Annotated in this window: 52 protein-coding genes (1 of these 52 cut by a window edge); 20 read left to right on the forward strand and 32 right to left on the reverse strand. The window is 65.9% G+C overall.

Annotation, left to right across the window (positions count from 1 at the left end; all coding sequences use genetic code 11):
* Positions 1–724: 724 nt before the first annotated feature.
* A complete protein-coding gene (locus U5A58_RS05495) occupies positions 725–1,915 on the forward strand; it encodes a glycosyltransferase family 4 protein (RefSeq protein ID WP_321960632.1) in 1,191 nt (396 codons plus the stop codon).
* Positions 1,916–1,926: 11 nt separating this feature from the next.
* Here the strand turns inward: U5A58_RS05495 and U5A58_RS05500 are convergent, their stop codons facing one another.
* Positions 1,927–2,928, reverse strand: a complete 1,002-nt coding sequence (locus tag U5A58_RS05500; RefSeq protein ID WP_321960633.1) for a GNAT family N-acetyltransferase — start codon at positions 2,926–2,928, stop codon at positions 1,927–1,929.
* A 509-nt stretch (positions 2,929–3,437) separates the two neighbouring features.
* Complete coding sequence (locus U5A58_RS05505) at positions 3,438–4,301, reverse strand: IclR family transcriptional regulator (RefSeq protein ID WP_321960634.1); 864 nt, start codon at positions 4,299–4,301, stop codon at positions 3,438–3,440.
* 321 nt (positions 4,302–4,622) lie between these two features.
* Between U5A58_RS05505 and U5A58_RS05510 the strand changes: the two genes are divergently transcribed.
* The 10 genes from U5A58_RS05510 to U5A58_RS05555 all read left to right on the forward strand — a co-directional run bounded on the left by U5A58_RS05510 (position 4,623) and on the right by U5A58_RS05555 (position 14,655).
* Complete coding sequence (locus U5A58_RS05510) at positions 4,623–5,723, forward strand: ABC transporter ATP-binding protein (protein WP_321937352.1); 1,101 nt, start codon at positions 4,623–4,625, stop codon at positions 5,721–5,723.
* On the forward strand, positions 5,707–6,612 hold the full coding sequence (locus tag U5A58_RS05515; RefSeq protein WP_415774173.1) for an ABC transporter permease: 906 nt from the start codon (positions 5,707–5,709) through the stop codon (positions 6,610–6,612). Before U5A58_RS05510 ends, U5A58_RS05515 begins: the two co-directional genes overlap by 17 nt.
* Positions 6,613–6,623: 11 nt before the next feature.
* Positions 6,624–7,418, forward strand: a complete 795-nt coding sequence (locus U5A58_RS05520; protein WP_321915597.1) for an ABC transporter permease — start codon at positions 6,624–6,626, stop codon at positions 7,416–7,418.
* Positions 7,419–7,465: 47 nt separating this feature from the next.
* A complete protein-coding gene (locus tag U5A58_RS05525) occupies positions 7,466–7,804 on the forward strand; it encodes a (2Fe-2S)-binding protein (RefSeq protein ID WP_321960635.1) in 339 nt (112 codons plus the stop codon).
* Between the two features lie 2 nt (positions 7,805–7,806).
* Positions 7,807–9,237: an NAD(P)/FAD-dependent oxidoreductase gene (locus tag U5A58_RS05530; protein ID WP_321960945.1), complete on the forward strand. Its 1,431-nt coding sequence runs from the start codon at positions 7,807–7,809 to the stop codon at positions 9,235–9,237.
* Entirely contained in the window at positions 9,230–10,366 is a 1,137-nt protein-coding gene (locus U5A58_RS05535; protein WP_321960636.1) for an FAD-binding oxidoreductase, read from the forward strand. The genes U5A58_RS05530 and U5A58_RS05535 overlap by 8 nt, the downstream gene beginning before the upstream one ends.
* 12 nt (positions 10,367–10,378) lie before the next feature.
* Positions 10,379–11,425, forward strand: a complete 1,047-nt coding sequence (locus U5A58_RS05540) for an ABC transporter substrate-binding protein (RefSeq protein ID WP_321915593.1) — start codon at positions 10,379–10,381, stop codon at positions 11,423–11,425.
* Positions 11,426–11,509: 84 nt separating this feature from the next.
* Positions 11,510–13,069 (forward strand): SH3 domain-containing protein, encoded by a 1,560-nt coding sequence (locus tag U5A58_RS05545; protein WP_321960637.1) that lies wholly within the window; start codon positions 11,510–11,512, stop codon positions 13,067–13,069.
* A 145-nt stretch (positions 13,070–13,214) separates the two neighbouring features.
* Entirely contained in the window at positions 13,215–13,388 is a 174-nt protein-coding gene (locus tag U5A58_RS05550; protein ID WP_321960638.1) for a hypothetical protein, read from the forward strand.
* Positions 13,389–13,557: 169 nt separating this feature from the next.
* Positions 13,558–14,655 carry a porin gene (locus tag U5A58_RS05555; protein ID WP_415765349.1) on the forward strand — a complete coding sequence of 366 codons (1,098 nt, stop codon included), beginning with the start codon at positions 13,558–13,560 and terminating at the stop codon, positions 14,653–14,655.
* Positions 14,656–14,710: 55 nt separating this feature from the next.
* On the opposite strand, the gene U5A58_RS05560 is transcribed toward U5A58_RS05555, so the two are convergent.
* The 5 genes from U5A58_RS05560 to U5A58_RS05580 form a co-directional block, all read right to left on the reverse strand.
* Positions 14,711–16,675 (reverse strand): beta-galactosidase, encoded by a 1,965-nt coding sequence (locus U5A58_RS05560; RefSeq protein ID WP_321960639.1) that lies wholly within the window; start codon positions 16,673–16,675, stop codon positions 14,711–14,713.
* Between the two features lie 77 nt (positions 16,676–16,752).
* Positions 16,753–17,604: a carbohydrate ABC transporter permease gene (locus tag U5A58_RS05565; RefSeq protein ID WP_321960640.1), complete on the reverse strand. Its 852-nt coding sequence runs from the start codon at positions 17,602–17,604 to the stop codon at positions 16,753–16,755.
* Positions 17,605–17,624: 20 nt separating this feature from the next.
* On the reverse strand, positions 17,625–18,530 hold the full coding sequence (locus tag U5A58_RS05570) for a sugar ABC transporter permease (RefSeq protein ID WP_321960641.1): 906 nt from the start codon (positions 18,528–18,530) through the stop codon (positions 17,625–17,627).
* Positions 18,531–18,590: 60 nt separating this feature from the next.
* On the reverse strand, positions 18,591–19,856 hold the full coding sequence (locus U5A58_RS05575) for an ABC transporter substrate-binding protein (protein WP_321915588.1): 1,266 nt from the start codon (positions 19,854–19,856) through the stop codon (positions 18,591–18,593).
* 112 nt (positions 19,857–19,968) lie between these two features.
* Positions 19,969–21,105, reverse strand: a complete 1,137-nt coding sequence (locus U5A58_RS05580; RefSeq protein ID WP_321960642.1) for a sn-glycerol-3-phosphate ABC transporter ATP-binding protein UgpC — start codon at positions 21,103–21,105, stop codon at positions 19,969–19,971.
* Between the two features lie 206 nt (positions 21,106–21,311).
* On the opposite strand from U5A58_RS05580, the gene U5A58_RS05585 reads away from it, so the two are divergent.
* From U5A58_RS05585 to solA, 3 genes are all read left to right on the forward strand, one after another.
* A complete protein-coding gene (locus U5A58_RS05585) occupies positions 21,312–22,337 on the forward strand; it encodes a LacI family DNA-binding transcriptional regulator (RefSeq protein WP_321960643.1) in 1,026 nt (341 codons plus the stop codon).
* 265 nt (positions 22,338–22,602) lie between these two features.
* Positions 22,603–22,884 (forward strand): hypothetical protein, encoded by a 282-nt coding sequence (locus U5A58_RS05590; RefSeq protein ID WP_321960644.1) that lies wholly within the window; start codon positions 22,603–22,605, stop codon positions 22,882–22,884.
* Positions 22,885–23,016: 132 nt separating this feature from the next.
* Positions 23,017–24,174 (forward strand): N-methyl-L-tryptophan oxidase, encoded by a 1,158-nt coding sequence (gene solA, locus U5A58_RS05595; RefSeq protein WP_321960645.1) that lies wholly within the window; start codon positions 23,017–23,019, stop codon positions 24,172–24,174.
* 15 nt (positions 24,175–24,189) lie between these two features.
* Here the strand turns inward: solA and U5A58_RS05600 are convergent, their stop codons facing one another.
* The 6 genes from U5A58_RS05600 to U5A58_RS05625 form a co-directional block, all read right to left on the reverse strand.
* A complete protein-coding gene (locus tag U5A58_RS05600; RefSeq protein WP_321960646.1) occupies positions 24,190–25,260 on the reverse strand; it encodes a hypothetical protein in 1,071 nt (356 codons plus the stop codon).
* Between the two features lie 113 nt (positions 25,261–25,373).
* Entirely contained in the window at positions 25,374–26,678 is a 1,305-nt protein-coding gene (locus U5A58_RS05605) for an RNA polymerase sigma factor (protein ID WP_321960647.1), read from the reverse strand.
* Positions 26,675–27,097 (reverse strand): VOC family protein, encoded by a 423-nt coding sequence (locus tag U5A58_RS05610; protein ID WP_321915581.1) that lies wholly within the window; start codon positions 27,095–27,097, stop codon positions 26,675–26,677. The genes U5A58_RS05605 and U5A58_RS05610 overlap by 4 nt, the downstream gene beginning before the upstream one ends.
* Before the next feature lie 32 nt (positions 27,098–27,129).
* Positions 27,130–27,549, reverse strand: a complete 420-nt coding sequence (locus U5A58_RS05615; RefSeq protein WP_321960648.1) for a YciI family protein — start codon at positions 27,547–27,549, stop codon at positions 27,130–27,132.
* A 145-nt stretch (positions 27,550–27,694) separates the two neighbouring features.
* Positions 27,695–28,048 carry a YciI family protein gene (locus U5A58_RS05620; protein ID WP_321960649.1) on the reverse strand — a complete coding sequence of 118 codons (354 nt, stop codon included), beginning with the start codon at positions 28,046–28,048 and terminating at the stop codon, positions 27,695–27,697.
* Positions 28,049–28,142: 94 nt separating this feature from the next.
* Positions 28,143–28,760, reverse strand: a complete 618-nt coding sequence (locus U5A58_RS05625) for a TetR/AcrR family transcriptional regulator (protein WP_321915578.1) — start codon at positions 28,758–28,760, stop codon at positions 28,143–28,145.
* An 88-nt stretch (positions 28,761–28,848) separates the two neighbouring features.
* Here U5A58_RS05625 and U5A58_RS05630 point away from each other — a divergent pair, with 88 nt between their 5' ends.
* From U5A58_RS05630 to U5A58_RS05650, 5 genes are all read left to right on the forward strand, one after another.
* Positions 28,849–29,979: an MBL fold metallo-hydrolase gene (locus U5A58_RS05630; RefSeq protein ID WP_321960650.1), complete on the forward strand. Its 1,131-nt coding sequence runs from the start codon at positions 28,849–28,851 to the stop codon at positions 29,977–29,979.
* Positions 29,980–30,334: 355 nt separating this feature from the next.
* Complete coding sequence (locus tag U5A58_RS05635; RefSeq protein ID WP_321960651.1) at positions 30,335–31,594, forward strand: ROK family transcriptional regulator; 1,260 nt, start codon at positions 30,335–30,337, stop codon at positions 31,592–31,594.
* Positions 31,581–33,134, forward strand: coding sequence for a sugar ABC transporter ATP-binding protein (locus U5A58_RS05640; protein ID WP_321960652.1), 1,554 nt, complete (start codon positions 31,581–31,583; stop codon positions 33,132–33,134). The genes U5A58_RS05635 and U5A58_RS05640 overlap by 14 nt, the downstream gene beginning before the upstream one ends.
* A gap of 41 nt (positions 33,135–33,175) precedes the next feature.
* Positions 33,176–34,219: an ABC transporter permease subunit gene (locus U5A58_RS05645; protein ID WP_321915575.1), complete on the forward strand. Its 1,044-nt coding sequence runs from the start codon at positions 33,176–33,178 to the stop codon at positions 34,217–34,219.
* A gap of 112 nt (positions 34,220–34,331) precedes the next feature.
* On the forward strand, positions 34,332–35,273 hold the full coding sequence (locus U5A58_RS05650) for an ABC transporter substrate-binding protein (protein ID WP_321915574.1): 942 nt from the start codon (positions 34,332–34,334) through the stop codon (positions 35,271–35,273).
* Between the two features lie 37 nt (positions 35,274–35,310).
* Here U5A58_RS05650 and U5A58_RS05655 read toward each other — a convergent pair whose 3' ends face one another.
* The 17 genes from U5A58_RS05655 to U5A58_RS05735 all read right to left on the reverse strand — a co-directional run bounded on the left by U5A58_RS05655 (position 35,311) and on the right by U5A58_RS05735 (position 53,874).
* On the reverse strand, positions 35,311–36,282 hold the full coding sequence (locus U5A58_RS05655; protein ID WP_321960653.1) for a sulfonate ABC transporter substrate-binding protein: 972 nt from the start codon (positions 36,280–36,282) through the stop codon (positions 35,311–35,313).
* Positions 36,283–36,438: 156 nt separating this feature from the next.
* On the reverse strand, positions 36,439–38,049 hold the full coding sequence (locus U5A58_RS05660) for an EAL domain-containing protein (protein ID WP_321960654.1): 1,611 nt from the start codon (positions 38,047–38,049) through the stop codon (positions 36,439–36,441).
* A gap of 125 nt (positions 38,050–38,174) precedes the next feature.
* On the reverse strand, positions 38,175–40,079 hold the full coding sequence (locus tag U5A58_RS05665; RefSeq protein WP_321960655.1) for a diguanylate cyclase: 1,905 nt from the start codon (positions 40,077–40,079) through the stop codon (positions 38,175–38,177).
* 104 nt (positions 40,080–40,183) lie between these two features.
* Positions 40,184–41,227: a transporter gene (locus U5A58_RS05670; protein WP_321960946.1), complete on the reverse strand. Its 1,044-nt coding sequence runs from the start codon at positions 41,225–41,227 to the stop codon at positions 40,184–40,186.
* 102 nt (positions 41,228–41,329) lie between these two features.
* Positions 41,330–42,583 (reverse strand): DUF1479 domain-containing protein, encoded by a 1,254-nt coding sequence (locus U5A58_RS05675; protein WP_321960656.1) that lies wholly within the window; start codon positions 42,581–42,583, stop codon positions 41,330–41,332.
* Positions 42,584–42,736: 153 nt separating this feature from the next.
* Positions 42,737–43,534 (reverse strand): ABC transporter permease, encoded by a 798-nt coding sequence (locus U5A58_RS05680; RefSeq protein WP_321960657.1) that lies wholly within the window; start codon positions 43,532–43,534, stop codon positions 42,737–42,739.
* On the reverse strand, positions 43,531–44,286 hold the full coding sequence (locus U5A58_RS05685; RefSeq protein ID WP_321915568.1) for an ABC transporter ATP-binding protein: 756 nt from the start codon (positions 44,284–44,286) through the stop codon (positions 43,531–43,533). The genes U5A58_RS05680 and U5A58_RS05685 overlap by 4 nt, the downstream gene beginning before the upstream one ends.
* Positions 44,283–45,584 carry an acyl-CoA thioesterase/bile acid-CoA:amino acid N-acyltransferase family protein gene (locus U5A58_RS05690; protein WP_321960658.1) on the reverse strand — a complete coding sequence of 434 codons (1,302 nt, stop codon included), beginning with the start codon at positions 45,582–45,584 and terminating at the stop codon, positions 44,283–44,285. Before U5A58_RS05690 ends, U5A58_RS05685 begins: the two co-directional genes overlap by 4 nt.
* Entirely contained in the window at positions 45,581–46,669 is a 1,089-nt protein-coding gene (locus U5A58_RS05695; RefSeq protein ID WP_321960659.1) for an ABC transporter substrate-binding protein, read from the reverse strand. Before U5A58_RS05695 ends, U5A58_RS05690 begins: the two co-directional genes overlap by 4 nt.
* On the reverse strand, positions 46,656–48,239 hold the full coding sequence (locus U5A58_RS05700) for a class I adenylate-forming enzyme family protein (RefSeq protein ID WP_321960660.1): 1,584 nt from the start codon (positions 48,237–48,239) through the stop codon (positions 46,656–46,658). The genes U5A58_RS05695 and U5A58_RS05700 overlap by 14 nt, the downstream gene beginning before the upstream one ends.
* A complete protein-coding gene (locus tag U5A58_RS05705) occupies positions 48,236–49,000 on the reverse strand; it encodes a VOC family protein (RefSeq protein WP_321960662.1) in 765 nt (254 codons plus the stop codon). Before U5A58_RS05705 ends, U5A58_RS05700 begins: the two co-directional genes overlap by 4 nt.
* Complete coding sequence (locus U5A58_RS05710) at positions 49,000–49,461, reverse strand: PaaI family thioesterase (RefSeq protein WP_321915563.1); 462 nt, start codon at positions 49,459–49,461, stop codon at positions 49,000–49,002. Before U5A58_RS05710 ends, U5A58_RS05705 begins: the two co-directional genes overlap by 1 nt.
* A 22-nt stretch (positions 49,462–49,483) precedes the next feature.
* Entirely contained in the window at positions 49,484–50,488 is a 1,005-nt protein-coding gene (locus tag U5A58_RS05715; RefSeq protein ID WP_321915609.1) for an SDR family NAD(P)-dependent oxidoreductase, read from the reverse strand.
* 62 nt (positions 50,489–50,550) lie between these two features.
* Entirely contained in the window at positions 50,551–51,549 is a 999-nt protein-coding gene (locus U5A58_RS05720) for an ABC transporter substrate-binding protein (RefSeq protein WP_321960663.1), read from the reverse strand.
* A 26-nt stretch (positions 51,550–51,575) separates the two neighbouring features.
* Entirely contained in the window at positions 51,576–52,349 is a 774-nt protein-coding gene (locus U5A58_RS05725; protein ID WP_415774174.1) for an ABC transporter permease, read from the reverse strand.
* A gap of 41 nt (positions 52,350–52,390) precedes the next feature.
* Positions 52,391–53,134 carry an ABC transporter ATP-binding protein gene (locus U5A58_RS05730; protein ID WP_321960665.1) on the reverse strand — a complete coding sequence of 248 codons (744 nt, stop codon included), beginning with the start codon at positions 53,132–53,134 and terminating at the stop codon, positions 52,391–52,393.
* Positions 53,131–53,874 carry a GntR family transcriptional regulator gene (locus U5A58_RS05735; protein ID WP_321915559.1) on the reverse strand — a complete coding sequence of 248 codons (744 nt, stop codon included), beginning with the start codon at positions 53,872–53,874 and terminating at the stop codon, positions 53,131–53,133. The genes U5A58_RS05730 and U5A58_RS05735 overlap by 4 nt, the downstream gene beginning before the upstream one ends.
* A gap of 252 nt (positions 53,875–54,126) precedes the next feature.
* Between U5A58_RS05735 and U5A58_RS05740 the strand changes: the two genes are divergently transcribed.
* Positions 54,127–55,152: a sulfonate ABC transporter substrate-binding protein gene (locus U5A58_RS05740; RefSeq protein WP_321960666.1), complete on the forward strand. Its 1,026-nt coding sequence runs from the start codon at positions 54,127–54,129 to the stop codon at positions 55,150–55,152.
* 65 nt (positions 55,153–55,217) lie between these two features.
* On the opposite strand, the gene groL is transcribed toward U5A58_RS05740, so the two are convergent.
* Positions 55,218–56,852, reverse strand: a complete 1,635-nt coding sequence (gene groL / locus U5A58_RS05745) for a chaperonin GroEL (RefSeq protein WP_321960667.1) — start codon at positions 56,850–56,852, stop codon at positions 55,218–55,220.
* A 22-nt stretch (positions 56,853–56,874) separates the two neighbouring features.
* A protein-coding gene (groES, locus tag U5A58_RS05750; protein WP_199124958.1) for a co-chaperone GroES crosses the window boundary here: on the reverse strand, positions 56,875–56,929 show its 3' end. It continues 236 nt past the right edge of the window; only the last 55 of its 291 coding nucleotides appear in the window; its start codon lies off the right edge, out of view; it ends in the stop codon at positions 56,875–56,877.

Consider the following 56,929-nt stretch of genomic DNA (forward strand, 5'->3'; position numbering starts at 1 on the left):
TTCCTCGATTGTCCGCGCAGTGTGGTGAAACCCGGTTTGCAATCTCGTGCGCCTCGCGGCCTGCCTGGCCGGTGTTGAACACCGCACAATTTCCTCGAAACGCATTACGCAAAGCATTCGATTTGCATTCCGGCTCACATGTTTGTTATCGAATTGAAGGCATAAATGCCACAGATCAACTGTACGATACTAAGCCGAAAATCTGATGGTGACCTTAAGCGCTTTCCCTTCTTCTGATGTATTGAAACATGCGAAACCGCCATTGTGACGAATCGATGTGACAGTTTTCATCCTGCTGCCGCAATCGACGGAAACTGTGACGACCGCCGTTGACATGCCTCGCGTGCGGCCCAGGCACGATCCGTGCTGCGCTCGTGAGACGGGGCTTATACGATCTGATTGACGCAAGCTGCGTGCCACTCTGGTTGCGCGCCTTTCACATGCCCTGGAAGAATTGTCCGGTGGGTTTTCATTCGCTTTGCATCGCCTCCGCCATATCGGACAAGTTTTCGCTGATCGCCGACATTGCGTAAAAACGACTCACAATCGGGTTACGATGAATCAAACGGCGTGACTGCGGGTCCCCGCCGCGAATGTGCGAGCGGCGTGGCGCAGGGAACGCTGCCCGGCAGGTCGGGACGACTGCCCGGGATGTCATGCTGGCCGGGCACCGTCGCGGTGCGTTGCCTGCTCAACCAAGCGCCACCGTGAGCCGTCATTGTCCATGCGCATTCTCTTCGTCATCGGCAACCTGGGCGACTACCACGTCCCTCGCTACGAGGCGCTCGTTAGCGCAGCCTCCGGTCGCGGCCACCAGGTGGCGCTTCTCGAGGTCTTTGCGCGCTCCGGCGTCTACGGCTTCCCGCAGGAACGGCGTGCCGCGTTCTTTGCGAACCGCCCGCGAATGGCGGAAACATTGGTGAAAGACGGCGCAGACAGCGACGGCCTCGGCGCGCGCGACACCGCGCGTCTCATTGCGAAGGTACGCAATTTCATGCCCGACGTGGTCATCACGCTCGGCTACAACACCGGCTATTCGGCGGTGCTCTGTTTTCTCAGGCATCTCACGCGGCGCTTCAAGCTCATCTACATGTCTGACTCGAAGGCCGACGACGGACTGCGTCAGCGCACCAAGGAGCGGCTCAAGCGTTTTATTGTGAGCCGCTTCGACGGCGCACTCGTCGCGGGCGAGAAGCATCGCCGCTACGCACAATCGCTTGGCATCCCGAAGGAACGCTCGCGCATTGGCTTCGACGTGATCGATGTCGATTATTTTTCGGATCTCGCGCAGGCCGCGAGCGACAACCCGGCAGCCGTGCGCTCCCGTTTCGGACTGCCGCAGCGCTACGTGCTGTGCGTGAGCCGCTTCGTGGCCCGCAAGAATGTCGACGTGCTGATCGATGCCTACCGCAAATCCGGCGTATACAACGAGAATATCGGCCTCGTTCTGGTGGGTCAGGGTCCGCTCGAAGCGCAACTGCGTGCGCGCATCGCGTCGCTCGGCCTCACGCCGCATGTGACGATACTGAACTCACTCGCTAATCAGGAAATGCCGAATCTTTATGCCCTCGCGGAATTCGTCGTACTAGCGAGCGAATTCGATCAATGGGGGTTGTGCGTGAACGAAGCGTTCGCGGCCGGGTGTCCTGCCATCGTCACGCGCACCTGCGGCGTGGCTGGCGAAGTGGTGATAGACGGCGTGAACGGCTTCGTGGTCGAACCGCGCGATGTCTCGACACTCGCGCAACGTATCGGCGAACTGGGCGGCGAGCCCGCGCTGCGCGAGCGCTTTGCCGCCGGCGCGCAAAGTACGATCCGGCGCTGGACACCGTTGCTCTTCGCATCGAACGCGCTGGAGCTTGCCGAGGTCACGACCCGCCGTGCAAGCGACCCCGCGCAGCACGAACTCGTTTAGCGCGCCGCCGCTCAGAGATTGGGTGCGAAAACCCGGCCTGGCGCGAACTTCCGCTTGAGCGTACGCATCAGCAAATAAACCGTGCCGTGGCGCTCGACGCCTAGCCGCTGCGTGAGCGTCGCACCAAATCCATTGAGGAAGCTGAATGTCGACGGGCTCGAAAAACCGTCGAAGTCGAACGTGAGCTTGCGCTCGAGCGCGCGGCCAATGCCGCTCCACAGCAGCAGGCTGATCGATCCGCTGTGCGCGTCCTGCGCGCGCGACGAGAGCAGGTAATACATCGTCTGATGGTCCCAAACGAGGCCGACCGCCGCCACGAGCTTCCCGCACGGCCCATAGGCGCCGAGCAGCATCCCGGCCTTGCGTTCGACGAACGCGCTGACGAGCTCGCGCATGACCGCGTCCCCGTACGCGTTGGTACGCGAGCGCGCCGCGAGATTCGCTTCGTAGAACGCAATGAACTCGCCGGGCGTGAGGTCCGGCACGACGGTCAGCTCACGCGAGGCGCTGCGGATCACATTGCGCGTCTTGCTGTTCAAACGCTTCCACGCTTCGTCTGCCGTGGTATTGCGGTCGATGCGGAACGTGTAGCGCGCCGACACCGTGAAACCATGCAGCGCGAACGCAAGTGCGTCGTCAATGCGCGGGTCGAGCACCTGGAAAAAGCTGTCGCAGTCGGGCAACTGCTCGATCAGCTTTCCGGTGACGTCGAGCTCATGATGCAACTGGCGAGCCTCGCTGCCGGTCACGGACTTGATTACCGGACCGAGCGTGCGCGTGAGCGGCGGCAGATGCGAGACACGCCATAGTCGCGTGCGCTGCATCGCGTACGGCATCTCGCCGACGACCTCGTCGTTCTGCTTCACCACCGCAAGCTTCCAGCTGCCTTGCGTGGCGATATCGAGCCACCAGCGCTCGTGAAAGATCGAAGGCGCCGCGCGTACCGGCACCGGCACAACTGTCTCAGCCGGTGCCTCGAGAACGGGCAACGTCCGGTCGTTTATGGTCGTCATCAATCACCGATATATTCTGTCTGCAAGCGCCGCGGGTGACACACGCGCTTTATCTCCCCCCCGGCGCCCACGCTCCTCAACCGTCTCTAGTCGGCATGGCAACGGCGTGTACGCAATGTGACAGTTCCGCGGCAAGCGTTTCTTCTCCCGGGTCTTGCGAGACTATGCGCAAGACAGCACTTCGAGCGCTTCTATTTTTGTTTCCGGGTTCACCTGCTCGCGCTGCCAGGGAGCGCTACACTCCATGGCGGCGAACTGCCATTCGTACATCGCCTCCAGTCTACGAACAGCACCCTGCCCGTTTACGCCAAAACCAAGACGTATGCGGTTGGGTTATCCCCCTGGAAGATTTTCTTCCGATCATAATGCTCGATTTCGCATTGCAGCATCATGTCAATCTGCAGACTTTTTGCGCCCATATACGCGCAGAATGTCTAACGATAACGATCTGCGACCCGGCACTTTAGTTAGGATTCCATTTGATCTGATGTATTCCAGACCGGCGCCTTTCAAGCGAGCGGCTGCGTCGTCATGGCTCGCGTGAGCCCGTGCATGGGACGGCGTACCGCCACGTCGAACGGGTTCGTTTGCGGCCCGATGATCTCGGCCTGCCGTTTGAGCAGTTCGACGATCGTGGGCAACCGGTCTTCAGTGAGGCGCGCAGCCAGCGTGCCCACGCTCAGCGCGCCCACGGCGCAACCGTTCTGGTCCAGAATCGGCACAGCCACGCCCGCCATGCCCTCCAGCACGCCGGTATTGCGCCCCGCGTAGCCGAGCTTGCGCACACGCTCGATCTCCGTGCGCAAATACACCTCGTCGAGCACGCCGTAGCTGCGCAGGCGCGGCACGTTGAAGCGAATGATTTCCTCGCGTTCGGCTTCGGGCTGGAACGCAAGAATCGCAAGACTGCCCTGGCCCACGCCGAGCGCCACGCGCCCGCCGATATCACCCGTGAACGAGCGGATCGGAAACGGCCCTTCGCACATGTCGAGGCAAACCGCGTCGAAGCTGCTCTTCACGAGCAGAAAAATGGTGTCGCCAAGGCTTGCGCACAGACGCAGCAACGCGGGCCGGCATAGCGTGCGCATGCCGCTCGGATTGCCCGCCTGCGCCGCGAGCGCAAAGAAGTCCACGCTCAGCCGATAGCGTTTGGTGCTCTCGTCCTGCTCGACCACCCCTTCGGCGATCAGCCCCTGCAACAGCCGGTGCACGGTGGCCTGTGTCAGCCCCACAGCCTTGGCGAGCGCAGTGACACGGCTGCCTTCCGCCTGGCTCACGCCCAAGGCGCGGATCACCGCGAATGCGCGCTGCAACACGCCCGCGCCGCGCGCGTCGTCGGCTGGCGTTCCACTTTTCTCTTCCACTGCCGTCATATCGACCTCGATTTATTTCATTCAGCGGAATATCCGCGGAATGCTCGTACGAATGCGCATGCCGCTCGAACCGTTGGGCCGCCGTACAGCGCTTCGCCTGTGGCGGGCGGTTCAGGGATTTCCCGAAGTTCATCAAATGAAATCACCTGTAGATTAGCAAGCGATCACATTCCGTAGAACGGAATATAAGACAGATTTCTATCGCCCGATGGAATTTTAAATTGACGACCCAAAATTTGGCTAGCTACAGTCGGCTCAACGTCAGGCACCGCAGTTCACTCAGCGCGTGCCGGCGCAACCCATGCACTGGAAGGCCACACCATGTCGTTCCTCACCCTGACCGATGTGTCGAAATCGTTCGGCGACCTGCAGGCGGTCACCGGCGTCAATTTGTCGGTGGAAAAAGGCGAGTTTGTCTCGCTGCTCGGCCCCTCGGGCTGCGGCAAAACCACGACGCTGCAGATGATTGCCGGCTTCGTGGAGACCACGCGCGGACGCATCACGCTCGACGGGCGCGACATCACGCATATGCCGCCGAACAAGCGCGGCCTCGGCATCGTGTTCCAGAGCTACGCGCTCTTTCCGCACATGAGCGTGGAGCAGAACGTGAGCTTCGGCCTCGAAATGCGTGGCGTGGACAAAGCCGAGCGCAAGGATCGCATTCGCGAGGCGCTTGCGCTCGTGCGCCTCGACGCTTACGCGCATCGCTTTCCGCGCGAGCTTTCGGGCGGCCAGCGCCAGCGCGTGGCGATCGCGCGCGCCATTGTGATCGCGCCACCCGTGCTGCTGCTCGACGAACCGATGTCCAATCTCGACGCCAAGCTGCGCGAAGACATGCAGTTCGAACTGCGTGCCATTCAACGCAAGATCGGCACGACCACGCTGATGGTCACGCACGATCAATCGGAGGCGCTCTCCATCAGCGACCGCGTGGTCGTGATGGAAAGCGGCCGCATCACCCAGGTCGACACGCCTTATCGCGCGTATGAGCGGCCCGAGAATGATTTCGTCTCGCAGTTCATCGGCAAGGCCAACATGCTCGCGGGCCGCATCGTCGCGCGCGAGGGCGACACGATCCGCGTGGACCTCGGCCACGAACTCGCGGAAACGGGGTCGACTGCGCAACTGCCCGAGCGCGGCCGCGCGGTAGGGGTGGGCGACGCGATCACGCTGTGCATCCGCCCCGAAAAGCTCAAGCTGTGCGCAAGCGGCTCGGGCCGTCTTGCAGGACGTGTGACGAGCCGCTTCTTCCTCGGCAGCCAGTGGCTCTACCGCCTCGACAGCCGTGCAGGAGAGATGCTGGTGTGCTGCCAGAACGAGGGCAAGGAGCCGCTGGCCGAAGGCGAGCAGGTGGGCATTGACTGGCATAGCGACGCGGTCCGCTTCATTCACAAGGAGAGCGCTCGTGTCCAGCACGCTTGACGCTTCACAACGCGCGCCGCGCGCCACTGCGCGCGCGGGCTGGCAGGCCTACCTGCCGCTCTGGCTCATGAGCGCACCCGCGATGCTGCTGTTCGCCGCGCTCGTGCTCGTGCCGCTCGCGATGACCTTCGCGCTCACGTTCTACCGCTTCGATCCGATGAGCGGCCCGATCGCCGCATTCGATCTGCAGAACTACGTAGAGGTGCTGGGCTCGTCGTACTTTCACACCATCTTCCTGCGCACGTTTGGCATTGCGGCGCTCACCACGCTGCTGTGCGTCGTGATCGGCACGCCCGAGGCGTACATCCTCTCGCGCATGCGCGACCCGTGGCGCTCGCTGTTCCTGCTCGTGATCCTCGCCCCGCTGCTGGTTTCCGTGGTGGTGCGCGCGTTCGGCTGGAGCATGCTGCTCAACATGAACGGCCTCGTGAACCAGTTCTTCGGCTTGTTCGGCGCGGGGCCCTTCAAGCTCGAATACACGACGTTCGCCATCGTCATCGCACTCGTGCACGTGATGCTGCCGTTCATGGTGATCCCGGTGTGGACCGCGCTCCAAAGGCTCGACCCGCAAACCGAGAACGCGGCGCTCTCGCTGATGGCCTCGCCCTTCACCACCATGCGCCGCATCGTGCTGCCGCAACTCATGCCCGGCATTCTCTCGGGCAGCCTCATGGTGTTCGGCCTCTCGGCCAGCGCCTTTGCAATTCCGGGCCTGCTGGGCGGCCGGCGTCTGAAAGTGGCGGCCACCGCCGTGTACGACCAGTTCCTCAGCTCGATGAACTGGCCGCTCGGCGCGACCATTGCCGTGCTGCTGCTCGTCGCCAATCTCGTGGTGATGCTCACTTACTACCGCGTGCTCGAACGGCGCTACGCGCGCAGCATGGGCTAAGGAAAAACATCATGCGCAAAAACGGACCGCTCGCCCTCACGTTCCATAGCTTCGTCATTCTGTTCGTGCTGGCGCCGCTCGTCATCGTCATTCTCGTGGCCTTCACGCCCGACGAAACCTTGACGCTCCCCACGCACGGTTTCTCGCTGCGCTGGTTCCGCGCGATTCTCGACTACCCGGATTTCATCACGGCGTTCTTCAACAGCCTCAAGCTCGCGTTTGCCTCTGCCACGCTCTCGCTCATCGTCGCGCTGCCCGCGGGCCTCGCGATTGGCCGCGCGCGCTTTCCGGGCCGCGGCTTTCTCAACGCGCTGCTGCTGTCGCCGCTCGTGATTCCGGGGCTCGTGCTGGGCATCGCACTGCTGCGCTTCTTCGCGCTGATCGGCGCAACCGGCTCGTTCGCGTGGCTGATCCTCGCGCACATGATCATCATCACGCCGTTCGTCATGCGGCTCGTGCTCGCCTCGGTGAGCGGCCTCGACCGCAGCATCGAGCATGCGGCCGCCTCGCTCGGCGCGAACGCGTGGACTACCTTCCGCCGCGTCACGCTGCCGATGATCGTGCCCGGCATCACCGGCGGCTGGCTGCTCGCGTTCATCAACAGCTTCGATGAACTGACGATGTCGATTTTCGTGACCTCGCCACAAACCGTCACGCTGCCCGTGCGCATGTACATGTACGCGACCGAGTCGATCGACCCGATGATGGCCTCCGTTTCCGCGCTCGTCATTTTCATCACGGCCGGCGCGATGTTCCTGCTCGACCGTGTGTACGGGCTCAACCGCATTCTGATCGGGCAGCACTGAACGCCGCCCGCTTCTTCCGATTCCTGCTGCCGCGCCACTGATCTTTCATGAGCACCGTCACGCCGCTTTCCCCTGCCCAGTTCGTCCGCGTTGCCGATACCGCGCGCGCGAGCGTTTCCTTCGTTCTAGACGGCGTCGAAGTCAAGGCGCTCGCGGGCGATACGCTGCTCACCGCGATCCTCACGCACCAGCGCCACGTGCGCCGCAGCGAGTTCAGCGCAGAACCGCGCGCGGGTTTCTGCCTGATCGGCGCTTGCCAGGATTGCTGGGTACGCAGCGAGGACGGCACGCGCCTGCGCGCCTGCTCCACGCCGCTGCGCGAAGGCATGCGCGTGGTGACGCGAATCGGTTCGGATGCCGAAGTGTGCAAAGGAGGTGCACAATGAGTATGCGCAAGCCTCCCCGCATCGTTATCGTCGGTGCGGGACCTGCCGGCATTCGCGCCGCGCAAACGCTCGTGGCCGCCGGACTGCGCCCCACCGTGATCGACGAGAACGCGCGCTGGGGCGGCCAGATCTATCGCCAGCCCGCTGCCGATGCGGGCTTCTCGCGCACGAAGGCCGCGCTCTACGGCTTCGAGGCGAAGAAGGCCGATGCCGTTCATCGCGCCATGGCCGACCTCCTCCCGAAGATCGCATATCGGCCCGACACGCTCGCCTGGTCGTGCGAGCCGGGGCGGCTCGATACCTTGCGCGAGGGTCGCGAGGCCAGTGTGCCCTGGTCGCACATGATCATCGCGAGTGGCGCGACCGACCGCATCGTGCCGCTGCCCGGCTGGACGCTGCCAGGCGTTTATACGCTCGGCGGCGCGCAGGTCGCGTTGAAGGCGCAGGGTTGCGCCATTGGCCAGCGCACCGTATTCGCCGGCACCGGGCCGCTGCTTTATCTGGTTGCCTACCAATACGCCAAAGCGGGCGCGCAAGTGGCCGCCGTGCTCGACACGAGTCCGTTCGCGCGCCAGGCCGCCGCAACGCCCAAGCTCCTCACCCAGCCGGGCACCTTCGCCAAGGGTGTTTATTACGTCGCGTGGCTCAAGGCGCATGGCGTGCGCATGGAGCACGGCGTTTCGCTCACGGCCGTCGAAGGCGACGAAGCGGTGCAATCCATCCGCTGGCACGCGGCCGACGGAAAAGAGCACGCCATGGCTTGCGACGCGGTCGGCCTCGGCTATGGCTTGCGGCCCGAAACGCAGCTCGCCGATCTCGCGGGCTGCCGCTTCGCCTTCGACACCCTCAACCGCTGCTGGCTGCCCGAACGCGATGCGGCAGGCCGCAGCTCCGTGCCGGGCGTTTATCTCGCTGGTGATGGCGCGGGTATCGCAGGCGCGGATGCCGCCGAACTTGCGGGCCGCCGCACGGCACTCGCGGTGCTCGAAGACATAGGCATCGAAGCGCCGCAGCATGACGCACATTTGCCCGATGCCGCAACGCTCGAAAAGCGGCTTGAGCGCACTACGCGCTTTCGTGTGGGCATCGAGCAGGCGTTCGCGCCTCCGGCCAATTGCGCCGCCAGCTGGCCCGACGACCTGACCGTCTGCCGCTGCGAGGAAGTCGATGCGGGCACGCTGCGTAGTTGCATCCGCAACGGTCTCGCCACAGAAGTCAATCGCCTGAAGGCCCTCACGCGCATCGGCATGGGACGCTGCCAGGGGCGCATGTGCGGCGAATCCGCCATGGCGCTCCTGAGCGCCGAAACCGGCAAGCCGCTGCACGAAGTGGGCCGTTTGCGCAGCCAGGCGCCCATCAAGCCGATTCCCATTTCACCGATGCTGTTCGACGACGGCGTGCAGGTCATCGAAGAGGAAGCCCACGATGAGTGACACGCGCCACTTCCAGGTTGTGATTGCGGGCGGCGGGCTCGTCGGCGCATCGGCAGCGCTCGCGCTCGCGCGCAAGGGCGTGAGCGTCGGCTTGTTCGAGCGGCGCTTTTGCGGCGCGCAGGCAAGCGGCGTGAACTACGGCGGCGTGCGCACGCACGGCCGCAGCGCCGAGCAACTGCCGCTCGCGGTGCGCGCCCGGCGCGTGTGGAGCCGCTTGCCCGAACTGATTGGCATCGACGGCGAATTCGTCGTTTCGGGGCACTTGCGCCTCGCGCGCCGTGACAGCGACCTCGAGGCGCTGCACGCGTGGTCTGTCATGGCGCGCGAGTTCGGCGTGGAGTCGCAGGTCATGAGCGGCGACGCGTTTCGCCGCCGCTACCCGTGGCTCGGCAAGGCCGCCATCGGCGGCGCGCTCTGCGCGAGCGACGGCCATGCGAATCCGCGTCTCGTCTCGCCCGGCTTTGCGGCGGCAGCGCGGCGCGCTGGCGCGCACGTGCAGGAGCAAACCGCAATCAGCGACCTGAGCTTCGACGGCCGGCGCTTCCAGATGCGCGCGGGCGACGCGCGCATTAGCGCCGACTGGCTCATCAACTCGTCCGGCGCGTGGGCCAATACGGTGGCGGGCGCATTCGGCGAAACCGTGCCGATGAAGCCGATCTACCCGAACATGTGGGTGACCGAGCCGCTGCCGCGCTTCATCGAGCACAACCTCGGCGTGTATGGCGGCGGCGTCTACGCCCGGCAGGTCGAGCGCGGCAACTGCGTGATAGGCGGCGGGCGCGGGCACGGCGACGGCGAATACGCGCAGCCTTCCACCGCCACCACGCGCGCCGTCATGCGCGACGCCTGTGCGCTGCTGCCCGGCCTGCGCGACGCCCTGCTCATCCGCACGTGGAGCGGCGTGGAAGGCGAAACGCCGGACAGCAACCCCATCATCGGTTTCAGCAACACCACGCCGCGCCTCCTGCACGCGTTCGGCTTTTCCGGCGGCGGCTTTTTGCTGGCGCCGGGCGTAGGCGAAGTCCTCGCCGAACTCGTGACCGATGGCGCGACGAGCACCCCCATCGAAGCATTCGCTATCGGCCGCTTCACGCAGTCTTCCGTTCATGCCGCTCTCCCAATCAAATAAGGAGTCCCCACGATGAAATTCACACGCACACTGGTTTCGCTAGCCGCACTCTTTGCCGTTGGCTTCTCGGCCAGCGCCTGGTCGCAAACGAAGACGATCTACATCGGCATGAACGGCGGCCCGATGGAGAAGGCCTACACGAGCCAGGTCCTGCCCGACTTCGAAAAGGCCAACAACGTGAAGGTGGTGGTCGTGCCAGGCACCTCTTCCGACGTGCTCGCGAAGCTTCTGGCCAACCGCAACAGCCCGCAGATGCATGTCGCCTTTCTCGACGACGGCGTGATGGCGCGCGCGGTGAGCATGGGCGTATGCGAGAAGCTCGACGACTCGCCCGTGCTCAAGGAGCTGTATCCGTTCGCGCGCATGAAGGGCGACGTGGGCGCGGGCGTGCAGCTTGGCATGACGGGCATTGGCTACAACACGAAGCTGTTCGCGGATAAGGGCTGGGCGCCGCCCACCTCGTGGCTCGATTTCGCCAATCCCAAGTACAAGGGCAAGGTGGTGTTCCAGTCGGCGTCGAGCAGCACCTTTGGCCTCCACGGCTTTCTTGCGATCAACCGCCTGATGGGCGGCAGCGAAACCAACGTCGAGCCGGGCTTCACGAAATGGGGGAGCACGGTGGGCCCGAACGTCGTCGAATACATTCCGAACTCGGCCAAGCTCTCGGAAATGATCCAGACCGGCGAAGCCGGCATCTTCCCGCTCACGCCCACGGCTGTGGGCGACCTGAAGGACAAGGGCCTGCCCGTGGCCTACGCCAACCCGAAGGAAGGCGCGGTGCTGCTGCTCGTGGACCTGTGCGTGGTGAAGAACAATCCGGACCCGCAACTCGCGCAAAAGCTCGCGCAGTTCCTGCTTTCGGCGCCTGCGCAAAGCAAAGCCGCTGCCGCCGGCAAGCAGATTCCGACCAACCAGAACGCGACCATGCCGCCCGATATGCAAAAGAGCCTGGGCAACCTCGACCAGCTCGTGAAGAAGGTGACGGTGGTGGACTGGGACGTCATCAACGAGCACCGCGCGCAATGGGATTCGCGCTGGAACCGCCAGATCGAGCAATGATCGTTTGATTGGAGGGCGATAGCAGAGGCAGCGGGCGCGGCGCGTCCTGTATGATCCACGGGTTGTCGAACCGCCCGCTCGCCCATGCGCTCTACCCTCGATGCTTCGTTTCGCCTTTCCGCTTTCGCCCGTACTCCGCGTGCGGGCATTCTCGCACTGGCGATAGCCGCCGCGTGCTTGCTGCCGGGGTGCGCAACCGGACCGGCTCCGCAAAATCAGGCCGCACAGGCGCTCCCGCCCGATACGGTCACGCTCTTCCCGATCGAGCATTACGACCAGAACGTCGATCGCTGGATCGATCCGGCCAGCGCCGATTACGACAAGCCCTTCATTGCCGCAGACGTCCAGCGCACGCATTTCGCAGCGCTCGTCGCGCGTTATTTCGGTGCGGGTCCGAACGACCCCTCGCCGTGGAATCGCACGTTTGTCGAGCAGCGCGTGTACCGCGACGGCGGCAGCGACATCGCCGCCCTGCAAACGCGCCGCCTCGCCTACTTCGACAACACGGACAAGGAAGCCCGGCGCATTGGCTACGGTATGAATTTCCGGCCGCACACGAAGGCGTGGATCGACGCCATCGAGCGCAACGCCAACGTCAACCAGTTCGAGCAGGCGAGCGGCTTCGACGCCACGCGCCGCGCCATCGCCACGACCGCGCTGTATGTACGTGAGTTGCCCACAATCGACCCGTCGTTCTATTCGCATCGCATTGCGGGCGAAGGCTATCCGTTCGACAACCTGCAGGTGAGCGCCGTGCGGCCGGGCACGCCGCTCTACGTGCTTGGCACGAGCGCCGACGGCGCATGGCGCTACGTGCAGACGCCGGACGTGCAAGGCTGGGTGCGCAGCGACGGCGTGGCGAGCGTAGACAACGCATTCGTTTCGGCGTGGCGCGCGGCGGCGCACCGCTCGCTCGGCGTCGTGGTGGTGGCCTCCGCGGCGCTGCGCGACGACGGCGGCGTGTTCCGCTTCGAAGCGCCCGCGGGCACGCTGCTGCCGCTGCGGCCCGCTTCCGGCGCGACGCCGGGCGAAGTGCTCGTGCCGGCGCGCGACATCAACGGCCACGCGGCGATCCGCACGGCGGCGCTCGATTCCAACGCCATCGTGCCCGCACCGCTCGCGGCCACGCCACGCCATCTCGCGCAGTTGATGAAGGCGCTCATCGGCCGCCCCTACGGCTGGGGCAACACGAACTTCGACAACGACTGCTCGGCCGAACTGCAGAGCATTTTCGCGGCGTTCGGCGTGTGGCTGCCGCGCCATTCGTCCACGCAGATGAACGCCGGAGAGATGACCGATCTTTCGGCCGCAACGCCCGCGCAACGCCTCGACTGGCTCGTGCAGCACGGCGCGCCCATGCGCACGATCATCTATATTGGCGGCCACGTCATGCTCTATCTCGGCAACACCGAGCGCGACGGCAAGACAGTGCCGCTCGTCTATCAGGACGTGTGGGGCCTGCGCCCCGCCGACAACAGCCGCCGCGCCGTGATCGGCGGCTCGGTGATCCTCCCGCTGCTGCTGACTTACCCTGAAGACCCGGGCCTCGAATCGCTTGCTGGCACGCCGGTTTTCCAGGTCAGCATCCTGGGCGTGCCTGCCGGAACCACGCCGCCTCAGGATGAGGAGAATTCGGCCGGGTAAGGCAAGGAAAGGGGCGTCGTTTTTGGGGCAGAGTGTGATCGTTTCTCCCAGGATGACAGATTCCGCACGGTCGTACAAAAATAGCCCCCATCGAACCTTGCATTCCGTCCACGTTGCACACCTCTCGTCTGGGGAGAAACGATCGGTGAACGCGCATTCAATCCGGCTCATGCCTTGCAGCAAGCCCACGATGACCACGCGCTCGCCCACGATGCTCCAGCGCGAGCGACAGGACCCCGGCCGCCGCGCCAGAGCGCCGTACTTCACGCCGCACTTCGCGCTGTACTGCGCGCAGAGCGCTGCGCAGTACGCTGAATAGCACCCCGAGCAGTACTCCCAGTTTCCCGATTTCGAGCGGTTCCGCCAGGAACCCCGGCCTCCTGTTGCCTGAAATTTTCTGTGCGGTTTTACCTGGAGCATTACCTGAAGCGCCCGTAGCACCGTGTCAGCATCGACCTCAATCCATAAATAACACTAAGGATGACGAAATGTTACAACGCGACAACCTCGGCATGAAACGACTGGTGCGCTGCCTCGCGGCGGCCGGTTTGATGGGCGCGGCAGGTGTCGCGAGCGCGCAGAGCACCGTCACGCTGTACGGCATCGTCGACGGGTCGATTCTCTACACGAGCCACACGATGAACATGCTGACGGGCCAGAACGCCGGTCATCAGTTCTCGTTCACGGACAGCGGCATGTCTGGCTCGAACTTCGGCATGCGCGGCGTCGAGGACCTGGGCGGCGGCATGCGCGCGGTGTTCGCACTCGAAAGCGGCATTAGCATCGCGAACGGCCAGTTCAGCAATTCCAACGGCAACTTCTTCGGGCGTCAGGCGTGGGTCGGCATGGAAAGCCCCTACGGTACGGTCAAGGCTGGTTTGCAGTACTCACCGTTCTTCCTCTCGCTTTACCAGACAGACCCGCGCGGCATGTCGTACTTCGGCAGCGGTCTCGTGAGCTACGTGAACAACGTGTACGTGACCGGCCTCTTCAACAGCAACGCGATCACCTATACGTCGCCGGAAATTGCCGGCATCCAGGCGATGGGCATGTTCGCCATGGGCGGCGCAGCGGGCAACTTCCAGGCGGGACGCCAGTATTCGGCGAGCCTGCGCTACCACATCGCGGGCTTCACGCTCACCGGCGCGCTCTATAGCGGCAACGCCGGAGGCAGCGCGACCTCCACGCCGGTGCCGAGCACCGTGGAGTTCGTGGGCCGCACGATCGGCGCGAGCTACCGCTTCCCGAACTCGTTCACGATCTCCGCTTCGTATGCGCTCTACAAGGTTGCGCAGTCGTTCGACAACAGCGTCTACTCCGGCGGGTTCAGCTACATGATCACGCCCTACCTCGACGTGGATGCAGGCGTCTGGTACACGCGCGACGGCAACGACGGCAGCAATCACTCGCTGCTCGCGTCGACCGGCCTGCAGTTCTTTCTCTCCAAACGCACGACGCTTTACGGCCAGTTTGGCTACGTGAACAATCACGGACGCATGGACACGGGCCTGTCGATCAACAACGCGCTCTTTGAAGTTTCCGGCTCGACGGTGGGCGCAAGCATCGGCATACGGCATCTGTTCTGATACGCGGCAGTGTTCCGCGAAGCGCGTGGCGCGACGCGGAACACGCTAGCGTGGCCTAGCCTTCTCGCCACGCGCACACGTCGCCTCGCGCAAGCTCACGCGTGCCCAGCACGAACGCCGCCCCTTCGGGGGCCGGAGCCTGCACCCGTTGCTCGCCAAAGTTGAAGGCGAAACACAGTCCGCCGCGTCGGCTTATGCGCAATCCTTGCGGCAAACGTTGCGTTTCGAGGCCCGCGCCGCGCGCGGCTTCGTCGAGCATGGCGAGATGCAGTTCGCGCGTGAACCACGCGGCGGCGTAACGCACGCGCCCATGTGAGAGCAAGGCGGGCCAGCCGTCTTCGAATTGCGCCTGAATGCGCGTAGCTGCGTTCGCGCGCACGTGGTCCCGCCAATGCACGGCCGTACCTTGCACGCCGCCTACCGTGAGCGCGGGCGCGAGCGTTGGCCGCAGCGATTCGGCCTCGAGCACCTGCAAGGGCAGCACGCGCTGCAATGCGCCGGGCGGCAATTCGCCAGGAATGGCGAAGTGCGCGGTCTTCGAACCGCTGCGCGGTCCGAACACCCAGAGGCCGTCGCTGCGCTCGATCTGATCGACGAAGCTGTCGTCGATCACCGCCAGCGACGGCACCACCACGAGCCGGTACGTCGAGAGATCTGCATGCCGCGAGACGATTTCGACATCGAGGCCGAGTTCGCGCAACGCGCTGTAGTATTCGAACGCGAGCGTTTGATAGTCGAAGCTCGCGCCGTGGCGCTGGATCTCGAACATCCACTGGGTTTCGTAGTCGAACACGAGCGCCACCTGTGCACGCCCCGCCGGCGCAAGCGTGCGCAACGCATCGCTCGCCGCGATCTCGCGCGCGGCCTGCTCCACCTCGCGGCCGCCCGGAGACAGCTCGTTATTCGGCAGATTGAGGCCCGAATGCATCTGCTCCTGCGCATACGGGCACTGCCGCCAGCGGAAATACGAAACAAGTTCGGCGCCGTGCGCGAACGCTTCATAGGCCCACAGGCGCACCATGCCAGGCGCCGGCACCGGATTCCAGGGCGCCCAGTTCACCGGCCCCGCCTGCTGCTCCATCACCCAGAAGCGTCCGCCGCCAATCGTGCGGTAACGGTCGTGGTCGAACGAGGAGACATCGGGGTGCGCGGTGCGCGCGTAGCGCGCCTTCTCCGCTTCCGGCAACCCGATCACTTCGGTGCGCGCGATCGGATAGCTGTCCCACGTCGCCACGTCGATGGCCTTGTCCGCAGCAAACCGGTAGTGGTCGAAGGTCGTGAAAAATCCCATGAAGTTGTGCAGCACATCCGCGTTCGGCGCGTAGCGACGCAGCACCTCCGCCTGCTCGCGATGAAAGCTCGCGACTTCGTCGGACATGTAGCGGCGAAAATCCAGATGGTGCGCCGGGTTGGCGTCGGTCGGCGTGCGTACCGGCAGCCCCACCGCTTCGAACGACGGGTACTCCATGCTCCAGAACACGTTACCCCATGCTTCGTTGAGCGATTCGATCGTCCCGTAGCGCTTTGCGAGCCACGTCTGGAAGCGGCGCTGCGCGGCGTTCGACCAGCTCGGCACGGTGTCGTGGCAGCCCAGTTCGTTGTCGGTCTGCCATGCGACCACCGCCGGATGCGCGCCGTAGCGCTGCGCCATTGCCTCGGTAATGCGCACGCAATGCGCACGATACGCCTCGCTTGCAATGTCGTAGTGGCGGCGCGAGCCGTAGTTCCATGGCGTGCCGTCCGCGCGCACGGGAAGCATTTCGGGCGTCGCATCGACGAGCCACTTCGGCGGCGATGCCGTGGGCGTGCCAAGCACGATTTTCAGGCCGCGCGCCGCGAGCGTTTCGATCGCGTCGTCGAGCCAGGTCCATTCATACACGCCCGCGCGCGGTTCCATGCGGCTCCACGCGAATTCGCCAATGCGCACGTGCGTGATGCCGAATTCGGCCATGCGGCGCGCGTCGTCGGCCCACATCGTGCGCGGCCATTGTTCGGGGTAGTAGCAAACACCGATTTGCATGAGTGACAATCCGCCTCGGAATAACGTCTGGATAACGAATTAGATGAAAAAGGGCCTTCGGCTGCGGCCGGGCTCGATCAGCCCTTGCTCGCACCGAAGGTAAGCCCCGCGACAAAATGTTTCTGCATGGCGAAGAACATCAGCACCGAAGGCAGCGCCGCCAGCACCGAGCCCGCCGCCACGAGATTCCACGCCGTGGTCCACTGCCCCTTGAGCGCGGCCACGCCCACTGTGATCGGCGCGGCGTCGTCGCCTTGCGTGAGACACAGTGCCCAGAAGTAGTCGTTCCAGACGAACGTGAACACGAGAATGCCGAGCGCCGCGAGCGCGGGCCGCACGAGCGGCATGACGATGCGCCAGTAGATCGCCCATTCGCTCGCGCCTTCCACGCGCGCGGCCTCGATCAACTCGAACGGCAACTGCTTGATGAAATTGCGCAGGAACAGCGTGCAAAATCCGGTCTGGAACGACACGTGAAAAATGATGAGCGCCCACACGGTGTTGTAAAGCCCCACGCGCAGCGCCATGTCGCGCACCGGAATCATGAGGATCTGGATCGGCACGAAATTACCCGCGACGAAGGCGAACAACACCGCCGTGTTGCCGCGAAACCGATACGTGGAGAGCGCAAAGCCCGCCATCGAGGCCAGCGCGATGGCGCCGATCACCGAAGGCACCGTAATCAGCACGCTGTTCGCGAAGTAATGGAGCATGGGCGTTTGCGTGAGCGCCGCGCCGTAGTTCTCCAGCAGGGCGAAGTGCTTCGGCCAGCCCCAATAGTCGCCCTGCTGCAATTCATCTGTAGAGCGGATCGACGTGACGAGCACCGCGAGCATGGGCAACAGCCAGAGCACGAGCGCAATCGGCAGCGAGATCTTGTAGAGCGCGCGATTCGCGGGTTTCCAGCGATCGACGGGAAGCGGATACATAAGCGGCAACTCCGTGAAAATCAGCGTTCTTCGCGCAGCATGCGGCGCAAATGGAACACGATATAAACGAGCATGATGGCGAACAGCACGACGGCAATCGACGCCGAGTAGCCTTCGCGGTAATACTTGATCGCCTGGTCGTACATGAAGTACGCGAGCACGGTGGAGCTGTCGAACGGGCCGCCACCGCTCATCACCGCGATGAGGTCGAAGCTGCGCAGCGCGCCGATCACCGTGAGCACGATGGCCATGAAGGTAGCCGGGCGCAACTGCGGAAGCACCACGTGCCAAAAGAGCCGCCAGCCTTTCGCGCCTTCCATGCGCGCGGCTTCCACGATCTCCGGGTTGATGCCCGTGAGGCCCGTGAGATACAGAATCATGCAAAACGGCGTTTGCGGCCACAGCGCGGCGAAGATGATGCCGAACGTCACGAGCTTCGGATCGCCCAGCACGGGTATGCCGTGCCCGACGATCATCTTCAGGAGACCGAAGGTCGGGTCGTAGAACCACGAGAACACGAGGCCCACCACCACGCCCGAGAGCACGAACGGCGCGAAGAACAGCGACTTCACCGCGCGTATGCCGCGCACGTGCTGGTTCAGATACAGCGCGAACACGAGACCGAGCGGCGGCGCGAGCAGGAACAGCACGAGCCACAGCAGGTTATTCTTGAGCGCGGTATAGAACGTGTTGGTCTGGAACAGCTCGACGTAGTTGGCAAGGCCGACGAACGTCTTCGCGGTCATGCCGTCCCAGTTATAGAAGCTCAGCGTAATGCTGCTGAAAATCGGGTAGATCACGCACAGCGTAAAGAGCGCGCAGCCCGGCAGCAGGAAAAACAGCGCGGCGCGATTCTGTTGCCGCCGCACAGTAGAGACGCGACGTGGCCGCGCCGCCCCAATGGGGCGCGCCAGGGTATCGGACATGGTGAAGTCTCGCCGGAGATTGCAGAAGGTGCGGCCAGCGGGGCCGGCCGCACCGCGGCTTTACTTGTGGTAAATGCGCTGGCGCGTCGTTTCGAGGCGCGCAAGCAGCGTGTCGAGCTGCGACGGGTCGCTATAGAACTGTTGCATGGCCTTCATGCCTTCGTCGGCCATTTCCTTTTGCATGTCGCGGTCGTAGAACTGCGCAATGCCGCCGCGCGTGCTCGCGAGCGTCTGGAAGCCCACCTTGGAGATGGGATCGTCAGGCTCCGCGGCCTTGTTGTTCGAAGGCAACTGGCCCCAGCCGTGCGCGAGTTCGGCATTGATCGCGGGCGTTTCCATGAAGGCCAACAGCCGGCGCGCGTCGGCCTTGTTTTTAGCCTTCGCAGGAATCAGCAGCACGTTCACGGGACCGTCTTCGGCCGTCGGCACATTGGCGTCGATGATCGGGAAGCGGAAGAAGCCCACGTCCTGCTTCATGTTCGCCGGGAAGCTGGCCGAGAAGAACGTGCCCATCAGCATCATTGCCGCCTTGCCGTTCACGAGCACCGGCGCGATCGAATCCACGTCGTATGAAAGCGCGTTCTCCATGAAGCAATGGTTGTCCATCATCGTCTTCCACGTGGTGTACACCTTCTTCACGCGCGGGTCGGTATAGGGAATCTGACCGGCCATCAACTGCTGATGAAACTCGTTGCCGTTGATGCGCAGGTCCAGATAGTCGAACCAGGCCGCCAGCGTCCAGCTATCGCGCGCGGCCACGGCAATGGGCTGCACGCCAATGGCGTTGAGCTTCTTGCAGCTTTCCAGCAATTCATCGAAGGTCTTGGGCTCCGACTTGATACCCGCCTTGGCGAACAGGTCCTTGCGGTAGAAGAAGCCATAGGCGTCATAGCCGAGCGGCGCGGCGTACTGCTTGCCGTTCCACGTGGACGCGCTCTTCACCGAGGCGTACTGCTCGTTCCAGCCGTTCTTGGCCCAGTCCGGCGACAGGTCTTCCAGCAGGCCGCGCTCGGCGTAATAGGCCATGCGCTCGCCGTCATGCCACGACACCACGTCGGGCGGATCGGTCGCGAGCCAGCCGCCCATCTGCACCTTGTAGGCCTCCTCCGTTATATAGGACACCTTGAGTGTCACGTCGGGGTTGGCCTTCTGGAACTTGTCGAAGGCATCTTGCCATGTCGAGCGCTGGTTCGCGCGCGCCGAGACGTTGACGGTCAGCGTCCCGGCATTGGCGGCCATGCTCGTGAACGCGGTCGCCGCAACGATCGCAACGGCCGCCGAGGCGCGGGCCAGCGAACCGAACGTTTTCAAGCGATTAGAAAACATCTGTTGTCTCCTGGGTCGATCCATCCAACTTGCTGTTGGACTGCCTTTGTCGACTGACGGCACTCGCGCCGCCAGACCTGGTAACCCGCTCTACCGGCGGGGTATAACGAAATCAGGCCAACGCCGGCGCGTGCGCTATCGCAAGCCGGGGTAATGCAACGCCTTCTGCGTCGAACAGATGGCACGCTTGCGGCGGCACGTGTACGCGGATGCGTTCGCCCACGCCAATGGGCGAATCGCCCGGCGCCTTGGCGACCAGCGTGCCCGCCGCATGATCCGCGTGCAGATAGCTATGTTCGCCCAGGCGTTCGGCCATGACCGTTGCGCACGCAATCGACTGATCGTCGCCACTCAGCCGCAGATGTTCGGGACGCACGCCCAGCGTGACGGGCTGGCCGCGCTGCAACGCGCGGCCGTCCACGCAGGCGAGCAATGTCTCTCCGCCCTTGAGCGCGATGCGCACGCCCTCCTCGTCCACCGTTTCGACGGTCGCATCGATGAAGTTCATGCGCGGCGAGCCGATGAACCCGGCCACGAAGCGCGACTTCGGATGGTGATAGAGATCGAGCGGCGCCCCGCTTTGCGCCACGCTGCCGTGGCGCTCCATGTCGGCGCCCGCATGCAGCAGCACGATGCGGTCGGCAAGCGTCATCGCCTCGACCTGGTCGTGCGTGACATACACCACGCTCGCATCGGTGAAGCGCTGGTGCAGGCGCGCGATCTCCACACGCGTGTGGCTGCGCAATGCGGCGTCGAGGTTGGAAAGCGGCTCGTCGAACAGGAACACGCCGGGCTCGCGCACGATCGCGCGGCCAATCGCAACACGCTGCCGCTGCCCGCCGGACAGCGCCTTGGGATGCCGGTCGAGCAGCGCCTCCAGTTGCAGGCTGCGCGCGGCGTCGCGCACGCGGCGCTCGATCTCGGCCTTCGGCACTTTCGCGATCTTCAGCCCGAACGCGATGTTGTCGAATACCGTCATGTGCGGAAAGAGCGCGTAGCTCTGGAACACCATCGCCACGCCGCGCTCGGCGGCGGGCACGTCCGTCACCACGCGCGAACCGATGCGCAATTCGCCTTCGCTCAGTTCCTCGAGGCCCGCGATCATGCGCAGCAGCGTGGACTTGCCGCAGCCGGAAGGCCCAAGGAACACACAAAACTCGTGATGCCCGATGTCGAGATCGACGCGCCGGACCACCGGAGGATGATCGCCGTAGCGTTTGCCGACGCCCGAGAGCTGTATCGTCGCCATGTTCTCGCCTCGAAATTTAAGCGCTTAAATTTTTCTGCTGAAAACAGCACGCAGCCCTTGCACAGCGGGCATTTAACCGCTTAAATTCGAATCCGGCATACTCGCGCATTCGTTGTCTCCTTTGATGTTGTGGGAGAAAAGTAGCAAACCCGGCCGCAGCATTGCAACATTTGAATCATCTTCCCTGAATGTGGGAAAGGTCCTCCATGGTCACCTTGTCAGAAGTCGCGCGCCGCGCTCGCGTTACCGCGGCGACCGTCTCGAACGTGCTGCGCAACCGGGAGAAAGTCCGCCCCGAGACAGCCGAGCGCGTGCTGCAGGCCATCGCCGAACTGGGCTACCGGCCCAACCTCAATGCGCGCGCGCTCGCGCAGGGCCGCTCCTCCACGCTCGCGCTCATGCTCTCGAACATCTCCAACCCCTTCTACCCCGAGTTCGTGCTCGCGGCCGAGCGCGCCGCGCGCAAGGCGGGCCACTTCCTCATGGTCTGCAACACCGACGACGACGCGCAAATCGGCCGTGCCTACCTGAACCAGATTGCGGGCACCTTCGCGGATGGCGTGCTCGTGATGAACACCGACATCGCCATGAACGAGCTGTGCATTTCGGCCATGCACAACGGCCCTATTCTGCTGGCGATGTGGGAGCACCCCGAAAATCCGCCCGTGCTGCCGTGCGTGGCCGTGGACTTCGCGCGCGCCGGTGCGCTCGCCGCGCAGCATCTGCTTGAGTTGGGACACCGGAATATCGCCATGCTGATCGGCGACGGCTGCGGCGGCTTGCAGGACGCGCGTTCGGAAGGATTCCGAACGGCCTTGCGCGAAGGCGGCGTGAATCCCGCGCGCGTGGCGCAGATGCAGGTGCGCGACTCGATCGACTCCGGCTACGCGGCCTGCCAGGCATTGCTGGCGCAGCACCCGAATGTGAGCGCGATCTTCGCGACCAACGACCTGCTCGCGATCGGCGCGATTCAGGCGCTCGTCAGCATGGGGCGCGCCGTGCCCGATGATGTGTCCGTGATCGGCATCACCGACATTCAGCTCGCCCATCAGATGCGCCCTGCGCTCACCACGGTCGCGATCCAGACCGAGGCCGTGGCCGAACTATCGATCCGCAGCCTGATCCGGCTGATCGCAGAACCGGAGCAGCAGCCGCCCATGGTGCTCGGGCCGCCGCCGGAGCTGGTCACGCGCATGTCCACGGGGCCGCGCAGGCGGCGCGCGCGGGCCTGAATGCGTTGTGGCGAAAACGCCACCGCACCGAAAATTGAGACGCAAGGTCAAGCAGCCCCGGCCGAGCGCGCTACATTTGCGCTACAGCGAGACACGTCTGCCTGCTCCTGCGGCGGCTGGCCCGTCTGATGGACCGGATTTCTGCGTTCCGCATGGCAATGCCTGCCGGGGGAGAGGCAAGCCGTGCGCGGCATTTCATATGCCAGGAACGCGCCGATTCGGGCCGTGCAGCCACCATGGCGACCTGAGAGAACCCAAAAAGAAAATGAGCATCCTGGCCAAACACGTGCCTCCGAAGATCACGGGGCTACTGCCCGCAGCGCTGGCAGACACGCAGCTCGACCACGTCGAGCGCATGGTCCAGTACTACACCCACCACGGCGACGCTGTGGTGAGCGGCTTCGACTACGCCTACTGGCGCAAGCGCCTGCGAGCCGTGGCCGAAACCTACGATCTCGTTGCGACCCAGCGCAAGCGCATCGTCGACCTGCTCGACCGGCTCGAACGCGACGCCCTGCTCAGTTTGCCGCCGCACGAGCGGGTCTGATCCGGCGCGCGCGGCCTCGCTCGACAGGTGCGGGCGAAGCGCCGACAATGAATGCCCTTTACGTGCGCGCGGTCCCGATGTGCGGGGCCGCGCGCGCAGACGTTCGCGCGCCTTGGCGCGCACAGGGCACACATGCAGGACACGAACGTAAGCAATCGACATTTCGACACGATCATCGTTGGCGCAGGCTCGATGGGGATGGCCGCGGGCTACTATCTGAGCCGCCTCGGCAACAAGGTGCTGCTGCTCGACGCCGGCGATCCGCCTCACGATCAGGGCGCGCATCACGGCGCCACGCGCCTCATCCGCCACGCCTACGGCGAAGGCGCCGCCTACGTGCCGCTCGCCTTGCGCGCCCAGCAGCTTTGGGAAGACCTCGAGCAGCACGCGCAAACGGCCCTGTTCGTGCGCACGGGCGTCGTCAATATCGGCTCGCCCGGCGACGCGTTTCTGCGCGAGGTGCAGGCGAGCGCAGCCCGCTACGACATTGCGCTCGAAACGCTCGACGCAGCCACGGCCGGCCGGCGCTGGCCAGCATGGCGCCTCAGGCCGGAGCAGATCGCGAGCTTCGAACCCGGCGCGGGCGTGCTGTATTGCGAGCGCGCGATCAGCGCTTACCGCCAGCTCGCGACCGCGCTCGGCGCCACGCTCGGCACGAATACGCATGTTGCACGCATCGAGTGCCATGGGCGCGAGAGCGTCAACGTCTGGACCGACAAGAACGAGAAGTTCACCGCGCGCGACCTGATCGTATGCGCCGGCAAATCGACTCGCGGCTTGCTCGCCCCGCTGGGCCTCGAGGTTCCGGTCACGCGCGTGCGCAAGAGCTTTGCGTGGTTCGAGGGCGAGCCCGGCCTCTTTGCGCCGGAGCGTTTTCCGGGCTTTTCCGTCGCCTCTGAAGTGGGGGCCTATTACGGCTTCCCCGATCTCGACGGCAGCGGCCTGAAACTGGGCCGACACGATGGCGGCGAGCCCGTGGCGGCGGACGCCCCGCTCGCGCCATTCGGTGCGCAGCCGTCTGACCTCGGCGATCTCCAGGCCTTTCTGGAACGCTATTTACCTGGCGCGGGCAAGCTGCGCGTGGGCCGCGCATGCGAATACGACATGACGCCGGACGAGCATTTCATCATCGACCGGGTGCCCACCTGCCCGAACGTGCACGTCGCGACCGGCTTTTCCGGGCACGGCTTCAAGTTCGCCAGCGCAATCGGCGAGGCGCTCGCCGAGCGGATCACGCAAGGCGAAAGCCGCATCGACCTCGCGATGTTCGCGCGCAAGCGCTTCGCATGACGGGGCGGCCTTGGCCTAGTTCGCGGGAATCGTCACGACCGGCGCCTTGCTGCTCGTATCGGCTTCCGCGAGCGCCATGAGGTTTTGCAGCACCGTGAACGCATATTTCGAATCGAAATCGGCGCGCTCGACCCAGTACGCCGTGCCGTCGTAGTCGATCGCCACATAGGCATCCGCAGGCGCCTTCGGCCCCGCGTGCACGATGATGATCGGACGCGTTTCGCCCCCGATCAGTCCAACGGTCGGCTTCGTCGCGCCGCTCTGCACCTGGGCGTCCGGCACCTGAACCTGGGCGCCGATATTCGTGAGGATGCCGAGCACCGAGCGCGTGACCAGCGGAATGCGGTTGCCGCCCTGCGCCGAGGGTCCGTAGACAATCTCGTAGGTGCGCGTGTCGGCCGCGAGATGGAGCAGTTCGCGCACGCGCGCAAGGTCCGCCGAAACCTGCGGCGACTGCGCGCTGTTCGTCGCGCCGAGCGCGAGAAACACGCTGTTCCTGCCGTTCTCGCTGCGCGACTCCACGTTCAGCTCGCCGGCCAGTTGCAGGCGACGCAGTGCCTGCAGCAGCTGGAAGAACCCGGCCGAGCCCGCGCTGCCGTCTCCGCCTAGCGCGCTGCCGTTCTGCAGGCCGCCGATCGATTGCGCGCTGATGCGCAACAGCAGATCGACGGGCATACCGCCTTCGGCGAGCGGCATGATCAGTTCAGGCGCAAGCGGACGGATGTAGGCGGACGCGAACGCTTCGCCCGTGGTCGGCGAGAATGTGAAGGTCGGGCGATTCGACCAGGAGACGCTGCCGGTCGCCAGCGCATAGTTCGGTTCCGAGCCCGAGCCGATATTGCCGGTCGCGCCAGCCGTCGAGTCGAACTGATACGCCGCGATGATCGAACTCACCGTGAGGAAGGCGGGCGCATCGCCGTAACGCAATCCAACCACCGCCGCGAGTATTTCGCGCTTTTTTGCATCGCCTAACGCTCTTGCGTAGTCGACCTGATCCGCGCGCAAGCGCGTCGGGCCGAGATGCACACATGCCGTGCCCAGCAAAGCCGAGCACGAAACCGCCAGAATCGTCGTTTTTGAAATCATTGCAAGCTTGCGCGGCCGGCCGCGCGCAGAGAGTGGGTCCGCGCGCACAGGTAGCAAGCGTTGTGCCCCGAAATTTCAGACGTGCAGGGAATTGCCGCTCAGCGGCTCGTGTTCTATATGCGCGGCGCGCACGCCAGCGCCCTTGCCAGCAGCACTTCGCGGTCGCGCGCGTTTTGCGTGAGCGCGGCCGCGCGCTCGAATTCCGTGCGCGCCTCCGCATGGCGCCCGAGCTTGTCGAGCAAGTCGCCGCGCGTGGCCGGCAGCCACGGATAGTGGCGCAGCGCGGGCTCTGCGCACAGCGCATCGACAAGGTCGAGCGCCGCCTGCGGCCCTTGCGCCATGCCCACCGCCACCGCGCGATTCAGGCGCACGACGGGCGAGGCGTCGAGTTGCAAAAGCGCGTCATAGATCGAAACGATTTGCGCCCAGTCGGTCGCCGCCGCACTCGGCGCGCGCGCATGGCACGCCGCCAGCGCAGCCTGCAGGGCGTACGGGCCCGGCGCAGCCGCGCAAGCCGCACCGCGCGCAATCGCGGCGAGTCCGCGCCGGATCAATAGCGCGTCCCACCGGCCGCGGTCCTGATCGGCGAGCAGCACGGCGCGCCCTGCGCGGTCCACGCGCGCGGGCAAGCGCGAAGCCTGCAGTTCCATCAGCGCAACGAGACCGTGCGCCTCGCCCTCGAGCGGAACGAGTTCCGCCAGCATGCGGCCAAGCCGCAGCGCTTCTTCGCAGAGCGCGGGCCGTGTCCAGTCCGCGCCTGCCGTGGCCGCATAGCCTTCGTTGAAGATCAGGTAAATCACTTCGAACACCGAAGCAAGCCGCGGTTCGAGGTCGGCAAGCCGCGGCACTTCGAACGGGACCTTGGCGGCCGCGAGCGTGCGCTTGGCCCGCACGATGCGCTGCGCGACGGTCGCCTCCGGCACGAGAAACGCGCGCGCGATCTCCGCCGTGGTGAGGCCGCCGAGCAAGCGCAGCGTAAGCGCCGCGCGTCCTTCCTTCGGCAGCACCGGATGGCACGCTACGAACACGAGCCGCAGCAGATCGTCCCCGATTTCGTCCTCGCGCGCGGCGTCGAGCGCTTCGACGAAGTCGGGTGCGAAGTGCGCTTCGAGCGCTTCGAGATCCGCGCCCATCGCCTCGTGCGCGCGGGCATGCGAAGCCGCGCGACGCAGCCGGTCGAGCGCGCGATGTTTCGCGGCGGTCATGAGCCACGCTCCGGGGTTCTCGGGAATGCCGCTCGCAGGCCAGCTTTCAAGCGCGGCGACGAACGCGTCCTGCGCGATTTCCTCGGCCACGCCCACGTCGCGCACAATGCGCGCGGCGTGGGCGATCACCTTCGCCGACTCGATGCGCCACACGGCCTCGACCGCGCGGCGCGTGGCGGCGAATGCGTCCCGCTTGTCGCCTCGCCCGGTCACGAACCGTGCGCGCCCTTTTCAATCGCGGCCGGCGACATATACATCAGCTCCCAGATATGCCCGTCGGGGTCTTCGAAACTGCGGCCGTACATGTCGGTGCCGTTTTCCATCGGCGGACGCTTCGACGTGCCGCCCGCCGCAAGCGCCTTGTCCACGAGCGTGTCCACTTCCTCACGCGACACGCACGAGAGGCACGTCAGCACCTCGGTGCTTTCGCGGGCGTCGACGAGCGCCTTGTCGGTGAAATTGCGCATGAAGCCGGTGGTGAGCAGCATGGCGTAGATGTTTTCGCCCAGCACCATGCAGGCGGCCTGGTCGTTGGTGAATTTCGGGTCGAACGTGAAGCCGAGCTGGCCGAAGAAGTCCATCGAGCGCTTGAGATCGCGCACGCCCAGATTGACGAAGATGTGCTTATGCATGAGTGTGTTCTCGCAGTGATCGATGAAAATGCTCAGGATGACTTACGTTGTTGCTGCAGCTGGCGAAAACTCTCCACGCCCTCGCACGCCGGAAATTCGTCGAGTTCGTAGAGCTGCCGCACTTCGACCTCACATTCAGCGCGGCCGAAGGGAGACGGGAAGCGGCGCGCCCATTCGATCGCTTCGTCGCGCGAACGCACCTGGATCAGCGTATAGCCGGCAATCAGCTCCTTCGTCTCGGCGAACGGGCCATCGACGATCGTGGGTTTGCCGTTCGTGTAGTGCACGCGAAAGCCTCGAGAGCTTGGCTGCAGGCCCGAGGCGTCGAGCAGCACGCCCGCCTTCGCCAGGTCTTCGTGATAGCGGGCCATCTCGGCGAATATTTCCACGTCGTCGGGCGGCTCGCCCGCTTCGGTCAACGCGTTGGCGCGCACCATGATCATGAATCGCATTGTCTTCTCCTGAATGTGACGTTCGGGAATGGTCGAAGGCCCCCGTGGGGGCGCTCATGAACACGACGCGCGGCGCCCACGGAAATCGACAACGGACAGCGAAATTTATTACGTGCCTGGGGAAACTACCTGGAAGGAAGCCGCTTCAGCGGAAGCACGGCCCGGTTTCACGCACTTCAATGCTCGCCCATTGCGCCGCGGGACAGCGCTGCGCAATGGCGAGCGCCTCGTCGCGCGTGGCGCAATCGACGAGGAAAAAGCCGCCGATCATCTCCTTCGCTTCGGCGAACGGACCGTCGACGATGCTCGTACGGCCTTCGCGCACCTGCACGCGGGCGCCGTTCGCGTCGGCGGTAAGCGCGTGCGCGTCGATCAGCTTGCCCTCGACGGCGAGTTGATCCGCGAACGCGACCATGCGCGCGTAGAGCGCCTCGCCTTCGGATTGCGCGCGCGTATCGCGCTGGCCTCGCGGTTCGGCGATGAGCAGCATGAATGCCATGAAGGTGTCCTCCCGGTCAGCCTGCGATCCTGAAAGGCAAGAGTCTATGCCAGAAGAACCAGCGGGCGTCGGGGCCGTGCGCGCCTGCAGGCGCTTACGCGTAGCGCGCGAGGAAGAGGTCGGCGGACGATTCGGCGACCTGGCGCTGCTGCGCCTCGTCGAGCGGCGGCTGGCCCATCGCGACCTGCGGCCAGAAGGCGAACGCCTTCACGACGCCTTGCAATTGCTGCGCGGCGAACGCCGGGTCGGCCGCCTTCAGGCGGCCATCGGCGGCGGCGGCGCGCACCCAGATCGTGAGGTCCTCTTCGCGCTCGCCAATGCGGGCCACCATGTCGCGCGCGCGTTCGGGCGAGTGGATGCCCGCGGCGATCGCCACGCGCGCGAGCTTGAAAAACGCTTCGTCGTTCAGGAGCCGCAGCTTGCGCATCAGCAACTCGATGAGCTGCGCGCGCAGCGGCTCGCCCGCGCGATAAGCAGGCGCGTCGGCGGTCGCGCTCGCGTCCCAGAGCTGGCACAGGATCGACGCAAACAGCGCCTCCTTGCTTGGGAAATGGTTGTAGACCGTGCGCTTCGAGACGCTCGCGCGCGCGGCAATACGGTCCATGCTCGTGGCGTCGAAACCCGAGGTCAGGAATTCGTCGATGGCCGCCGCGACAATGGCGGCGCGCTTGCGGTCGGTCAGGCGCTGAGGGGTGGCTGGGGTGCAATCCATTTCAAAATCTTACACCACATAGTTTACTTTTCGCCAGTTTAAACTACACTGTGTAGTCTACTTCACGCTCCCAGAGGCAGCCGCCGCCATGACCTCGCCTTTCGCATCGCTGAGCCGTACCTTGGGCCTGAGTGCCGCACAACGCGGCCGCGAGCTCTCGCACACTTCGCCGCAGCATGACGGCGAGCGCTTTCGCAACGTGCGTCCGCGCCCGGTCGAGGGCCTTGGCAAGACGCTGAAGATCATGTGGAACATGATCTTTCATAAGCCGGGCGGCACCATGCCCGCCGGCGCGCTGCCCGTGCACACGCTCACGCGCGAGCAACTCGCCGCCGCGCCCGACCGCAGCGTCTACCGGCTTGGCCATTCCACGCTGCTCTTCAAGCTGCGCGGCCACTACTGGCTCACCGACCCCGTGTTCGCCGAGCGCGCCTCGCCGTTTCAGAACCTCGGGCCGAAGCGCTTTCACGCGCCGCCCATCGCGCTGGCCGACCTGCCGCCGTTGCGCGGCGTGATCCTCTCGCACGACCACTACGACCACCTCGACCGCGAAACCGTGCTCGCGCTCGCCGCGACGACGGGCGTCTTTCTCACGCCGCTTGGCGTGGGCGACCGGCTCATCGATTGGGGGATCGACGGGGCGAAGGTGCGCCAGTTCGACTGGTGGCAAGGCGCGAGCGTCGAGGGCATTGAATTCACCGCTACGCCGGCGCAGCACTTCTCGGGGCGCAGCCTGTTCGACGGCAACAGCACGCTGTGGGCTTCATGGGTGATCTCCGACGCCAGCCTGCGCGTGTTCTTCAGCGGCGACACCGGCTACTTCGACGGCTTTCGCACGATTGGTGAGCGCCTTGGCCCGTTCGACGCGACGTTCATCGAGACGGGGGCGTACGACCCGCACTGGCCGTACGTCCACATGCAGCCCGAGGAAACGGTGCAGGCGCACGTGGATTTGCGCGGCGACTGGCTCGTGCCGATTCATAACGGCACATTCGATCTGGCGATGCATCGCTGGCAGGATCCGTTCGAGCGCGTAACCGGCCTCGCGCTCGCGCGCGGCGTGACGCTCTCCACGCCGCGCATGGGAGAACGACTCGATCTGGCGCAGCCGCATCGCGGCGAGCGCTGGTGGCGGGAAGTGGCCGAAAGCGCAGAGCCGCCGCGCACGGCGCGCCGCTGGTTTGCTTGCCGAGATACGGGTGAAGCCCGGTCCTCGTAGCGCTTTGCGCCTGTCCCTCCTCACCGCTGCCCGCGCGCCGCACACATAAACAAACGCGCGCGGGCACGCTAGCTGCTCCCGCCCCGCTTCTTCCCCTTCCCTCCAAAAGTCTCCTAAGCTTTTGCATCGGACGGCCGCGAATCGCGCCGGCCCGCCTCATCGCACCCCATTACCCTTAACGGGATTTCCCCAGGCTGACAGCCCCCGATTTCTGGCATTAAATAAATCAACTTGATTTATTTAGTCAGCGACGGATACCCCGAACGCCGACGCTCCCTTCAGCTTTGCATGGGAGCTTTGCATGGGACCGGAGTCAGTGCTAAAGCACTAACTCCGGGTCGACAGGAGGAGACAAGTGAGAAGTCCGCATGTCGGTCAGGGCAGCAATTCCGCCAACGTCCGCCGCTTCAACGAACGCCTGCTGCTGCAGGCGCTGCGTCGCGCGGGCGAGGCGTCGAAGGCCGATCTCGCGCGTCTCGCGAATCTCACGAGCACGGCGGTCGGCACCATCATCACGTCGCTTACGGCCAATGGCCTGATCGAGGTGAGCGGCCGCCGCGACGGTCAGCGCGGCCAGCCCGCCTCGCTCCTGCGCCTCTCGCCGCGTGGCGCGTTCGCCATCGGCGTGCGGCTCGACCGGACCAACATCGAGACCGTTCTCGTCGATTTCGCCGGCCAGATGATCGAGCGCCGCTCGCGCGACATGCTGCTGCCGCAACCCTCGGTCGCGCAAGAAATCGTGCAGCGAGATATCGCCGAGCTGTTAGGCATCCTCACGGTCGAAGAACGCAGCCGCGTGGCTGGCATCGGTGTCGCGCAGCCGTACAACCTCGGCAGCTGGCTGCGCGAACTGGGCCTGCCCACCGACACCTTCCGCGTGTGGAACGACGTGGACTTCGCGGGCGAACTCGCGCGCGCCACGGCGCTGCCCGTGTTCAGCGAAAACGACGGCAACGCGGCCGCCATCGCCGAGATTTTCTACGGCTGCGGGCGTCAGCGCGACGACTTCCTCTATCTGTTTCTCGGCCCGGCCATTGGCGGCGGCATTGCCATCGACGGCGACTGCGTGCGCGGCCTCACCGGCAATGCGGGCGACTTCGCGGTGATGCCCGTGCCGCCAAGCCGCCTGCCCTCCGCGCACAAGCCGGCGGGCCAGTGGGACATCCTGCTTTCGCGCGCGTCGCTCATCGCGCTGCGGCGTCACCTGCAGTATTGCGGCGAGACGATCGACAGCCGCGCCGATCTCGAAGCCTGCATCGCGCGCGGCCACCCCGGCGTGCAGGAATGGCTCGACGACTGCATCGATGCGCTCGCCCCCGCGCTGCGTTCCGCCTTCTGCGTGCTCGACGTGCCCGCCGTAGTGCTCGACGCCGACGTGGACGCGGGCCTCATCGACACGCTCATGCAGCGCCTGCGCCTCGCGGTGGCGGCCACCGCGCCTGAGGCGCGCGGCACACCCGCCCTCGTGCGCGGCACCTTCGGACCCGATGCGGGCGCGCTCGGCGCGGCCACGCTGCCCATGTTTTTCAACTTTTCGCCGCGCGCGGGCATCCTCATGGGCGCCGGCGCACAAACTTACGCACAAGCGCAGGAGGAGAGCCATGTCGCCCTCTGAGTCCACGCCGCCGCTGCTGGAAATGCGGGGCATCAGCAAGACGTTTCCGGGCGTACGCGCGCTCGACAACGTGCGCCTCACCGTCTTTCCCGGCGAGGTCCACTCGCTCATGGGCGAGAACGGCGCAGGCAAGTCCACGTTGATGAAGATTCTCTCGGGCGCCTACCAGGCCGATCCCGGCGGCGAGATTCTCATCGAAGGCAAGCCGGTCGTGATCGATGGGCCGCACGCCTCGCGCGAACTGGGCGTGGCGGTGATCTATCAGGAGCTGAGCCTCGCGCCCAATCTCTCGGTCGCGGAGAACATTCATGCGGGCCGCGAGTTGCGCAAAGGCGGCCGCCGCTTCGGCACGGTCGACCGCCGCGCCATGGAGCGCGGCTGCGAAGACGTGCTCAAGCGCCTCGGCGCGAGCTTCGGGCCCACCACGCTGGTCGGCTCGCTTTCCATCGCCGAGCGTCAACTCGTGGAGATCGCGCGCGCCGTGCATAGCGACGCCCGTATCATCGTAATGGACGAGCCCACCACGCCGCTCTCCTCGCGCGAAACGGAACGGCTCTTCAAGCTCATCAACCAGCTTCGCGACGAAGGGCTGGCGATCATCTACATCAGTCACCGCATGGCTGAGATCTACGAACTGTCGGATCGCGTTTCCGTGCTGCGCGACGGCACCTACGTCGGCACGCTCATGCGCGACGCGCTCAACGCGGAAAGCCTCGTGAGCATGATGGTGGGCCGCGATATTTCGGGCTTCTACAAAAAGGCGCATGCCCCCTACGATCCGGGCAAGGCCGTTCTCACCGTGCGCGACGTGGCCGACGACAAGCGCGTGCGCGGCTGCAGCCTCGACCTGCACGCGGGCGAAGTGCTCGGCATTGCGGGCCTCGTCGGCGCGGGCCGCACCGAGCTTGCGCGCCTGATCTTCGGCGCGGAGCCGCGCGCGCGTGGCGAGATCGCCATCGACGGCAAGACGCTCCATGTGCACACGCCGCGCGATGCGATCAACGCGGGCCTCGTGTATCTGACCGAGGACCGCAAGCATCAAGGCCTCTTTCTCGACATGAGCGTGCGCGACAACATCAACGTGGCCGTGGCCGGGCGCGACGCGCGCATGGGCGTGCTCGACCTCGCGCGCGGCGGCGAGCGCGCGAAGGAAGCCATCCGCTCGCTCTCCATTCGCGTGCCGAACTCGCGCGTGAACGTGGGCGCGCTCTCGGGCGGTAACCAGCAGAAGGTGCTGCTGTCGCGGCTGCTGGAAACGAAGCCGCGCGTGCTGATTCTCGACGAGCCCACGCGCGGCGTCGATATCGGCGCGAAGTCCGAGATCTACCGCATCATCAACGACCTCGCCAAAACCGGCGTGGGCATCATCGTGATTTCGAGCGAACTGCCCGAGATCATCGGTGTGGCCGATCGCGTGCTCGTCATGCGTGAAGGCGAATTCGCTGGGGAGCTTGGCGGCTATACGGGTAAGCCGATCACCCAGCAAGCGATCATAGAACTCGCCACCGGCTCGCAGCAACCGCTCGGCGAAGCCGCTTGACCTTCACCGCATACGCAAGAAACGTCCCTCAGGAGTACGACATGAAAAGCATTCTTCCCCGGCACGGTGTCGCGGCCTCGCCCACGCAGCCCGCACAAGGCGCTCAACCCGCACGCAGCGTCGCGGTCGACGGCCACCGCCAACGCATGAAGTCGCTCGTGCGCACGGCTGGCATGCTGCCGGTGCTGGTGCTGCTGTGTATCGGCTTCGGTGTGCTCACCGATGGCTTCTTCACGCTGGAGAATCTTTCGATCGTCACGCAGCAGGCGTCGATCAACATCGTGCTCGCCGCCGGCATGACCTTCGTGATTCTCACGGGCGGCATCGACCTCTCGGTGGGTTCCGTGCTGGCCGCCGCGGCCATGGCCGCGATGATCGGCTCGAACATCGCGGGCTGGGGCTGGCTCGGCGTGCCCATGGCGCTCGCGGTGGGGCTCGGCTTCGGCCTCATCAACGGCGCGCTCATCTCGCTCCTGCGCCTGCCGCCGTTCATCGTCACGCTCGGCTCGCTCACGGCGGTGCGCGGCATTGCGCGCCTCATGGGCCACGACACGACGATCTTCAACCCGCAGCTCTCGTTTGCATTCATCGGCAACGGCACGGTGCTCGGCGTGCCCTGGCTCGTGATCATCGCACTCGTGGTCGTGGCCGGCTCGTGGTTCGTGCTGCGCCGCACGGTGCTCGGCCTGCGCATCTACTCGGTGGGCGGCAACCCGGAAGCGGCGCGCCTCTCTGGCATCAAGGTGTGGGGCATCGAGATGTTCGTCTATGCCATCTCGGGTCTGCTCGCCGGGCTTGGCGCGGTGATGTCCGCCGCCCGGCTCTACGCGGCCAACGGCCTGCAACTGGGCCAGTCCTATGAACTCGATGCGATCGCCGCGGTCATTCTGGGCGGCACGAGCTTCGTGGGCGGCGTAGGCTCGATTATCGGCACGCTGATCGGCGCGCTCATCATCGCAGTCCTGACCAATGGGCTCGTGCTGCTCGGCGTCTCGGACATCTGGCAGTACATCATCAAGGGCCTCGTGATCGTCGGCGCCGTGGCGCTGGACCGCTACCGCCAGCGTGGCTCGGCCCGCACGTGAGCCACTGAATCCGTCAACGGACAGAAACAGGCGCGAGCGCAGGCGGTCCTGCTGCGCTCGCCGGGAAAGCACTCAAACAGGACCCAAGCAGGCCCCCTCAGGAGACAACCTCATGTTCAAGAAAAAAGCCGTTCTCGCCGCTGCCGCCCTCACCTTTGGCTTCGCACTGCAGGGCGCGCATGCCGCCGACAAGCAGCTCAAGTCGATCGGCATTACCGTGGGTTCGCTCGGCAATCCCTACTTCGTGACGATCGTGCAGGGTGCGCAGGCGAAGGCCAAGGAGATCAACCCGAGCGCCAAGGTCACGGCCGTTTCCGCCGACTACGACCTCAACAAGCAGTTCACGCAAATCGACAACTTCATTTCGGCGCACGTGGACATGATCCTGCTGAACGCGACCGACCCGAAAGCGATCGAGCCCGCCGTGAAAAAGGCCCAGGCGGCCGGCATCGTAGTGATGGCGGTGGACGTGAGCGCCGCGGGCGCCAACGCCACCGTGCAGACCGACAACGTGAAAGCCGGGGCGATTTCGTGCGAATACCTCGAGAAGAAGCTCAACGGCAAGGGTAATGTGATCATCCAGAACGGCCCGCAGGTCTCGGCCGTGATCGACCGCGTGAACGGCTGCAAGCAGGTGCTCGCCAAGGCGCCGGGCATCAAGATCCTCTCCGACGACCAGGACGCCAAAGGCTCGCGCGAAGGCGGCATGAATGTGATGCAGGGCTATCTCACGCGCTTTCCGAAGCTTGACGGCGTGTTCGCCATCAACGATCCGCAGGCCATTGGCAGCGACCTCGCCGCGAAGCAACTTCACCGCACCAACATCGTGATCACCTCGGTGGACGGCGCACCCGATATCGAAACGGCGCTCAAGACCGACACGCTCGTGCAGGCTTCGGCCAGCCAGGACCCGTACAAGATGGCGCAAACGGCCGTGCAGGTGGGCTACGACATCATGAACGGCAAGAAGCCCGCCAACCCGATGATCGAAATGACGCCTCAACTCGTCACGCGCGACAACGTGGGCAGCTACAAGGGCTGGTCGTCGCACTAAGCGTTGCATGAGCACGGGGCGCCCGTGCTCGCGGCGGTCATGCGAGCACGGCGTCCTTCGTCACCACGCGGCGCGGAATGATCTTCAGCTCGTAGAATGTGTCCGCGATCTTTTGCTGCTGCGCGATCACGGCGGCGTCGATAGGCCGGTACTCATGCGCGTAGTGCGTGAGGCCGGTCTGGATCGTCGCCGCATCCAGCCCCTGGATCGGCGAGAGCTTCGCGGCGGCCGCCGCCGTGTTGGCGCGCACCCACTGCCCCGTCTTGCCGAGTTCGTCCAGCGCGATCGCGAGGGCGTCCTTGCGGTTTTGCGCGAATTCGCGCTGGCTCAGGAAGAACTGATGATGGCTCGCCACGCCGCTGGCATCGGCGACGAGGCGCGCGCCATCCTGCGATTCGACGGCGGCGAGGAACGGGTCCCAGATCGCCCAGGCGTCGATGGCGCCGCTTTGCAGCGCCGCGCGCGCGTCGGCGGGTGCGAGGAATACGGGTTGCACGTCGGCGATGGAAAGGCCGTGCTTTTGCAGCAGCGCGACGAGAAACCAATGCACGTCCGAGCCGCGATTCAGGCCGATTTTCTTGCCCTTCAGCCCAACCACGTCCTGGATCGGCGACTGCTTTGCCACTACCACGCCCTCTGCGTGCGGCGTGGGCAGTTCGTACGCCGTGTAGACGAAATCCGCGCCCGCGGCCTGAGCGAACACGGGCGGCGCTTCGCCCACGTAACCAAAGTCGATTGCGCCCACGTTCAGGCCTTCGAGCAATTGCGGCCCAGCCGGGAATTCGGTCCATGACACCTTGATGCCGAGCGGCGCGAGGCGCGTTTCCAGCGTGCCGTTCGCCTTGAGCAGCACCAGCGTGCTCGCGGCCTTCTGGTAGCCGATGCGGAACTGGTCGGGCTGATATTTCGCGAATGCGGTGGCGGGCAGCGCCGCGCTGGCGAGCGTCGCGCCCAGCGTGGCGAGAAAATGGCGGCGTGACCAGGCTGCAGGATGCGTGGGGCGAGTCATGTTCGGCTAATCCGTGTTGGCTTTGGGCATGCACCCACACGGCGCAGCCATCGAACCGTCGATGCTACCGGCATACACGTGCTCCCAGAACCGATGTTTCGCGCTAAGCAAATCACCCCAGCGGGAATGCGCGCCCGCGTACACCGCGCCTGAGCCCTAAGCACCCGCCGCCATGTGCGGATCGGGCGCCATATGCGCCCCGTTCGCGCGATACCAGCGCATGAACGCCTCCGAGCGCATGGGCTTCGCGTAGAAAAAGCCCTGTATGTATGTGACGCCGCGCGTGCACAGATAGTCGCGTTGCACCTGGGTTTCCACGCCTTCCGCCACGAGCCGCGCCCCCAGGCTATGCGCAAGGTCGATGATGGCGTCGAGCACCGCCGCCTTCTTGCCTTCCGGATCGATCGTAAGCACGAAGCCTCGATCGATCTTCAGGATATCGAATGGAAATTTTTCGAGATACGAGAGCGAGCAATACCCGGTGCCAAAGTCGTCGATGGCGACGTTGACGCCCTCGTGCCGCAAGGTCAAGAGGCTGTTGCGCGCCTGCTCGGTATTGCACACCAGCGTGCGTTCGGTAATTTCCACCGTGATCGTCGCGCCGCGCTGCGCCACGGCCGTGCGCAGCCGCCGCACGTCGCTCACGAGCTGCTCGCCCGACAAATGCTCGGGCGCGAAATTGACCCCGAGGTGAAAGCCCGGCGCGATGTCCCACGCCGCGACGTCACGCGCGATGAGCTTCAGCAGATGCTGCGTGAGCGGCACGATCACGTGCTCTTCTTCAGCGGCCTGGATGAACTCGTCCGGACGCGTCGCGCCTTGACCTGGCCGCACCCAGCGCAGCAACGCCTCCACGCCCTCGCACCGCTGCGTCGCCACACCGTAGAGCGGCTGGTATTCGACGTGGAATTCGTTCGCGCGCATGCCCCGCAGCAGTTGATCGCGGCGTGACCGCCCGTTTTGCTGCAAACGCCGCACGAGCCATACGAGCAGCGCGGAGAGCGCGGCCGCCCATGGCAGATAGCGCAGCAGCAGAGCGCCCCACGCTTCGTTGATGCGCTCGGGCCGCCCATAGATCTTCAGGTCGATCGTGGTGCCCGACATGCGCTTTTGCACGTCGGCCAGCAACGGCGCGCCGCGCACGTTCACGAGCGCCATGGCTTCGCGCAACACGGTGCCCTCGCCCACGCTCAACTCGGCCTGGCGAAATACCGTGAGCGGCGCGGCGCCATGCAGCAGGTCCAGCAGATACTGCACATCCACCACGGCCACGACCGCGCGCCCCGCTTCGCCCGCTACGCCAACCAGCAGCGAGGGGCGGTTGCGCACCATCGGCGTGTCGTTGACGATCCTGAGCCATTCGCCGTTCGAGGGTGGCACATAGCCGTTGAGCACGCCGTTGGCAGGAATCGAGTGTTGCGCGAGTGCAGACGAGCAGGTGAAGCGGCCGCCATACAGGATGTTGAGTGTGCGCACATACGGCACGGCGGCGGCCTTGAGCGTGAGGTCCGGCGAGAGCGTCTCGCATGCCTCGGCCGCGCGCGGCGCGAGCGTGTGGGCCGCGCTCTGCGCTGTCTCGACGATCGAGACGACCTGCCCGACGATGAACGTGGAAGCGAGCGTCGCCTCGCGCCGCGCAATACGCTCGGCCTCGTAGCGCCCGAGCGCCACACACAGCACGATCGGAATCAGCGCCACGAGCAGCAGCACGAGCAAACGCGACACTCGCGCGCGGACTGCGCCGGGGTTGGGCGAGACTTCGGGCAAAGCGTCCTCCGCACCTGGGCCGTCATGGAAGGCGGCTACGGTATGGCGCCAACATACACCAACGCGCGCGCTGCGCGCGTGAGCGGTGCCCGCCGTACGCGAACGTCAGCTAACGTGGCCGCGCATTATGCGCATTCGATGCGGTTACGTCCGCCTTTTTTCGCGCGATAGAGTGCGAAGTCGCTGCGCGTGAGCGCGGCTTCGGCGCTCATGTCGGCGGCGTTCATGAGCGTGATGCCGATGCTCACGGTAAGCGCCACGACCTCGCCCACCACCGCGAGCGGTTGTGCGGCGAAGCGCTCCTGTATGCGCTGCGCGACGCTATGCGCGCCTTCGAGGTCGGTGGCAGCGAGCAGGATCGCAAACTCCTCGCCGCCGATACGGCCGGCCAGGTCGCCCACGCGCAACTGCGTGCGCAGGATCTCGGCGAAATGGCGCAGCACGTCGTCGCCGATCGCGTGGCCCCAGCGGTCGTTGATCGACTTGAAGTGGTCGAGGTCGCACATCATCACGGCGGCACTGGCGCCGCCGCGCCGCGCCTGCGCAAGCTGCGCCTCGACGCGGGCCATGAAGTGACGGCGGTTGGCCAGACGCGTGAGGCCGTCGGTGCTCGCGAATTCCTGCAGTTCGGCTTCGATACGCTTGCGCTCGGTCGCTTCCGTGATGAAGCCATGCCAGACCGTCGTGCCATTGGCGAGCCGCTGCGGCCTCGCATCGCCCTGACGCCAGCGCAAGCCCTGCTGCGGCAGCAGCACGCGAAACTCCAGATGCCACGGCGTGAGGTTCGCCGCCGACTGCTCGAACGAGGCGCGCCATGCGTCGAGATCGTCGGGATGAATCAGCGCGTCGATGCACGCCGTGTCGTGCGCGGCCTGCGCGGGCGTGACTTCGAAGATTTCCGCGATGCCCGCACTCGCATAGGAGAACAACGCGTGGCCGCCGGACGTCTGGCGGCGCTGGAACACGAGGCCCGGCACCTCGTTCGTGAGATTCGTGATGAGCGCCGCGCTCTCGCGCAAACGCTCGGCCATCTCGCGCATCGAGGTGATGTCCGTGGTCGTGCCGATCATGCGCAGCGCGCGCCCGCTCGCGTCGCGGCTCATGACCTTGCCGCGGCTGCAGATCCACTTGTAGCGGCCGTCCTTGCAGCGAATGCGGTGCTCGACCTCATAGGTCGGCGTGCGGCCTTCGAAGTGCGCCTGCATCGCGGCCTTCACGTACTCGGCGTCTTCGGGGTGCAGTCGCAGATAGCTGTCTTCGATACGGCTCGTCAACTCGTGCCCGGCGTAGCCGAGTATTGCCTTCCAGCCATCCGAATAGCGGATCTCGCCCGTCACCACGTCGCGGTCCCAGATGCCTGTGCCGCTGCCGTCGATGGCGTGCGCGAGCAGCCGTTCCTGCTCGCGCAATGCTTCGAGTTCGGCATACAGCGCGGGTTCGTCTGTGGCGGGAACGTCGATATCGCGGCTCGTGGCGCGCGCCGGCCGCGCGGCCAGCGCGGCCGCCACGCGCGCAAAGTCGCCGAGACTCGCGCGAGCGGCGGCGTCCAGCTCGCGCGGGGCGGGGTCGATCAGGCAGAGGCTGCCGACGTGCTCGCCCTGCGCGCCGTACAAGGGCCACGCGGCCACGAACCGGAGCGGCTTGCTTGCGTGTGCAAGCACAGTGCACCAGGCGGGGTCGGTGGATATATCGGGCACGATGAGCGGCTCTCGTGCGCCGCTTTCGCTGGTCGGATGCGCAAGCGTGCGCAGTGCTTCGTAGACCGTCTCGTCCACGCCGGCGCCGCGCCCGTGCACGGCAGGCGCCTCGCCGGGCACCACGCAGGCTGCCGCCACCCCGAAATGCGCCGCGACGAGGCGCAACAGGCCATCGAGCAACGGGTCCGCCGTTGCGTGCCCGGCGCCGGGAAAAACCGCATGATCGTGCGAGCGCAACGGCTCGCGCAGGTCGGCGTCCGGCTCCCGCACCCCGGCATACGCGGCATCGCTTACGGGGGGCACGGCCTCGGGCGTCGACGAGGGAACGGTCATGGCAGGCGCTCAAACAGGAAATTCGAGCGCCTAGTATATAGTGCGCGCGTGAGGGCCCGGCGGCGGCCCCGCAAGCCTGCGGTGCCTCATAGGCAACGCGTGCCTCAGGTGTCCGCGCGCCGGCGGAACACCCACCATCCCAGCAGCGCCGTGAAGGTCGCGACCAGCACCACCATGAGCCAGAAGCCGTGGCGGTTTTCCGCAAGCGGAATGCCGCCTACGTTCATGCCGAAAAAGCCCGCGACAATGTTGATCGGCAGCGCGAGCACGGTCACGAGCGTGAGCGTGAAAAGCGTGCGGTTGTTCTGCTCTTCGAGCCGCGCGGCAATTTCTTCCTGCAGGAGCTTGATGCGTTCCACCAGTCCGGCCATGTCGCCCAGCACGAGCGAAAACTCCTCGGTCGCCTCGCGCAGGTCCTGCATGTCGGCTAGCTGGAGCCAGCGCGGCGGGCGCGCGAGCAGACGGAAAATCGAGCCAGGCTCCGGCGCGAGCATCCGTTGCAGGCGCACCAGGATGCGCCGCATGGCCGCGAGTTCATGACGGCTCGCCGAGCGGCGCGAGGCAAGAAACTGGTCCTCGGCGCGATCGACATCGACGCTCGTGCGGCGCACGATCTCCACCATCAGGTCGGCCTGATCGCGCATCAAGTGGATGAGCAACTCGGCCGGCGAGCGGAACGTCTCGCCGTTGCGCACGTAGCCGCGCAGACGGTCGATGGAGCGCAGCGGCTTCAGCCGCGCCGTGACGAGTATGCGTTCGTGCGTGTATGACCAGAGGGTCGCGATCTGCGAAGGCGTGAGTTCGAAATCGAACATCACGTCGTTGACCACGGCGAAAAGCCCGTTGTCCACGTGTTCGATGCGCGTGGAGTGCGAGCCTTCCACGAGCATTTCAAAGAAGGCGTCGGGCAGGTCGAGATGCGCGCGCATCCACGGTTGTGCCGCGGCGTGGGCGAGATTGAAGTGCAGCCAGTAGAACGTGTCGTCGTGCGCGGCTTGCGGCTCGCCGCTTTCGTGCGTGCGCCGCAGCGCGTCGAGGACATCGTCGCACGTGACGGACTGCCCGGGTTGCCCGGGCGTGAAGCGAAAACCGCAAACGAGACCCGACAGGTCGGCGCCATACGTTGCGACGGACGAAGCGAAATCCATGGTCGTCATGGCCGGTTGATCGGCGCACAGCATGCCATAGGCGTGCTTTTGCAGGCAAGCGCGCGAATCGATGCGCCGACACGCGCGCGTCATCTGCCTGTGCTAGGCGGCGCCCGGCAGACCTAGCTGGGTGCGGCCGAGCGCGGTGAGATCGGCTACGCCCGCCCGGTCCGCCAGATCGGCTTCGATGTGCTCAGGGGGAAAGTCCGGCGGGCTGCGGCCTTCGAGGAAACTCGGCAACTGGCGCTGCAAATAGGCGTCGTTCTTCGCGCAACCCGGCGTGGCCGGAATGTACATCACGTTGCTGTATCCCGTGCCGCGGTGCTCGTCTTCCACCGAGTGAATCACGTCGCAGTGCCAGAACACGGTGTCGCCGGCCTGCATCTGCGGAATCGATGTCAGCGCGTCGATGAGCGGCGCGTGCCATTCGGAACTGATCGGCAGCCCGCGGCCCGGCAGCGCGCCGCACAGGTCGTCTTCGGCCACGTCGTCCTGCAGCGCGCGCAGGAGCACGTACGCCATGGCGTTGGCGATCGGCACGATCTGCAGCGTGCCGTCGCCGGGGCCCTGCGGCGTGAGCGCGGTCCAGCCCTGGAAGGTGCGGAACATCGAAGAAGCGATGCGCGAAGGAATCTCGCTCGCGTGCGTGCGGTAAGCGCCGTCGAACGGGTCGTAGCGCCGCCAGTCGCCCGAGAACACGTGGCGATACACCTGGCGGAAGCTCTCGTCGACCCAGCGCTCGACCGCGCCGCCGTCGCAATGCGCGGCGAGGCCGGGCGCCGCCGTTCCGGGCGGCCGGCGCCGCAGGCGGTCGGCGTAGGCGGGCACGACATCGGGATCGAAATGCACGCGCCCTTCGCTCTCGTGGCGCCACAGGCGGTTGAGGAACACGCGCGCGGCGGTGAGTTCGGCGGACTCGCGCGCCTGCACCTGCGGGCGCGACCAGTACAAGCCGTAGATCAGCGGGCGGCTCGCTTGCGGCGGGAGGGCATTGCGCTGCGCCGCGCGTTGGGTTGCGAGCGCGTCGAGATCGTTGCGCGCCACGTACTCCGCGATTTCGGCATCCCAGCGCGCGGCCTGCTCCGGCTCGAATACGCGGCGGATCACGCAGGCGCCACGCGCTTTCACGCGCGCGATCGTCTCGGCGCTCACGCGCTGCGCCGCGATATCGGCGAAGGCGATCTCCGGAATCACGGACTCGCCCGCCTCGCGCAGCCGCGCGATGCTCCGCGCCTCTTCGCCTATGGCCTGCGCGACCTCCTCGAACACTTCGCGATAGTTCGGCAGTTGCGCGCGCAACATGCGCTTGGCCTGCCGGATCGCGGCCGGGACATCGTCGATCTGAAGTGCCGCCATGCGTGTCTCCATCGGGGTTGAATGCCGTCGTTTAACGGCAAGCATACGCTCGAATGGGGCGCTTCTGGCCGGTTCAACGCAGGCGACATCTTCAGAAAGCTGGCTGGACATGAGCGGCGTGCGGCTTGAGCGACCCGATACGCGCCGACCTCCTCAGCCGCCCACGCGACTGGTATCGCCGTCACTGCGCTCCCAGAACACCACTCGGCGCTGCACCGCGCGCACGGCCTGCGCGCCGCCCACGCCAATGACGGCGAGCAGCACGACGCCCGCGAACATCGTCGCGACGCTCATATTGACCGAGGCCGAACTGATCAGATAACCGAGCCCGCGCTGCGAAGAGAGAAACTCTCCGACCACCGCGCCGATCAGCGCCAGCGACACGCCGATCTGCAGGCCGCTGAAGATTTCGGGCGCGGCGCAAGGCAACTTCACGTGCAAGAACAGAAACGCACGCGAGGCCGAGAATGCCCGGCACGCGTCGAGCAGATCCGGGTCGGCGCGCTTGAGGCCATTGACCGTGTTCACGAACAGCGGGAAGAAGCACACGAGCACCACGAGCACGACCTTCGAGGCGCTGCCATAGCCGCACCAGACGAGAATGATCGGCCCGAGCGCGACTTTCGGCATGGCCTGCAGGCCAGCGAGCAGCGGGAACACGAAGCGCTCGAACGTACGCGACTCCGCGAGCACGGCACCGGTCGCGACGGCGAGCACGCTGCCGATCGCGTAGCCAAGCAGTGTCTCGCCGAGGGTCGCGGCAATATGCGGCCACAACGTGCCGTCCGCGAAGCCCGCCGCGAGTGCCCGGCCCACTTCGGCGGGCGCGGGCAGCACATAGTCCGGTATCGACCACCATGCGACCACGGCCTGCCAGCAGGCGATCGCGGCCGCGAGGCTCACGAGCGGATACAGCGCCGCGGGCATGCCTTTGCGCTTTCGTTGATTCATTGGAAGTGCCTCCGCAAATACGCGCACGCATCGACGAATGCCGTGGAACTGAGGGTGTCCGCGTCACGCGCTCGCGCGATCGGCACCACCAGTTCGTCGACGATGCGGCCCGGCCGCGCCGACATGACGACGACGCGATCGGCGAGAAAGACCGCCTCGGGAATGCTGTGCGTAATGAACAGCACCGACTTGCGCTGCGCGAGCCAGATACGTTGGAGTTCGAGCGTGAGCCGCTCGCGCGTGAGCGCGTCGAGGGCGGCAAAGGGCTCGTCCATCAGCAGCAGTTCGGGGTCGTGCAGCAGCATGCGCGCAATGCCCACGCGCTGCTGCATGCCGCCGGAAAGCTCGGCTGGATAGTTGCGCGCGAAAGCATCCAGTCCCACGAGTTCCAGCAGTTCCCGTGCGCGCGCCTGTGCGTGCTCCATCGGCAGGCCGAGCGTGCGCGCGGGCAACAGCACGTTGTCGAGTACGTTGCGCCACGGCAGCAGGTTCGGCTTCTGGAACGCTACGCCGACCTGGCGGCCCGGCTTCGTCAGCGCCGCGCCGCCGAGGCGCGCACGCCCCGAGGTCGGCGCAATCAGCGCCGCCGCCACCTTGAGCAAGGTGGACTTGCCGCAGCCGGACGGCCCCAGCAGCGCGACGAACTCGCCCGCCTCGATACGCAGGTCCACGTCGAGCAACGCGTCGATCGTGCCGGTACGCGTGCGGTAGCTCACCGAGACCCGCTCGGCATGAAAGGCGCTCGTGCTCATGGCGCGCGCCTCGCTGCGTCGAGGAACTGCAGCACGCGCGGCCACGAAGCCTCGTTTGCGCGCGCATTCGCGGCGGCCGTGCCGCCTGCCGTGATCGGCACGCGCGCGACCGGATGCACGCGTGCGATCTGCGTGGTCGGCACATGCGGAAACAGGATCGAGTGGCCCGCGCCCTCGTAGCGCAAATGTTCGACGCGGCGCGGGAAGCCGCGCGCCGCGAGATCGGCGGCGATCATTTCGGCGTAGCGCGACGATGGCCAGAAGCCGTCGTCGGTGCCTGAAATCAGCAAGACCGGTCCGGCAATGCGTTCGACGGGAATACGGGCGCGGGCCACCGCCTCGGCGTCGCCGAGCGCCGACTCGAAGGCCGGCGCCTGACGCACCGGTTCGCCCGGCGCACTCGCGTGGCGGAACGCGGTCCAGTCGGCGTGCGTATTGCGCTCCCACACATGCGCGAGCGCGCGGCCGCCAAGCGTCCACGCGACCGAATCCGGCGGTTCGCCGGGCGCGCCCGCGCGCAGCGTGCCGTGCAGCACGGCGCTCGGCACATAGCCGATCACGGCCGAAACCCGCTCGGGCCACGTCGCCGCGAGCAGCAACGCGAGTTCCCCGCCGCGCGACTGTCCCGCCACGGCCACAAAATCGTTTTGCGGGTGCACGCTCTCGCGCAGCCAGTCGAGCGCCGCCGCGAAGTATTCCAGCGGCGTGTGCGAAATGGTGGGCGGCAGTCCCGGCGCGTTGAAATAGCCGAGCGCGAGCGCCGTGTAACCGTGCGCCGCATAAAGCGCCGCGCGCGGCTCGTTGATGCCGCCGCCCGAGCCATTGAGCACGACCACGGCCGGATGCGGCCCAGGCGTCGCGGGCGTGAACAGCGTGCCGACCACGCCCGCTTCGCGAATCTCGCGGCGCACGACGCCGTCGGCCACGTACTGTTGCACGAACTGCGCCGTGGCTGTGGTGCCCGCCTCTCCCATTTGGCGCGCAACGAGTTCGACGGTCAGCGGCTCGATGCTTTCCGCACGCGTCGGCTCGCTCACGCCGCGCATCGACCAGACCACGCCCATCGGCTGCGCGCCGCTGTGCGCGTAGTCGCCCGCCACGGGCGCGACCTCGCCGAGATCGGCGTTGCCGTCGGCATCGGTCGCGAAGCGGTTCGTGCCGCGCCATGCGCTGCCGTCCGGCATGTCGAGCCGCGCGGTCAACTCGACCTGCGCATGCGGCGCGAAGCCCTTGAGCACGATGCGCCGCGCGACATCGATCAGCGCAACGCGCGGCGTCACCTCGATACGCGCGCTCACGGCTGCTGCCGCGCGCGTTCGCGCAGCGCGGCCTCGTCGAAGTGGCTGAAGTCGGCCACGAACTGGTTCGAGAACAGTTGATCGAGCGGAACGTCGCCCTTCGGGAACTCGCCCACCCGCTGCATCTCGGCCAGATTCGCGCGCACGGCGGGCAAGTCGTATGCGCCGGGCTGGCGCGGTTTGCCGTCTGCAGTTCGCAGCACGCGGGAGAGACGCCGCTTGAGCAGTTCCTCCGCCACGCGCAGGTTGTGTGCTTCGTCGCCTGGCGGCTTCGACTCGGGGTGCGCCTCCCAGAAGGCCTTCACGCAGAACGCCGGATTCGCATCGCAGACGATTTGCGCTTCCGTATAGGCGCGGCCGAAGCGCACGATCAGGTCCGGCCGCTCGGCAAACGTATCGCGATGGGCAATGAAGCCGTTGCCGGCCGTTTCGTCGAACACGGCCGGATAGCGGAGGCGGCGGATCGGCGTGCCCGAAAGTTCCAGCATGTCGTCCCAGCTGCTGTTGAAATTGAGCGCGTCGACGGCGCCCGTTTTCAGTGCCTGAAACCCGGAGCCGAGCGAGCCCACGGGCACGTAGTCCACATTCTTGCCAGGCGTGAGCCCTGCCTCGCGCAACGCGGCGCGGCCACCCGGAATCGTGCCCCACGTGAGCGCGCCGACGCCGATCTTTTTGCCGTCCAGATCGGCCAGTCTTTTCACCGGCGACGAAGCGAGCACGGCGAACTCCATCGTGTTCGCGGGCACGCCGTTGTAAAAGTAGCGCACTGGCGGCGGCGTGCCGCCGTTCAGATAGCTCGACAGGAGCGGCTCCGAGGTCGGGTAGCCGAACGTGATGCGCTTGCTCGCCACCTGCGGAATCAGCGCCCCTGCGCCCTGGAACACGACGAGCTTCACGTCGAGCCCTTCGCTCTTGAAGAGGCCGAGCTTGTCGGCGGCGGCATAGGGCGCGCCGTCGTGCACGGCGGGCGGAATCGCGAGGCCGACCGTGACGGTATCGAGCGCATGGGCATCGCTTGCCGCGAGCGCGAAAAGCGGCGCGCAGGCCGCGGCGAGCCAGGCGGCCAGTCTGTTACGGGGTTTCATGGAATGAGTGGTCTCCGTGGGTGAGCGCGGTCGCGGCCACGCGGCGCGCGGCCTCGCGTTTGAGCGCAGCGCGGTCGATCTTGTTTGTCGAAGCGATCGGGAGCATGTCGACGAGCCACACCCGGCGCGGATGCTGAAAAGCGGGCGCGTGCTCCAGCGCGTAATGCTTGAGCGTGGCTTCGTCAGCCTGCGCGCCGGCTTTCAGGACGACGAACGCCACCGGCTTTGCGCCCTTGATCTCGTCGGCCACCGGCACGACGCACGCCTGCGCGACATCCGGATGGCGTTCGAGCAGGCGCTCGACTTCGCCCGGATAGATGTTCTCGCCGCCGCAGACGAACATATCGTCGCGGCGGCCGACGAACGTGTAGAAGCCCTGCGCGTCGCGGCGGAAGACGTCGCCGGTGCGGTAGTAACCGTCTTGTGTGAGCGGCGCGCGCACGTCCGGGCGGTTGTGATAGCCGGTCATCAGCGCCGGGCTGCGCAGATGCAGCTCGCCCTCCTCCGCCTGAGCGCCGTTCTCGTCGACGAGACGCAGCTTGACGAGCGCATGCGCGGCGCCGACCGAAAGCGGCGGCGTCGGCAAGCCCTGAGGATGCGGGCCGAACACGACCGGCCCGCCCTCCGTGGTGCCGTACGCGTTGATGACGCGCGCGTTCGGCAGCAGTGCGTGGATCTGTTGCAACAGCGCGGCGCTGACGGGCGCCGAGCCCATCCGCACGTAGCGCACGGAGGAAAGATCGCTTTGCGCAAGCAGTTCGCGCTGTTGCAGCATCATGGCGATCATCGGCGGCACGGCGGTGAGCCACGTGCAGCGCCAGGCGGCCACGGCGCGAATATAGTTGGCGGCCTCGAATTGCGGCAGCATCACGGTCGTTGCGCGCGCAGCCAATGTGAGGAACGCGAGCGCAAGGGCATTCATGTGAAAGAGCGGCGCGGCGATCAGCACGCGCTCACCTGCGAGCGGCTGCGACAGCAGGCGCGTGTGCACGACCCACAGGTGGCTCTCGTGCGACAGCACAACGCCTTTGGGCCGCCCTGTCGAGCCCGACGTATAGAGCATGAGCGCGGCTTCGCCCGGCAGCGGCTCGACTGGCTCGAAACGCGTCGCGCGCAGGTTCGCCACGAAGGCCGAAAACGGCGTGACGTGATCGGGCAATTCGCTTGCAAGCAACGGCGCGCGCGCATCGAACACGACGCCCGCGAGACCCGGTGGCAAGTCCGCCACGCGTTTCGCGTCGCAGAACACGAGGCGCGCGCCGCTGTCCGCTATCACGTCGGCGATGAGCGCGCGAGGGAAGCGGAAGTTTACAGGCACCGCGACGAGACCCGCCCGCATGATGCCCAGCACCGTCGCAACATAATGCGCCGAGTTCGCGGCGAGCACGGCGATGCGCTCGCCGCGTGCGTGGCGCGTGGCGAGCGCTGCTGCGACGCGGTCCGCCAGCGCGTCGAGTTCTCCGAAACGGTAGCGCACCGGTGCCAGCGCGTCGTCGAGTTCGATGAGCGCGAGCGCTTCGGCGTCGCCGCTGCGGTTGATCAGATCGCCGAGGTTTCGCGGCAAGCTCATGGCACGAACTCCAGCAAGGTATCGAAACGGGGCAACGCGACAAGGCTACGTGTGGCTTCCACTTCATACGGCAATTGCGCGTTCTGCGCGTACGCACCGATCTCGCGCCACTTTGGAGTCCGAATCGTGACCGCGCCGTAGCGCGGCACGCGCGCCGTAACATGCCCGGCCAGCGCGCCGAAATGCGCGTCAAACTGGGCGCGACTGTGAAAGACCAGCTCGAAGCCCGGCTCCGGTTCGCCGAGACGCGCATAGGCCGCGCGCTCCGCGTCCACGAGGTGCAGCGCCGCGAGCGCATACGCGCCGTTGGCATGGGTGCGCCACGCTTCGCGGAACACGAACTCGGGCGTGAGGTGCTGGCAGAAGTACACACGCCCGCCCGGCAATTGGCCGGACCCAAGGCGCACGGTCACGAAGCGCGCATCGCCGAGCCCCGCCACCGGCCGCGAGAAGTGCTGCGGCGGCGTTGCGTCGAAACCGGCAGCGCGCAGTTCGTCAAAGGTGCGTTGCGGATCGTCGCTGCGCAAGACGAGGCCATCCGCGCCAAGCGGGCTTGCGGCGATCTCCGGCCGCGTGGCCGAGCCGTCGGCGGGCAGGCCGATCAGTTCGAGATAGTGCCCTTCGAACACGATCGCGTGATTGATCGAACCGAGCGTGTGGAACCCGCGCGGCGTGAGCGTAAAGCCCAGTGCGCCGAACAGCGCTTGCGCCGCGTCGGTGTCGTAGCGCGTGTTGATGACGAGGTGATCGAGGCTCAGCATCACGGGCGAGCCGGCTGCGGCGCGGGCGCGGCTGCGCCGGCGGTGGAATAGGCGCCACGGCCGCTCGCGACGAGTTTGCCGTCCGCGTCGAACACCTGCGCTTCGGCCGTCGCGATCTGCGCGCCAAAGCGGATCACCTTGCCCTTCACGCGCAGGTCGCCCGGCAGCGCCGCGCGGTGGTAATCGACGCGCAGGTCGATCGTCGGCACGCCGCGCCCCGTCTTCGAAACGAGCGCCCAGTCGGCGGCGAGGTCGACCAGCGCGGCCAGGATGCCGCCATGCGTGTAGCGCTTTTCGGGGTTCACGACCCATTCCTCGCGCCACGCCGCCGTGAGTTCGATCTCGCCGTCGGCCACCGCGACGACCTTCAGCCCGAGCCATTCGTGATACGGACCACGGCGCAGACGCGCCTCTACGTCTTCGGCTGTCGGCAATGCCGTTGGGTTTGCTGCCTGATTCATGCGTATTCTCTCCTTGCCCCGATTACGGTGTGACGACGATCTTGCCCAGCACCTCGCGGTCGCGGATCAGGCGCAAGCCCTGAGCGGCCTCTTCAAGGGGCAGCACGCGGTCGATGGCGGGCGTAAGCTCGCCGCGCGCGATCTGCGCGAGCAGCGCACGCAGGTTGTCGTCGTAGAAACTGTTCGAGCCGATCACCTTCAGTTCGAAACTCCAGATGTAGCGCAGGTCTTCCTTCGGGTCGTGGCCCGCCGTCGCGCCGCATACGAGCACCGTTCCGCCGCGCTTGACGCACTTGAGCGAAGGCACCCAGGTTTCGCCGCCCGTGAAATTCACGAGCACGTCCACGCCGCCCTCCTGGCTGCGCCGCTGCGGTTTGCCGTACTGCGCGATCGCCCACTTCGAGAAGTCAGTCGTGCGGTAATTGACGACGTGGTCGGCGCCGAGCGCCTTCAGTTGCGCGGCCTTTTCGTCGCTGCCCGCGCAGGCGATCACCTCGGCGCCGAGTTGCTTCGCGAGCAGCAGCGAAGCCGTCCCCACGCCGCCGCTCGCGCCGAGAATCAGCACGCGGTCGCCGGCCTTCACGGTCTGGTGCGTGATCAGCATGCGATGCGCCGTGCCATACGCAACCGGCAGCGCCGATGCCGCCTCGAAGCTCACCGCGTCGGGCAGCGGGATCAATTGCGCCGCGGAAACGGCGCAATATTCGGCCATGCCGCCGTCGAGCATCTCGCCCATCAGCCCCTTCTCGCGGTTGAGCGGGTTCACAAGCACGCGCTCGCCAATCTTCCAGCCTTCAACGCCCTCACCGACGGCGACGATCTCACCCGCCATGTCGAGGCCGATCACGACCGGCAACGGCACCTTGATGCCCGGCATGCCCTTCACCGTGAAAACGTCGTGATAGTTGAACGACGAAGCGCGCACGCGGATCACCACGCCGCCCGGCTCGGCCCGCGGCACGGGCTTGTCGCTCACGACCTCGAGCTGGTCGAGATCGCCGTGCGCGCGCAGCACGAGCGCCTTCATGGTGGAAGGAAGGGAAACTGCCATATCTGGACTCCGAATGAATGCTGAAAGAAAGATGAGGGTTACTGAATGGATCGCGAGGCGGTGTAAGGCGCGGTGTCGAACAGACCGGCAGGCAACTCACCTTGAATCACGCCGCCGTCGACAAAGATCTTGTGCTCGTGCTGCAAGGTCTCGATGTCGGCCGGCTCGAAACTCACGCGGTTGATTTCGGACCAGCGCGCCGCGTAGGCATCGGCGTCGGCCGCAGGAAGGTTCGCGCTCTTTTGCAGGATCGCCGAAACGTCGCTGTGGTGTGCGGCGCCCCATTGCAGCGCGGTGCGCAAGCCGGCAATCAGCTTCGCCGCGTCGGCCGGATGCTGCGCGAGCCAGTCCGCACGCACCGCGCTCACGCCGATATACGGCACGGCGTCGCTCTTCGTGAGCTTCTTCCATTCGTCGCCGAACGTGCCGAGCTGGCGCACCTTCAGGTCCTTCAACTGCGCCACGGTGATCGTGCGCACCGCCGCTGCATCGACCTGCTTCTGCACGAGAAACTGCGCGAGACGCCCTTCGTTGCCTGGCACGATCGAAAAGTCGGCGCTGTGAATGCCGTAGTTGCCTTGCAGAACGGCGGTTGCGATCGATGCGACCGAGCTTCCCGGCGGCGACATGCCAACCTTCTTGCCGCGCAACTCGGCAAGCGAGCGGATAGGCGAGTCTTCGGGTGCAACGAAAGCGACGTCGGCGGGCTGGGTCGCGAGCACGATGCGCAGCGGCGCGCCTTGCGAAGCGGAGCTGAACACGGCGGAAGCCGGCGCGGCGAAGGCGAAGTCGATTGCGCCGGCCGCGAGCGCCCGGTTCGGCGCATTGACGTCGGCGAAGCGCACGAACTGCACGTCGAGCCCGCGCTGCTGCAGGAAGGGCTTCGCCTCCAGCACCGCCCCAAAGCCAAGGCTCACGCCGCTCGTCCAGTAACCGATCCGGACGGTGTCGGCCAGCGCCGTTTGCGCGGCGCAAGCCGAAGCGGCGGCGACCAGCGCCGTAACGGCTGCCCGCTTGATGTGTCGTGTCATTTGCATGGTGTCATTCCCCGTAGTCAGTGGATTCAGGCCGCGCGCTTCCAGCGGAAGAGGCGGCGTTCGATCGGCTTGAGCACGCCCGCCTCGAGCAGCAGCATCAGCACGACGAGTGTCACGGTCCAGGCGAACACCTGATCCGTTTGCACGAGATCCGCGGCCTGGCGCAGCCTGTAGCCGATGCCGTCCGACGAGCCGATCGTCTCCGCCACGAGCGAGACGCGCCAGCCGAAGCCGAATGCGAGCCGTGCGCCCGCGAAAAAGTGCGGCAGGATGGTCGGCAGGTAGATCTTGCGCATGATCTGCGCGGGCGAAAAACGCAGGCTTCGCGCGAGTTCGACGTGCTGCGTGTCGACGGTCAACGCGCCCTGCCATACGTTGGTCAGGATCAGCGGCATAGCGGTCATGAAGACGACGAATATCGTCGTTGCGTTCGAAATGCCGAACCAGATGATCGCGAACACAGCCCAGATCGCCGACGAGACCGTGTTCACGATTGCCAGCAACGGCTCGAAAAAGCGCGCCGCGCGCGGGCTTGCGCCAAGGGCCACGCCGAGCGGCGCACCCACCGCGGCCGCGAGCGCGAAGCCCGCCAGCACGCGGTAGAGCGTCGCGCCGAGATCGCGGAAGAACGAGGGCGAGTGCAGCAACGCAACGAGCGCGTGCGCAACCTGCCCGGGGCCCGGCATCACGAAGGCCGGCATGCGCCGCGCCGCGATCCACCAGACCCCCACGAGCAGGGCCACGAGCGCCACGCGCTGCGCGGCGAGCGAAACGAAGGAACGGGACAGCAAAGCAGGCATCGAAGGGCCCTGGCGGCGTGCAGTAGTGGATGGCAACAGGCTCATACCAGCAGGCGAAGACGGCGGATCGCTTCCGCGACTTCGGCGTCGGTCGCGCTTCGCGGGCGCGGCAGACTGACGGGCACGATCTCGCGCACGCGGCCGGGGCGCGGCGCCAGCACGATCACGCGGTCGGCGAGCACGATGGCCTCCTCCACGTCGTGCGTGACGAAAAGGATCGTGGTCGGGCGCAGCGCGCGCAGCCGCAACACTTCGGCGTGCATCTGCGCGCGCGTTTGCGGGTCGAGCTTCGAGAACGGCTCGTCCATCAGCAAGATGCCCGGCTCGCTCACCAGGCTGCGCGCGAGCGCCACGCGACTGCGCATGCCGCCCGACAGCTGATGCGGGTGGTGTTCGGCAAACGCAGCGAGACCCACCATGTCGAGCACGGCCGCCGCACGCTCGCGCCGCTCACGGGCCGCAAGACGCGGGCGGGCCGATTCGAGCGCGAACTCCGCGTTGGCTCGCACCGTGCGCCACGGCAGCAGCCGGTCTTCCTGAAACATGTACGAAAGCGACTGCCGCCCATTGCCAGGCGCGACGCGCTCGCCGTGCAGCCACAGTTCGCCCGAATCGGCCCCGGCCAGGCCCGCGACGATGTTGAGCAGCGTGCTCTTGCCGCAGCCCGAGGCGCCGAGCAGCGCCACGATCTCGCCCTGCCCGACGTCGAACCGGATATCGTCCAGCACGCTTAGTGATCCGAAATATTTACCGATGCCGCGCACCGAAATGGCCGCTGTCGTCACCTTCTCAACTCCGCAACGGTATACACGGGCAGCGACGCGCCCGAGCTGGACAAGCTCGCGTAGACCTTCTCCATCGTCATGTCGCGGAACGTTTCGATGTGCCGGCGGGCGATCGTTTCCGCGCGCCGTGCGTCGTTGGTCTCGAATGCGTCGATCATCGAATTGTGGTCGTGACGGATTTCCGGCTTGGTGCCCTGCACGCCGAAGCCGAGCGCGACGAGGCGCGACATCTCGTCCATCAGGTTGGCGAGCGTGTGGTGCAGGCGTACGTTGCCGCTTGCCTGGGCGATCGCGAGATGGAACTCGCGGTTCGCGTCGAGAAAGACGTCGATCTGGTCGGAGAGCTCACGCTCGGGGTAAGGCACGCGGCAAGCGGCTTCCAGCTTGCGCAGCAGCGCGACGTCGACACGCCCGCACGCAAGGCGCGCCGCGAGCGGCTCCAGTTGCACGCGCAGGGCGAAGACCTCTTCGACGTCGCGTAACGTGATCGGCGCGACGCGGTAGCCCTGACGCGGCATGGCGCGAATGAACCCTTCGTGAACGAGCCGCACGAGCGCCACACGGCACGTGCTTTTGCCGATCCCGTAGTGCTCCATCAACTGGCTTTCCGTGAGGGTCGCGCCAGGCATGAAGCGGCACGACAGCACATCGCGGCGGATTCGCCAGTAGGCGTCCTCGCCGCGCAGCGCCGGCAGGTCGCTCTGTTCCGGCTGGCCGGATGCAATGCCAGTTTCGTTCATCTCGCACTCGCCTTCGTGAGCTGCTCACAATTCGTTCTTGAGGCTTCCATGCAAGCATCGTAGTCGTGCAGGGGCGCCTTGATAACGAATAAAACCGACGAATGATGTGCGCAATCGCGATATCGTGAGCGGCTCAGAGATAAGCATCTGACAATATCTTGGTTGTGCCGGCGACGAAACGGACTAAGGTGAGAAGCGCTTTGCCGCGCACGCGCGGCCGTTTCAGCGTATTTCCATTAAGGCACAAGAGACATGTCGATCGACAAGCATGACGACCCCGCTGCAAACCGCCCGCGACGGGCACTGATCAAGCTCGCGTCGCTCGCCGCGACCGGCGCCGCCCTGCGCGGCGTAACGGGAATTGCAGGCGCGGCCGCGCTGGCGCTGCAAAGCGGTACGGCGCGCGCACAAGACGCCAGGGTGCTGCGCATCGGGTTTCAGAAGTACGGCAACTTCGTCGTGCTAAAGGCACGCGGCACCCTGGAAAAGCGGCTGGCGCCGCTCGGCTTCTCGGTCCAGTGGCTGGAGTTCCCGGGCGGCCCGCAGCTGCTGGAAGGGCTGGCCGCGGGCGCGGTGGATGTCGGCACGGTTGGGGAAACGCCGCCCATTTTCGCGCAGGCCGGTGGCGTGGACTTTGTCTATATCGCGAGCGAACCGCCCGCTGCGCAGGGCGAGGCTATCGTCGTGCACCAGGACTCGCCGATCCGTACGAGCGCCGACCTGCGCGGCAAGCGCGTAGCGCTGAACAAGGGCTCGAACGTGCATTATCTGCTCGTCAAAGCGCTCGAGAAGGCCAACCTGAAGTACGAAGAGATTCAGCCAATCTATCTCGCGCCCGCCGACGCGCGCGCCGCATTCACGAGCCGCAGCGTCGATGCATGGGTGATCTGGGACCCGTACCTCGCGGCCATCGAACGCCAGGCCAACGCGCGCTCGATCGCAAACGGTGAGCGCCTCGTGCGCAATACGCAGTACTACATTGCGAGCCGTGGCTTCGCGAACGCGCACGCGCCGATCATCCACGCGCTGCTCGACGAGATCGGCGCGGTGGACACGTGGGCGCGCGACAACGTGCCCGCCGTGGCCACGCAGCTTTCGCCTCTCGTGGGGCTCGATGCGCCGACGCTCGAAGTCGCGCTCAAGCGAGCGGGATACGGCGTGCAGCCCATCGATGCCGCCACCCTCGCCTATCAGCAGCAGATCGCCGACACCTTCTCCGGTCTCAAGCTCATTCCGAAGAAGCTCGTCGTGGCCGACGCGCGCTGGCGCTCGGCCTGAACGCGCCTGCGCCACGAACCGCCGCCATGCGCAGCGGTCGGGGCGCATGGCGCGTGCAGCCCGCTTCAGAAGCCCAGATCCGCACCGCCAGGACCGCCGGCCGGCGCCGTCGCAGCTCCGGCTTTGGGCGCTTCGTGCACGGTCGCGTCGGTCGTGAGCAAGAGGCCCGCCACTGAAGCCGCGTTTTGCAGCGCCGTGCGCGTGACCTTGGTCGGGTCGAGCACGCCCTTCTCGACGAGGTCGCCGTATTCGCCTGTGGCGGCGTCGTAGCCGAAGTTGCCGGAGCCTTCCGCGACACGCGCCGCCACGACGCTCGCCTCTTCGCCGGCATTCGTGACGATCTGGCGCAGCGGCTCCTCCAGCGCGCGCAGCACGATTTTCACGCCCGCTGTCTGGTCGGCGTTGTTGCCCTTCACGTCGAGAATCGCCTGGCGCACACGGATCAGCGCGACGCCGCCGCCCGGCACGATGCCCTCTTCCACGGCCGCGCGCGTGGCGTGCAGCGCGTCGTCCACGCGGTCCTTCTTTTCCTTCACTTCGATCTCGGTCGCGCCGCCCACCTTGATCACCGCCACGCCGCCCGCGAGCTTCGCCACGCGTTCCTGAAGCTTCTCGCGATCGTAGTCGGACGTGGCTTCCTCGATCTGCGCGCGAATCTGCTTCACGCGCGCTTCGATGCCGGCCGCTTCGCCCGCGCCGTCGATCACGGTCGTGCTCTCCTTGCCCACCTCGATGCGCTTGGCCTGCCCCAGCTCCTGCAGCGTGGCCTTCTCAAGCGTGAAGCCCGTTTCCTCCGCGATCACCTGGCCGCCCGTGAGAATCGCGATATCTTCGAGCAGTGCCTTGCGGCGGTCGCCGAAGCCGGGTGCCTTCACGGCAACCGTCTTGAGTACGCCGCGAATGTTGTTGACGACGAGCGTGGCGAGCGCTTCGCCCTCGATGTCCTCGGCGATGAGCAGGAGCGGCCGGCCCGCTTTCGCCACCTGTTCGAGCACCGGCAGCAAGTCGCGAATGTTCGAGATCTTCTTGTCGTGCAGCAGAATGAACGGGTTTTCGAGTTCCGCGATCTGCTTGTCGGGATTGTTGATGAAGTACGGCGAGAGATAGCCGCGGTCGAATTGCAGGCCTTCCACGACGTCGAGTTCGTCGGCGAGCGACTTGCCGTCTTCCACCGTGATCACGCCTTCCTTGCCCACCCGGTCGATTGCCTCGGCAATGCGCTGGCCGATCGACTCCTCGCCATTGGCCGAGATGGTCGCGACCTGTGCGATCTCCTTGCTCGTGGTCGTGGGCTTGCTGATCTTCTTCAGCTCCTCCACGGCCGCCAGCACGGCCTTGTCGATGCCGCGCTTCAAATCGAGCGGGTTGAGCCCGGCGGCCACGTACTTCTGGCCCTCGCGCACGATGGCTTGAGCCAGCACCGTGGCGGTCGTGGTGCCGTCACCGGCCGCGTCGCTGGTTTTCGAGGCGACTTCCTTGACGATCTGCGCGCCGATGTTCTGCAGCTTGTCGCCCAGCTCGATTTCCTTCGCGACCGACACGCCGTCCTTGGTCACGACGGGCGCGCCGAAACTGCGTTCGAGCACGACGTTGCGCCCCTTCGGGCCGAGTGTGACCTTTACGGCGTCGGCGAGCAGATTCACGCCTTCAATGAGTTTGGTGCGGGCGAGGTCGCCGAATACGATGTCTTTGGTTGCCATAGTGATGTTCTCTCAGGTTCCGTTATTGATTCACGACCGCGACGATGTCTTCTTCGCGCAGCACGAGCAGCTCGTTC

It is taken from the genome of Paraburkholderia sp. J7, from assembly GCF_905220155.1.
Classification (GTDB): Bacteria; Pseudomonadota; Gammaproteobacteria; order Burkholderiales; family Burkholderiaceae; genus Paraburkholderia.

What these genes read in the sequence shown, in the direction of transcription:
- U5A58_RS05495 (WP_321960632.1), top strand. Translation starts at nt 725, where the DNA reads ATGCGCATTCTCTTCGTCATCGGCAACCTGGGCGACTACCACGTCCCT.
- U5A58_RS05500 (WP_321960633.1), bottom strand. Translation starts at nt 2,928, where the DNA reads ATGACGACCATAAACGACCGGACGTTGCCCGTTCTCGAGGCACCGGCT.
- U5A58_RS05505 (WP_321960634.1), bottom strand. Translation starts at nt 4,301, where the DNA reads ATGACGGCAGTGGAAGAGAAAAGTGGAACGCCAGCCGACGACGCGCGC.
- U5A58_RS05510 (WP_321937352.1), top strand. Translation starts at nt 4,623, where the DNA reads ATGTCGTTCCTCACCCTGACCGATGTGTCGAAATCGTTCGGCGACCTG.
- U5A58_RS05520 (WP_321915597.1), top strand. Translation starts at nt 6,624, where the DNA reads ATGCGCAAAAACGGACCGCTCGCCCTCACGTTCCATAGCTTCGTCATT.
- U5A58_RS05525 (WP_321960635.1), top strand. Translation starts at nt 7,466, where the DNA reads ATGAGCACCGTCACGCCGCTTTCCCCTGCCCAGTTCGTCCGCGTTGCC.
- U5A58_RS05530 (WP_321960945.1), top strand. Translation starts at nt 7,807, where the DNA reads ATGCGCAAGCCTCCCCGCATCGTTATCGTCGGTGCGGGACCTGCCGGC.
- U5A58_RS05535 (WP_321960636.1), top strand. Translation starts at nt 9,230, where the DNA reads ATGAGTGACACGCGCCACTTCCAGGTTGTGATTGCGGGCGGCGGGCTC.
- U5A58_RS05540 (WP_321915593.1), top strand. Translation starts at nt 10,379, where the DNA reads ATGAAATTCACACGCACACTGGTTTCGCTAGCCGCACTCTTTGCCGTT.
- U5A58_RS05545 (WP_321960637.1), top strand. Translation starts at nt 11,510, where the DNA reads ATGCGCTCTACCCTCGATGCTTCGTTTCGCCTTTCCGCTTTCGCCCGT.
- U5A58_RS05555 (WP_415765349.1), top strand. Translation starts at nt 13,558, where the DNA reads ATGTTACAACGCGACAACCTCGGCATGAAACGACTGGTGCGCTGCCTC.
- U5A58_RS05560 (WP_321960639.1), bottom strand. Translation starts at nt 16,675, where the DNA reads ATGCAAATCGGTGTTTGCTACTACCCCGAACAATGGCCGCGCACGATG.
- U5A58_RS05565 (WP_321960640.1), bottom strand. Translation starts at nt 17,604, where the DNA reads ATGTATCCGCTTCCCGTCGATCGCTGGAAACCCGCGAATCGCGCGCTC.
- U5A58_RS05570 (WP_321960641.1), bottom strand. Translation starts at nt 18,530, where the DNA reads ATGTCCGATACCCTGGCGCGCCCCATTGGGGCGGCGCGGCCACGTCGC.
- U5A58_RS05575 (WP_321915588.1), bottom strand. Translation starts at nt 19,856, where the DNA reads ATGTTTTCTAATCGCTTGAAAACGTTCGGTTCGCTGGCCCGCGCCTCG.
- U5A58_RS05580 (WP_321960642.1), bottom strand. Translation starts at nt 21,105, where the DNA reads ATGGCGACGATACAGCTCTCGGGCGTCGGCAAACGCTACGGCGATCAT.
- U5A58_RS05585 (WP_321960643.1), top strand. Translation starts at nt 21,312, where the DNA reads ATGGTCACCTTGTCAGAAGTCGCGCGCCGCGCTCGCGTTACCGCGGCG.
- U5A58_RS05590 (WP_321960644.1), top strand. Translation starts at nt 22,603, where the DNA reads ATGAGCATCCTGGCCAAACACGTGCCTCCGAAGATCACGGGGCTACTG.
- solA (WP_321960645.1), top strand. Translation starts at nt 23,017, where the DNA reads ATGCAGGACACGAACGTAAGCAATCGACATTTCGACACGATCATCGTT.
- U5A58_RS05600 (WP_321960646.1), bottom strand. Translation starts at nt 25,260, where the DNA reads ATGATTTCAAAAACGACGATTCTGGCGGTTTCGTGCTCGGCTTTGCTG.
- U5A58_RS05610 (WP_321915581.1), bottom strand. Translation starts at nt 27,097, where the DNA reads ATGCATAAGCACATCTTCGTCAATCTGGGCGTGCGCGATCTCAAGCGC.
- U5A58_RS05615 (WP_321960648.1), bottom strand. Translation starts at nt 27,549, where the DNA reads ATGCGATTCATGATCATGGTGCGCGCCAACGCGTTGACCGAAGCGGGC.
- U5A58_RS05620 (WP_321960649.1), bottom strand. Translation starts at nt 28,048, where the DNA reads ATGGCATTCATGCTGCTCATCGCCGAACCGCGAGGCCAGCGCGATACG.
- U5A58_RS05625 (WP_321915578.1), bottom strand. Translation starts at nt 28,760, where the DNA reads ATGGATTGCACCCCAGCCACCCCTCAGCGCCTGACCGACCGCAAGCGC.
- U5A58_RS05630 (WP_321960650.1), top strand. Translation starts at nt 28,849, where the DNA reads ATGACCTCGCCTTTCGCATCGCTGAGCCGTACCTTGGGCCTGAGTGCC.
- U5A58_RS05640 (WP_321960652.1), top strand. Translation starts at nt 31,581, where the DNA reads ATGTCGCCCTCTGAGTCCACGCCGCCGCTGCTGGAAATGCGGGGCATC.
- U5A58_RS05645 (WP_321915575.1), top strand. Translation starts at nt 33,176, where the DNA reads ATGAAAAGCATTCTTCCCCGGCACGGTGTCGCGGCCTCGCCCACGCAG.
- U5A58_RS05650 (WP_321915574.1), top strand. Translation starts at nt 34,332, where the DNA reads ATGTTCAAGAAAAAAGCCGTTCTCGCCGCTGCCGCCCTCACCTTTGGC.
- U5A58_RS05655 (WP_321960653.1), bottom strand. Translation starts at nt 36,282, where the DNA reads ATGACTCGCCCCACGCATCCTGCAGCCTGGTCACGCCGCCATTTTCTC.
- U5A58_RS05665 (WP_321960655.1), bottom strand. Translation starts at nt 40,079, where the DNA reads ATGACCGTTCCCTCGTCGACGCCCGAGGCCGTGCCCCCCGTAAGCGAT.
- U5A58_RS05670 (WP_321960946.1), bottom strand. Translation starts at nt 41,227, where the DNA reads ATGGATTTCGCTTCGTCCGTCGCAACGTATGGCGCCGACCTGTCGGGT.
- U5A58_RS05675 (WP_321960656.1), bottom strand. Translation starts at nt 42,583, where the DNA reads ATGGCGGCACTTCAGATCGACGATGTCCCGGCCGCGATCCGGCAGGCC.
- U5A58_RS05680 (WP_321960657.1), bottom strand. Translation starts at nt 43,534, where the DNA reads ATGAATCAACGAAAGCGCAAAGGCATGCCCGCGGCGCTGTATCCGCTC.
- U5A58_RS05685 (WP_321915568.1), bottom strand. Translation starts at nt 44,286, where the DNA reads ATGAGCACGAGCGCCTTTCATGCCGAGCGGGTCTCGGTGAGCTACCGC.
- U5A58_RS05695 (WP_321960659.1), bottom strand. Translation starts at nt 46,669, where the DNA reads ATGAAACCCCGTAACAGACTGGCCGCCTGGCTCGCCGCGGCCTGCGCG.
- U5A58_RS05700 (WP_321960660.1), bottom strand. Translation starts at nt 48,239, where the DNA reads ATGAGCTTGCCGCGAAACCTCGGCGATCTGATCAACCGCAGCGGCGAC.
- U5A58_RS05705 (WP_321960662.1), bottom strand. Translation starts at nt 49,000, where the DNA reads ATGCTGAGCCTCGATCACCTCGTCATCAACACGCGCTACGACACCGAC.
- U5A58_RS05710 (WP_321915563.1), bottom strand. Translation starts at nt 49,461, where the DNA reads ATGAATCAGGCAGCAAACCCAACGGCATTGCCGACAGCCGAAGACGTA.
- U5A58_RS05715 (WP_321915609.1), bottom strand. Translation starts at nt 50,488, where the DNA reads ATGAAGGCGCTCGTGCTGCGCGCGCACGGCGATCTCGACCAGCTCGAG.
- U5A58_RS05720 (WP_321960663.1), bottom strand. Translation starts at nt 51,549, where the DNA reads ATGCAAATGACACGACACATCAAGCGGGCAGCCGTTACGGCGCTGGTC.
- U5A58_RS05725 (WP_415774174.1), bottom strand. Translation starts at nt 52,349, where the DNA reads ATGCCTGCTTTGCTGTCCCGTTCCTTCGTTTCGCTCGCCGCGCAGCGC.
- U5A58_RS05735 (WP_321915559.1), bottom strand. Translation starts at nt 53,874, where the DNA reads ATGAACGAAACTGGCATTGCATCCGGCCAGCCGGAACAGAGCGACCTG.
- U5A58_RS05740 (WP_321960666.1), top strand. Translation starts at nt 54,127, where the DNA reads ATGTCGATCGACAAGCATGACGACCCCGCTGCAAACCGCCCGCGACGG.
- groL (WP_321960667.1), bottom strand. Translation starts at nt 56,852, where the DNA reads ATGGCAACCAAAGACATCGTATTCGGCGACCTCGCCCGCACCAAACTC.